Annotated in this window: 49 protein-coding genes and 1 pseudogene (2 of these 50 running past the window's edge); 30 read left to right on the top strand and 20 right to left on the bottom strand. The window is 71.3% G+C overall.

The annotated features are described in order from the left end of the window. Nucleotides 1–176 carry the beginning of an urea transporter gene (locus tag ACZ6C6_RS30810; RefSeq protein ID WP_469207523.1) on the bottom strand. 784 nt of this gene lie to the left of the window's left edge, so 176 of the gene's 960 nt are visible here — the first part of the coding sequence; the start codon lies at nucleotides 174–176; the stop codon falls past the left edge of the window. 196 nt (nucleotides 177–372) lie between these two features. On the opposite strand from ACZ6C6_RS30810, the gene ACZ6C6_RS30805 reads away from it, so the two are divergent. Continuing rightward, entirely contained in the window at nucleotides 373–843 is a 471-nt protein-coding gene (locus ACZ6C6_RS30805; RefSeq protein WP_469207521.1) for a fluoride efflux transporter FluC, read from the top strand. Beyond that, a complete protein-coding gene (locus ACZ6C6_RS30800) occupies nucleotides 840–1,214 on the top strand; it encodes a fluoride efflux transporter FluC (RefSeq protein ID WP_469207519.1) in 375 nt (124 codons plus the stop codon). The genes ACZ6C6_RS30805 and ACZ6C6_RS30800 overlap by 4 nt, the downstream gene beginning before the upstream one ends. 65 nt (nucleotides 1,215–1,279) lie before the next feature. On the opposite strand, the gene ACZ6C6_RS30795 is transcribed toward ACZ6C6_RS30800, so the two are convergent. Both ACZ6C6_RS30795 and ACZ6C6_RS30790 read right to left on the bottom strand, forming a co-directional pair. Continuing rightward, nucleotides 1,280–1,456, bottom strand: coding sequence for a hypothetical protein (locus ACZ6C6_RS30795; RefSeq protein ID WP_469207517.1), 177 nt, complete (start codon nucleotides 1,454–1,456; stop codon nucleotides 1,280–1,282). Between the two features lie 345 nt (nucleotides 1,457–1,801). Beyond that, nucleotides 1,802–3,286, bottom strand: coding sequence for an SDR family NAD(P)-dependent oxidoreductase (locus ACZ6C6_RS30790; RefSeq protein WP_469207515.1), 1,485 nt, complete (start codon nucleotides 3,284–3,286; stop codon nucleotides 1,802–1,804). A gap of 208 nt (nucleotides 3,287–3,494) precedes the next feature. Between ACZ6C6_RS30790 and ACZ6C6_RS30785 the strand changes: the two genes are divergently transcribed. The 5 genes from ACZ6C6_RS30785 to ACZ6C6_RS30765 all read left to right on the top strand — a co-directional run bounded on the left by ACZ6C6_RS30785 (nucleotide 3,495) and on the right by ACZ6C6_RS30765 (nucleotide 8,410). Continuing rightward, on the top strand, nucleotides 3,495–4,397 hold the full coding sequence (locus tag ACZ6C6_RS30785) for an RNA polymerase sigma factor SigF (RefSeq protein ID WP_469207513.1): 903 nt from the start codon (nucleotides 3,495–3,497) through the stop codon (nucleotides 4,395–4,397). Between the two features lie 150 nt (nucleotides 4,398–4,547). Beyond that, a complete protein-coding gene (locus ACZ6C6_RS30780; RefSeq protein WP_469207620.1) occupies nucleotides 4,548–5,807 on the top strand; it encodes a PP2C family protein-serine/threonine phosphatase in 1,260 nt (419 codons plus the stop codon). Next, the gene (locus tag ACZ6C6_RS30775) at nucleotides 5,797–7,416 is read left to right on the top strand and encodes a sensor histidine kinase (protein ID WP_469207511.1); all 1,620 of its coding nucleotides are present in this window, start codon (nucleotides 5,797–5,799) and stop codon (nucleotides 7,414–7,416) included. The genes ACZ6C6_RS30780 and ACZ6C6_RS30775 overlap by 11 nt, the downstream gene beginning before the upstream one ends. Then, a complete protein-coding gene (locus ACZ6C6_RS30770; RefSeq protein ID WP_469207509.1) occupies nucleotides 7,413–7,856 on the top strand; it encodes a response regulator in 444 nt (147 codons plus the stop codon). The genes ACZ6C6_RS30775 and ACZ6C6_RS30770 overlap by 4 nt, the downstream gene beginning before the upstream one ends. A 98-nt stretch (nucleotides 7,857–7,954) precedes the next feature. Next, entirely contained in the window at nucleotides 7,955–8,410 is a 456-nt protein-coding gene (locus ACZ6C6_RS30765) for an ATP-binding protein (protein ID WP_330314730.1), read from the top strand. A 41-nt stretch (nucleotides 8,411–8,451) separates the two neighbouring features. Here ACZ6C6_RS30765 and ACZ6C6_RS30760 read toward each other — a convergent pair whose 3' ends face one another. Next, nucleotides 8,452–9,627 carry a PP2C family protein-serine/threonine phosphatase gene (locus ACZ6C6_RS30760; RefSeq protein WP_469207507.1) on the bottom strand — a complete coding sequence of 392 codons (1,176 nt, stop codon included), beginning with the start codon at nucleotides 9,625–9,627 and terminating at the stop codon, nucleotides 8,452–8,454. Nucleotides 9,628–9,707: 80 nt separating this feature from the next. Between ACZ6C6_RS30760 and ACZ6C6_RS30755 the strand changes: the two genes are divergently transcribed. Together ACZ6C6_RS30755 and ACZ6C6_RS30750 are read left to right on the top strand one after the other, a co-directional pair. Next, a complete protein-coding gene (locus ACZ6C6_RS30755; protein ID WP_469207505.1) occupies nucleotides 9,708–10,220 on the top strand; it encodes a MarR family winged helix-turn-helix transcriptional regulator in 513 nt (170 codons plus the stop codon). A gap of 250 nt (nucleotides 10,221–10,470) precedes the next feature. Further along, nucleotides 10,471–10,803, top strand: a complete 333-nt coding sequence (locus tag ACZ6C6_RS30750; protein ID WP_469207618.1) for an STAS domain-containing protein — start codon at nucleotides 10,471–10,473, stop codon at nucleotides 10,801–10,803. A gap of 74 nt (nucleotides 10,804–10,877) precedes the next feature. Here ACZ6C6_RS30750 and ACZ6C6_RS30745 read toward each other — a convergent pair whose 3' ends face one another. Then, nucleotides 10,878–13,226, bottom strand: coding sequence for a GH92 family glycosyl hydrolase (locus ACZ6C6_RS30745; RefSeq protein WP_469207503.1), 2,349 nt, complete (start codon nucleotides 13,224–13,226; stop codon nucleotides 10,878–10,880). A gap of 251 nt (nucleotides 13,227–13,477) precedes the next feature. Here ACZ6C6_RS30745 and ACZ6C6_RS30740 point away from each other — a divergent pair, with 251 nt between their 5' ends. After that, nucleotides 13,478–14,665, top strand: a complete 1,188-nt coding sequence (locus ACZ6C6_RS30740) for a DMT family transporter (protein ID WP_469207501.1) — start codon at nucleotides 13,478–13,480, stop codon at nucleotides 14,663–14,665. Here ACZ6C6_RS30740 and ACZ6C6_RS30735 read toward each other — a convergent pair. Then, entirely contained in the window at nucleotides 14,635–15,951 is a 1,317-nt protein-coding gene (locus ACZ6C6_RS30735; RefSeq protein ID WP_469207499.1) for a transglycosylase family protein, read from the bottom strand. The two genes, ACZ6C6_RS30740 and ACZ6C6_RS30735, sit on opposite strands and share 31 nt — an antisense overlap. Before the next feature lie 81 nt (nucleotides 15,952–16,032). Then, nucleotides 16,033–16,257 (bottom strand): hypothetical protein, encoded by a 225-nt coding sequence (locus ACZ6C6_RS30730; RefSeq protein WP_469207497.1) that lies wholly within the window; start codon nucleotides 16,255–16,257, stop codon nucleotides 16,033–16,035. A 324-nt stretch (nucleotides 16,258–16,581) separates the two neighbouring features. On the opposite strand from ACZ6C6_RS30730, the pseudogene ACZ6C6_RS30725 reads away from it, so the two are divergent. Together ACZ6C6_RS30725 and ACZ6C6_RS30720 are read left to right on the top strand one after the other, a co-directional pair. Then, nucleotides 16,582–19,102, top strand: a pseudogene (locus ACZ6C6_RS30725) (glycoside hydrolase family 3 C-terminal domain-containing protein). 8 nt (nucleotides 19,103–19,110) lie between these two features. Beyond that, nucleotides 19,111–20,202, top strand: coding sequence for a LacI family DNA-binding transcriptional regulator (locus ACZ6C6_RS30720; RefSeq protein ID WP_469207495.1), 1,092 nt, complete (start codon nucleotides 19,111–19,113; stop codon nucleotides 20,200–20,202). A gap of 51 nt (nucleotides 20,203–20,253) precedes the next feature. Here the strand turns inward: ACZ6C6_RS30720 and ACZ6C6_RS30715 are convergent, their stop codons facing one another. Further along, nucleotides 20,254–21,600: an ROK family transcriptional regulator gene (locus ACZ6C6_RS30715; protein WP_469207493.1), complete on the bottom strand. Its 1,347-nt coding sequence runs from the start codon at nucleotides 21,598–21,600 to the stop codon at nucleotides 20,254–20,256. Nucleotides 21,601–21,745: 145 nt separating this feature from the next. On the opposite strand from ACZ6C6_RS30715, the gene ACZ6C6_RS30710 reads away from it, so the two are divergent. The 5 genes from ACZ6C6_RS30710 to ACZ6C6_RS30690 all read left to right on the top strand — a co-directional run bounded on the left by ACZ6C6_RS30710 (nucleotide 21,746) and on the right by ACZ6C6_RS30690 (nucleotide 27,900). Further along, nucleotides 21,746–23,059 carry an ABC transporter substrate-binding protein gene (locus ACZ6C6_RS30710; protein ID WP_469207491.1) on the top strand — a complete coding sequence of 438 codons (1,314 nt, stop codon included), beginning with the start codon at nucleotides 21,746–21,748 and terminating at the stop codon, nucleotides 23,057–23,059. 10 nt (nucleotides 23,060–23,069) lie between these two features. Then, entirely contained in the window at nucleotides 23,070–24,080 is a 1,011-nt protein-coding gene (locus ACZ6C6_RS30705) for a carbohydrate ABC transporter permease (RefSeq protein WP_469207489.1), read from the top strand. Further along, nucleotides 24,073–24,984: a carbohydrate ABC transporter permease gene (locus ACZ6C6_RS30700; protein ID WP_469207487.1), complete on the top strand. Its 912-nt coding sequence runs from the start codon at nucleotides 24,073–24,075 to the stop codon at nucleotides 24,982–24,984. The genes ACZ6C6_RS30705 and ACZ6C6_RS30700 overlap by 8 nt, the downstream gene beginning before the upstream one ends. Before the next feature lie 20 nt (nucleotides 24,985–25,004). Then, the gene (locus tag ACZ6C6_RS30695; protein ID WP_469207485.1) at nucleotides 25,005–26,363 is read left to right on the top strand and encodes a GH1 family beta-glucosidase; all 1,359 of its coding nucleotides are present in this window, start codon (nucleotides 25,005–25,007) and stop codon (nucleotides 26,361–26,363) included. Between the two features lie 205 nt (nucleotides 26,364–26,568). After that, entirely contained in the window at nucleotides 26,569–27,900 is a 1,332-nt protein-coding gene (locus ACZ6C6_RS30690; RefSeq protein ID WP_469207483.1) for a DUF1254 domain-containing protein, read from the top strand. A gap of 14 nt (nucleotides 27,901–27,914) precedes the next feature. On the opposite strand, the gene ACZ6C6_RS30685 is transcribed toward ACZ6C6_RS30690, so the two are convergent. The 3 genes from ACZ6C6_RS30685 to ACZ6C6_RS30675 form a co-directional block, all read right to left on the bottom strand. Next, nucleotides 27,915–28,559, bottom strand: a complete 645-nt coding sequence (locus ACZ6C6_RS30685) for a GAP family protein (RefSeq protein ID WP_469207481.1) — start codon at nucleotides 28,557–28,559, stop codon at nucleotides 27,915–27,917. Between the two features lie 141 nt (nucleotides 28,560–28,700). After that, nucleotides 28,701–29,282 (bottom strand): TetR/AcrR family transcriptional regulator, encoded by a 582-nt coding sequence (locus tag ACZ6C6_RS30680; protein ID WP_469207479.1) that lies wholly within the window; start codon nucleotides 29,280–29,282, stop codon nucleotides 28,701–28,703. A 278-nt stretch (nucleotides 29,283–29,560) separates the two neighbouring features. Continuing rightward, nucleotides 29,561–30,946 (bottom strand): cellulase family glycosylhydrolase, encoded by a 1,386-nt coding sequence (locus ACZ6C6_RS30675; protein ID WP_469207477.1) that lies wholly within the window; start codon nucleotides 30,944–30,946, stop codon nucleotides 29,561–29,563. A 242-nt stretch (nucleotides 30,947–31,188) separates the two neighbouring features. Here ACZ6C6_RS30675 and ACZ6C6_RS30670 point away from each other — a divergent pair, with 242 nt between their 5' ends. The 7 genes from ACZ6C6_RS30670 to ACZ6C6_RS30640 all read left to right on the top strand — a co-directional run bounded on the left by ACZ6C6_RS30670 (nucleotide 31,189) and on the right by ACZ6C6_RS30640 (nucleotide 38,622). Next, nucleotides 31,189–32,211 carry a LacI family DNA-binding transcriptional regulator gene (locus ACZ6C6_RS30670; protein WP_469207475.1) on the top strand — a complete coding sequence of 341 codons (1,023 nt, stop codon included), beginning with the start codon at nucleotides 31,189–31,191 and terminating at the stop codon, nucleotides 32,209–32,211. Nucleotides 32,212–32,448: 237 nt separating this feature from the next. Continuing rightward, nucleotides 32,449–33,564 carry a lytic polysaccharide monooxygenase gene (locus ACZ6C6_RS30665; RefSeq protein ID WP_469207473.1) on the top strand — a complete coding sequence of 372 codons (1,116 nt, stop codon included), beginning with the start codon at nucleotides 32,449–32,451 and terminating at the stop codon, nucleotides 33,562–33,564. Between the two features lie 162 nt (nucleotides 33,565–33,726). Then, the gene (locus tag ACZ6C6_RS30660; RefSeq protein ID WP_469207471.1) at nucleotides 33,727–34,467 is read left to right on the top strand and encodes an MgtC/SapB family protein; all 741 of its coding nucleotides are present in this window, start codon (nucleotides 33,727–33,729) and stop codon (nucleotides 34,465–34,467) included. A gap of 42 nt (nucleotides 34,468–34,509) precedes the next feature. After that, entirely contained in the window at nucleotides 34,510–36,126 is a 1,617-nt protein-coding gene (locus tag ACZ6C6_RS30655) for a PucR family transcriptional regulator (protein WP_469207469.1), read from the top strand. A 121-nt stretch (nucleotides 36,127–36,247) separates the two neighbouring features. After that, the gene (locus ACZ6C6_RS30650; RefSeq protein WP_469207467.1) at nucleotides 36,248–37,624 is read left to right on the top strand and encodes a type III PLP-dependent enzyme domain-containing protein; all 1,377 of its coding nucleotides are present in this window, start codon (nucleotides 36,248–36,250) and stop codon (nucleotides 37,622–37,624) included. 84 nt (nucleotides 37,625–37,708) lie between these two features. Continuing rightward, nucleotides 37,709–38,191, top strand: coding sequence for a MarR family winged helix-turn-helix transcriptional regulator (locus ACZ6C6_RS30645; protein ID WP_469207465.1), 483 nt, complete (start codon nucleotides 37,709–37,711; stop codon nucleotides 38,189–38,191). Further along, nucleotides 38,188–38,622 (top strand): hypothetical protein, encoded by a 435-nt coding sequence (locus tag ACZ6C6_RS30640; protein WP_469207463.1) that lies wholly within the window; start codon nucleotides 38,188–38,190, stop codon nucleotides 38,620–38,622. The genes ACZ6C6_RS30645 and ACZ6C6_RS30640 overlap by 4 nt, the downstream gene beginning before the upstream one ends. Nucleotides 38,623–39,026: 404 nt before the next feature. Here ACZ6C6_RS30640 and ACZ6C6_RS30635 read toward each other — a convergent pair whose 3' ends face one another. The 5 genes from ACZ6C6_RS30635 to ACZ6C6_RS30615 form a co-directional block, all read right to left on the bottom strand. After that, nucleotides 39,027–39,665 (bottom strand): aspartate/glutamate racemase family protein, encoded by a 639-nt coding sequence (locus tag ACZ6C6_RS30635; protein WP_469207461.1) that lies wholly within the window; start codon nucleotides 39,663–39,665, stop codon nucleotides 39,027–39,029. Nucleotides 39,666–39,686: 21 nt separating this feature from the next. Beyond that, nucleotides 39,687–40,040 carry a GNAT family N-acetyltransferase gene (locus ACZ6C6_RS30630; RefSeq protein WP_469207459.1) on the bottom strand — a complete coding sequence of 118 codons (354 nt, stop codon included), beginning with the start codon at nucleotides 40,038–40,040 and terminating at the stop codon, nucleotides 39,687–39,689. A gap of 30 nt (nucleotides 40,041–40,070) precedes the next feature. Then, nucleotides 40,071–40,496: an aspartate 1-decarboxylase gene (panD, locus tag ACZ6C6_RS30625; RefSeq protein ID WP_164398211.1), complete on the bottom strand. Its 426-nt coding sequence runs from the start codon at nucleotides 40,494–40,496 to the stop codon at nucleotides 40,071–40,073. A gap of 203 nt (nucleotides 40,497–40,699) precedes the next feature. Beyond that, on the bottom strand, nucleotides 40,700–41,581 hold the full coding sequence (locus ACZ6C6_RS30620) for a fructosamine kinase family protein (protein ID WP_469207457.1): 882 nt from the start codon (nucleotides 41,579–41,581) through the stop codon (nucleotides 40,700–40,702). Between the two features lie 34 nt (nucleotides 41,582–41,615). Then, a complete protein-coding gene (locus ACZ6C6_RS30615; protein ID WP_469207455.1) occupies nucleotides 41,616–43,163 on the bottom strand; it encodes a GH39 family glycosyl hydrolase in 1,548 nt (515 codons plus the stop codon). Between the two features lie 332 nt (nucleotides 43,164–43,495). Here ACZ6C6_RS30615 and ACZ6C6_RS30610 point away from each other — a divergent pair, with 332 nt between their 5' ends. From ACZ6C6_RS30610 to ACZ6C6_RS30590, 5 genes are all read left to right on the top strand, one after another. Then, on the top strand, nucleotides 43,496–44,788 hold the full coding sequence (locus ACZ6C6_RS30610) for an ABC transporter substrate-binding protein (RefSeq protein ID WP_469207453.1): 1,293 nt from the start codon (nucleotides 43,496–43,498) through the stop codon (nucleotides 44,786–44,788). 10 nt (nucleotides 44,789–44,798) lie between these two features. Continuing rightward, nucleotides 44,799–45,821: a carbohydrate ABC transporter permease gene (locus tag ACZ6C6_RS30605; protein WP_330314703.1), complete on the top strand. Its 1,023-nt coding sequence runs from the start codon at nucleotides 44,799–44,801 to the stop codon at nucleotides 45,819–45,821. Then, nucleotides 45,821–46,714, top strand: a complete 894-nt coding sequence (locus ACZ6C6_RS30600; RefSeq protein ID WP_330314702.1) for a carbohydrate ABC transporter permease — start codon at nucleotides 45,821–45,823, stop codon at nucleotides 46,712–46,714. Before ACZ6C6_RS30605 ends, ACZ6C6_RS30600 begins: the two co-directional genes overlap by 1 nt. Nucleotides 46,715–46,839: 125 nt before the next feature. After that, the gene (gene arfA, locus ACZ6C6_RS30595; RefSeq protein ID WP_469207450.1) at nucleotides 46,840–48,339 is read left to right on the top strand and encodes an arabinosylfuranosidase ArfA; all 1,500 of its coding nucleotides are present in this window, start codon (nucleotides 46,840–46,842) and stop codon (nucleotides 48,337–48,339) included. Then, a complete protein-coding gene (locus ACZ6C6_RS30590) occupies nucleotides 48,336–50,132 on the top strand; it encodes a CocE/NonD family hydrolase (protein WP_469207448.1) in 1,797 nt (598 codons plus the stop codon). Before arfA ends, ACZ6C6_RS30590 begins: the two co-directional genes overlap by 4 nt. A gap of 49 nt (nucleotides 50,133–50,181) precedes the next feature. Here ACZ6C6_RS30590 and ACZ6C6_RS30585 read toward each other — a convergent pair whose 3' ends face one another. The 3 genes from ACZ6C6_RS30585 to ACZ6C6_RS30575 all read right to left on the bottom strand — a co-directional run bounded on the left by ACZ6C6_RS30585 (nucleotide 50,182) and on the right by ACZ6C6_RS30575 (nucleotide 54,458). Then, on the bottom strand, nucleotides 50,182–51,243 hold the full coding sequence (locus tag ACZ6C6_RS30585) for a LacI family DNA-binding transcriptional regulator (RefSeq protein WP_469207446.1): 1,062 nt from the start codon (nucleotides 51,241–51,243) through the stop codon (nucleotides 50,182–50,184). Between the two features lie 73 nt (nucleotides 51,244–51,316). Continuing rightward, complete coding sequence (locus tag ACZ6C6_RS30580) at nucleotides 51,317–52,852, bottom strand: glycoside hydrolase family 43 protein (protein WP_469207444.1); 1,536 nt, start codon at nucleotides 52,850–52,852, stop codon at nucleotides 51,317–51,319. Nucleotides 52,853–53,006: 154 nt separating this feature from the next. After that, nucleotides 53,007–54,458: an endo-1,4-beta-xylanase gene (locus ACZ6C6_RS30575; protein WP_469207443.1), complete on the bottom strand. Its 1,452-nt coding sequence runs from the start codon at nucleotides 54,456–54,458 to the stop codon at nucleotides 53,007–53,009. Between the two features lie 304 nt (nucleotides 54,459–54,762). Here ACZ6C6_RS30575 and ACZ6C6_RS30570 point away from each other — a divergent pair, with 304 nt between their 5' ends. Next, nucleotides 54,763–56,235, top strand: a complete 1,473-nt coding sequence (locus ACZ6C6_RS30570; RefSeq protein ID WP_469207441.1) for a non-reducing end alpha-L-arabinofuranosidase family hydrolase — start codon at nucleotides 54,763–54,765, stop codon at nucleotides 56,233–56,235. 49 nt (nucleotides 56,236–56,284) lie between these two features. Here ACZ6C6_RS30570 and ACZ6C6_RS30565 read toward each other — a convergent pair whose 3' ends face one another. Then, a protein-coding gene (locus ACZ6C6_RS30565) for a catalase (protein ID WP_469207439.1) crosses the window boundary here: on the bottom strand, nucleotides 56,285–56,343 show its 3' end. 1,600 nt of this gene lie beyond the right edge of the window; only the last 59 of its 1,659 coding nucleotides appear in the window; the start codon falls outside the window, past its right edge; it ends in the stop codon at nucleotides 56,285–56,287.

Here is a 56,343-nt window from a genome sequence, read left to right as displayed (position 1 = left end):
GTCGCGAACAGACCGGTCTGCCAGCCCGCCACCCACAGGCCGGCGAGGATCGCGGCGCCGGTGTACAGACTGGCCTGGAAGTCGACCTGCCCGACACCACGCAGTGACGCCAGGAGGTACGCGGACGGCTGGCGGCTCTCCAGCCTCCTGACTGAATCCGGCTCGGCGAGGGACAAGGCGTGCTCCGGCGTCTCGTGGGCAGGCAGGGTCCAGGGCGCGACGGACGCACGTGGACATCGTCATATGCCATGAAGTCATACGAAGTTGGGTTCTTCGCGCTGGGAGTGGTGCCGGTAGCCCACTCGGGTACACCCCGGAGGCACGCCGTCGCTCCGCCCCCCGGCGCCCGGCCGTCGTCCGTACGTTCGCGGGATGGCCCAGAACATGCGGTTGCACAGGCACAGTCACCCCGATCACCATCCGGGCGTACAGCTCCCGGTCGTGGTGGCCGTCGCGGTCGGCGGGGCCGCCGGAGCCTGCGCCCGGTACGCGGCCGAACGCCTGTGGCCCACCGGGACCTTCGCCTTCCCCTGGACGATCCTGCTGATCAACGCGGTGGGCTGTTTCCTGATGGGGATCCTGATGGTCACCCTGAAGCTGCGCTTTCCCGGGGCTCCCCGGCTGATCAGTCCACTGCTCGGCACCGGCGTGCTCGGCGGCTTCACGACGTTCTCGCACTACACGGACAACGTGCGACAGCTGTTCGAGAACCATCAGCCCGGTTACGCGACCGGCTGCCTGGTGCTGACCGTGGTGGCGGCGCTGGCCGCCGTGACGGCGGGGGCGTTCGCGGCGCACTTCGCCTTCGGCCGGTCCTACGGCAGGCGGGGCGATGCCTCATGACGGACTGGCTGCTCGTGCTGGCCGGCGGCCTGGTGGGGGCGCCGGTCCGCTATCTGCTCGGCGTGGACGCGAAGTTCCGCCTGCACAGCGTCTTCCCGTGGGGCACCTTCGCGGCCAACGCGGGCGCGGCGCTGCTCCTCGGTTTCTTCGCGGAGGCGGCGACCGACGGCGATCTGGGCACGCGGCTGAATCTGCTGCTGGCCACCGGCTTCTGCGGGGCCCTGTCGACGTGGTCGACGTTCTCGTACGAACTGCTCACCCTCAGCTCGGCCCGCCGGCTCGCTCTGGCTGCGGGCTATCTGCTGCTCACCGTCGGCGCCGGGCTGGGGCTCTCCTTCGCCGGGGCCGCCGTGGCACGCGCGGTGTTCTGAGAGACGGCGGAAAGCGCTGTGGCCCGCCCCGGCGGGGGGCGGGCCACAGCGCTTGTCCGAGGGGGTCAGTCGATGCCGGGCAGGATGTGCGGCTCGGCGAGGTCGTCCTCGTAGCCGGCCAGGCGGATCGGCGCGGACCTGGCCCAGACCTCGATGTTCTGGAGCTTGTCGCTGCCGCGCGCCGGCTTTCCGTGCCGTTCGGCCGGGCGCTCCTCGTGCTTCGTCAATTCCGGTGTCGTCACCGCGCACTCCTTCGTGTCGCGTAGCCCCGGGCGTCGCCGACGCTCCGGTTCTCATTGCCGGGAATCAGCCGCCCATGCGGGGCAGGGGCAGGAACAGTTCGGTCGCGGTGGCGCCGGGTACGGGGCGGGACGGCGACTTGGTTGACAAGCCTGTCCCAGGACGGTCGAGGAGGGTTCGTGGACTCCTCGATGACGTCCGTTCACACCAGAGTAACCAAATGAGCGCACCCGCGCTCGATGGAACGTGTGCCATAGGTCACTTTCAGCCACCGCGGACGGAAAAGACCCGGCCAGGAAATCATCCCAGCCGGGTCTCCGCATTCCGGGGCGACCGCCCCCGCTCCCCTACCAGTTGGCGGGGGCGTAGTCCTTCAGGAAGCAGCCGTACAGCGCCTCTCCGGCCTCGCCGCGCACGATGGGGTCGTAGACCCGGGCGGCGCCGTCGACCAGGTCGAGCGGGGCGTGGAAGCCCTCCTCCGCCAGCCTCATCTTGTCCGGGTGCGGGCGCTCGTCGGTGATCCAGCCGGTGTCGACGGCGGTCATCAGGATGCCGTCCTTCTCGAACATCTCCTGGGCGCTGGTGCGGGTCAGCATGTTCAGCGCGGCCTTGGCCATGTTGGTGTGCGGATGGCCCGCGCCCTTGTAGCCGCGCCCGAAGACGCCCTCCATCGCGGAGACGTTGACCACGTAGGAGTGCTTCGCCGCGGTCGCCGCCATGGCCGGGCGGAGCCGGCTGATCAGGATGAACGGCGCGGTCGAGTTGCAGAGCTGGACTTCCAGCAGCTCGATCGGCTCGACCTCGTCGACTGTCTGGATCCAGCTGTTGGTGTCGTGCAGGTCCGGGACGAGACCGCCCGCGTCGATCGCGGTGCCGGCGGCGATCCGGGCCGGCGACGCCGAACCGCTGACCAGGGCCAGGTCCGTGACCTCCTGGGCGCTCAACGCCTCCTTGCGCGCCGCGGGCAGGGCGGCGACCCGGTCGACGCTTCCGCTGCCGAAGGTGCCGATGACCTCCGCGGCGGGCAGTTCACCGGCGGGCAGCGGGGCGGACTCGGCGGACAGCAGTTCGCTGTACGCCTGCGGGGAGCGGCGGACCGTCTGCGCCGCGTTGTTGATCAGGATGTCGAGCGGGCCCTCGGCCGCCACCGAATCGGCGAGCGCGACGACCTGGGCCGGGTCGCGCAGGTCGATACCGACGATCTTCAGGCGGTGGATCCAGTCGTCGCTGTCCTCCATCGCCTTGAAGCGGCGGATCGCGTCGTTGGGGAAGCGCGTGGTGATCGTGGTGTGCGCCCCGTCGCGGAGCAGCCGCAGCGCGATGTACATGCCGATCTTGGCGCGGCCGCCGGTGAGCAGTGCCCGGCGGCCCGTCAGGTCGGTGCGCGCGTCGCGGCGGGCACGGTTCTCCCGTGCGCAGTCCTGGCAGAGCTGGTGGTAGAACGCGTCGACCTCGACGTACCGCGTCTTGCACACGTAGCAGGACCGGGGCCGCTGGAGGATGCCGGCGATCTCGCTCGTGGCGGACGAGGACGGCAGGACCCCCTGGGTCTCGTCGTCGATGCGCTCCGCCGAGCCGGTGGCGGTGGCCTCGGTCACCGCCTTGTCGTGCGCGGTCTTGGCGGCCCGGCGCTCCTGGCGCCGGCGCTGCTTCACGGTCCGGTAGATCCCGGCGGTGGCCCGGCGCACCGCGATGGCGTCCGGGTGGTCGACCTCGATCGTGTCGAGTTCGTCCAGCACGCTCAGGCAGACGGCGAGCCGCTCGGGGTCGATACCGGGACCGAATGTCTCGGTACCGGCCACGATCTCGGGGCCGTCCTCTGTCACCGTCATCGCCGTTCCTCTGTGCTCGTGCCGCCGGCCTCACCGGGGGCGTGGGGCTCGGTCAAGTTTGCCATGGTCCGCACGCTGCTCCGATCGGGTGAGCGCGGCCGGACGGAAGGAGCGCGGAAAAAGATTCGCACCGACTGCGCATGGCATCGCGGATCCGGGGCAGGCGGTGTGCGAAGCACTTGGCGACCAGCAGGAGGGGCCACACATCATGGCGACCACGACGGAGCAGACCGACGGAGTCCTCGGCGACGCGTGCACGCTCACCACACAGGACGGCGCACCCCTCGGTGCGGGGACTGCGGAGCTGCCGTGGATCGAGGACACCGGAAAGGTCGCCCCCAAGGACGCCCGGGCCCTCTCCAAGATGTTCCTGGACCAGCTGCAGACGCTGGAGGAGGGCACGCACGAGTACCAGTACGCGCGCAACACCCTCATCGAGATGAATCTCTCGCTGGTGCGGTACGCCGCCTCGCGCTTCCGGAACCGTGGCGGTGACGACACCGAGGACATCATCCAGGTCGGCACCATCGGCCTGATCAAGGCCATCGACCGCTTCGACCTCTCGCGCGAGGTGGAGTTCGCCACATTCGCCGTCCCCTATATCGTCGGCGAGATCAAGCGCTTCTTCCGGGACACCACCTGGGCGGTGCACGTGCCGCGCCGCCTCCAGGAGCTGCGGGTCGACCTCGCGAAGGCGAAGGAGACGCTGTCGGGCCGGCTGGACCGCGATCCGACCGTCGCCGAGCTGGCCGCCCACCTCGATCTCTCCGAGGAGGAGATCATCGAGGGCCTGGTCGCGGCCAACGGCTACTCGGCGGGTTCGATCGACACCCCCTCCGCCGAGACGGACTCCGGCAACGAACAGCGGTCGCTGGCCGACGTGATCGGTGAGGCCGACCCCGGCATGGAGACCGTCGAGAACCTGCACACGCTGGCTCCCCTGCTGGAGCAGCTGGACGAGCGCGAGCGCCGGATCGTCCAGATGCGGTTCGGCGAGGAGATGACGCAGGCGCAGATCGGGGCGGAGCTCGGAGTCTCGCAGATGCACGTGTCCCGGCTCCTGGCCCGTATCGTCAAGCGACTGCGGGCGGGGATGTCCGTGGAGGCCTGACCCTCTCGAATCGGTCACACACCGACGGAGTGTGGCCTAAGACGCTGTGAACGACGCCCGGCGGCAGATCGCCGGGCGTCGTTCACATATGCTGCGCAGAACCGGCGGGCGGCCCGCCCGGTGCAAGGAGAGAGTGAAGACGTGGCTGAGATGCGCCTGGGCGCCACGGCCCGACCTCCCGCGCCAGGGGCCTTCCCGGTCCAGGCAGCGTCCGAGGCGGACGATCGCGACTCCGTGTGGGACGTCGGCGGCACCATTCTGCTGGTCGAGGACGACGCGGGTGACGCGCTGCTCGTCGAGGAGATGCTCGCCGACGGCGAGCTGGACCCGACGCTGACCTGGTGCAAGACCCTGTCCGAGGCGCTGGCCTTCCTGCGGTCGCACCCCGCCCCCGTCTGCGTCCTGCTCGACCTGCACCTGCCCGACGTGCACGGGCTGCGGGCCGTCACCCAGATCGTGGAGACGTCCCCCGACGCCGCGATCGTGGTGCTCACCGGGCTGGCCGAGTCCGACGCGGGCCTCGCCGCCGTCGCGACGGGCGCGCAGGACTACCTGATGAAGGGGCTGCTCGATCCGCAGGCCCTCGCGCGCGCGATCCGGTACGCCCTCCAGCGCAAGCAGGTCGAGCGGGCCGCGTCCGCGCTGCGCGCCAACCAGCTCATGGCGCAGGAGAACGCGCGCCTGGAACGCGGCCTGCTGCCCGTCCCCCTGCTGAACGACGACAGCTTCCAGGCCGTCGCCCGCTACGAGCCGGGCCGGGCCCACGGACTGCTCAGCGGTGACTTCTACGACGTGGTCCAGACGCCGGACGGCACGGTGTGGGCGGTCATCGGTGATGTGTCGGGGCACGGCGCGGCTGAGGCGGCGCTCGGGGTGTGCCTGCGGGTCGCCTGGCGCACCGCCGTCCTGTGCGGCACCGACCCGCTGGAACAGCTCGGGCTCCTGGAGTCGATCCTGGTCGCCGAGCGCTCCGACCCCCATGTCTTCGCGACCGTCACCTCACTTGCCTTCCCGCCCGGCCGCGACCGCGTCCGCGTCATGCGGGCCGGCCACCCCGGGCTGCTGCTCCGGCACGGCACGGAGGTCGACTGGGTGGAGCCGGAGGGCGGGATGGCGCTCGGGCTGCTGCCCGGGCACGGCCAGTGGTCGGTCACCGATGTGGAACTCGCGCCGGGCGCCGCACTCGTCCTGTTCACCGACGGCCTCTTCGAGGGGCGCACCGGACCGCACAGCCGGCTGGGCGAGGAAGGGCTGCTCGACATGGCCCGGGACCTGGCCCGGCTCCCCGCCCGGCCGTTCGTGGACGCACTCGTGGCGGGCGCCTCGGAGGCGGCGGCTCCGCACGGGGGCCTCGCCGACGACGTCGCCGTCCTGCACCTCGGTTGGAGAGGCACCCCGCATGAGCAGTGAGATACCGGACCCCGTCGTCCAGCGGCCCGGCAGGTGGGCGCGGCTGTCCGTGCAGAACTGGGTCCATCTGATCCTGGGCGCCTTCGTCCTCGTCGTCTGCGGCTGCGTGGTCGCGGGCGGCCTGGTCCTGGCCGGCATCTCGGACCGGACCACCGAGCTGGTGGACCGCATCCAGCCCGCCCGCGCCGCCTCCTTCCAGCTCCAGAACGCGCTGCTGAACCAGGAGACGGGGGTACGGGGCTACGCGCTGACCGGTGACGACTCGTTCCTGGAGCCGTTCGCCGCCGGCAAGAAGGAGGAGAAGGACCGGCTGGCCCGGGTGCGCTCCGCGATGGGCGGCGAGCAGCCGTACAGCCGCGACCTGGACCGGATCGCCGCCGCCGCCGCGGAGTGGCGCCGGGTGCACGCCGACCCGCTGATCGCCGATGTCCGGCGGGACGGCCCCGGGACGCGCTCGTCCGCCAGGACCGCCGAGAGCAAGGCCGCCTTCGACAAGCTGCGGCAGCTGTACGGGACCCAGCAGGCGCATCTCGACGCCGCCCGGGACCGGGCGCGCGGCGAGCTGGAGGACGCCCGCCACACCCGCGACCAGGTGCTGGCCGCCCTGCTGATCGTGTTCGCGCTCTGCGTGATCGCCCTCAGCGTGCTCCTCCAGCGCACGGTCGGGCGGCCGCTGAACGCGCTCGCCGAGGCGTCCCGGCGGGTCCTCTCCGGCAGCTTCCGCCGTCAGCGGATCGAGGTGCGCGGGCCCTCCGACGTACGGGCGGTGGCCGCGGCGGTCGAGGACATGCGCGGCAGGCTGGTGGCCGAGCTGGACGCCGCGCAGGAGCGTGAGGACATGCTGGCGCAGCAGACCGTGGAGCTGCGCAGGTCCAACTCGGAGCTGGAGCAGTTCGCGTACGTCGCCTCGCACGACCTCCAGGAGCCGCTGCGGAAGGTCGCCTCGTTCTGCCAGCTGCTGGACAAGCGGTACGGGAACGAGCTCGACGGCCGCGGCAAGCAGTACATCGACTTCGCGGTAGACGGCGCCAAGCGCATGCAGGTGCTCATCAACGACCTGCTGACGTTCTCCCGGGTCGGCCGGGTCCACGACAGCTGGACGCCCGTCGAGCTCGACCGGTCCCTGGACCGGGCCCTGGCCAACCTGGCGTTGGTGATCGAGGAGTCGGGGACCACGGTCGTCCGCGAGAACCCGCTCCCCTCGGTCACCGGCGACCCCACGACGCTCGCGATGATCTGGCAGAACCTGATCGGGAACGCCGTGAAGTTCCGCCGCGCCGACGAGCCGTGCGTGATCACGGTCGGGTGCGAGCGGGAGGGCGACGACTGGCACTTCACGGTCGCCGACAACGGGATCGGCATCGCGCCGGAGTTCGCGGAGAAGGTCTTCGTCATCTTCCAGCGCCTGCACGCCCGTGACGAGTACGACGGAACCGGCATCGGCCTCGCCCTGTGCCGCAAGATCATCGAGTTCCACGGGGGCAGGATCTGGCTGGATGCCGAGTCCCGTGAGGGGGCGCGGATCCACTTCTCGCTGCCCGCCGACCCGGAACCCGCCGAAACCCACGACACCGCATCCCCTGCGGAGATCTCCGGAGAGACCACGTGAACACCCCTGTAGAGCCCATCGAGGTCCTTCTGGTCGAGGACGACCCGGGCGACGAGCTGATGACCCGTGAGGCGTTCGAGGACAACAAGATCCGCAACACGCTCCATGTGGTCCGGGACGGCGAGGAGGCGCTCGACTTCCTGTACCGGCGGGGCGCCCACACCGACGCGCCCCGGCCCGATCTGATCCTGCTCGACCTGAACCTGCCGAAGTACGACGGCCGCCAGGTACTGGAGCAGATCAAGCAGGACCCGGAGCTCGCGCTGATCCCCGTCGTCGTGCTCACGACGTCCTCCGCCGAGGAGGACATCCTGCGAAGCTACAAGCTGCACGCCAACGCCTACGTCACCAAGCCGGTCGACCTGGACCAGTTCATCGCGGCCGTCCGGCAGATCGATGACTTCTTCGTCACCGTGGTGCGGCTTCCCGGCCGCGCGTAATATTCGCCGGCGACGCATGGGAGTGGGATCTCCCGGCGCGGGTACACGATCACAAGACAGAGGTCTGCGACCTCCCCGCTGCGCCCTGGCTGGAGCACATGAACGAACAGGCGATCTCCCGGCCGGACGACTCCCCCCGGAGCTGTCCGCCCACGGAGGCATTGCACAGCGCCGAAGTGTTCGACGGCGAGCCGGGGTGCATTTCCCAGGCGCGGGCACTGGCGGACCGCTTTCTCGGCCGGCTGGTGTCCGAGTGGATGGCCGTGCTCGGCACGCACACCCGTAACGACCTGATGCTCGCCGTGAGCGAGCTGGTCACCAACGCGGAGCGCTACAGCCACGGTCCGTATCTGCTGGAGCTGGAGGGCACGGCGGAGCGGATCAGCATCACGGTGTACGACAGCAGCAGCGCGCTGCCCGTTTTCTACGCCCCCGACCCGAGCCGCCTGGGCGGCCACGGCATGGAGATCGTGGTGGCCCTGTGCGACCGCGTCACGGCCGAGCGGGTGCCGGTGGGCAAGCGCATCCGGGCCGAGTTCACGCTGAGCAGCTGAGCCGGGAAGCCCTTGACCGGCAGCGCCCCAGCCCCCCGGGCTCAGCTCCGGGCGTCCGGCCGGCCGAACCAGTCGATGCACATGACCAGGGCGTCATCGAGCGTGTCCGACGCCCGGTACTCGGCCAGTTCCCGCAGGACCGCGCCGGGCACGGCCGCCGCCGACAGCAGCCGGGTGGCGAGGACCGCCCGGGCGAGACCTCGCTCCGCGAACTTCTCGGCGGCCGGTGAGACCGCGTCGTACACCCCGTCGCTGACGAGCAGGAGCCGGTCCCCGGGGCGCACCTGGAGGTGCTGGACGGCGTACTGCGACTCCTCGAACATCCCCAGCGGGAGCTGGGCGTCCAGCGCCACCCTGTTGACCGTGCGGCCGCGCAGGCGCCACAGCTGCGGGGAGCCCGCGTCCACCGCCTCGACCGAGCCCGTCGCCAGGTCGAAGCGGAGCAGCAGGGTCGAGACGTGGGCGGCGCCGCGGTGCTGCTCGTAGATGGCCTGGTCGGCCAGGGCCGCCTGGTCCGCGATGCCGATCCCGGCCCTTCTGGCGTTGCGCAGCGCGTTGACCGCGAGGTTGGTGAGGAGGGAGGCGCGGATGCCCTCGCCCATGCCGTTGGTCACGGCGATGCTGAGCTGGTCGCCCTCGGCCGCCCAGTCGAAGTTGTCGCCGTGGATGGCGTAGGCGGGTTCGAGCTGGGCGCCTATGGCGTACTCGGCGGCCACGAACGACCTGGCCGGGAGCAGCTGCCATTGCATCTCGGCGGCGAGGGTGAGGCGTGTGGTGCGCCGGACCCGCTGGTAGTGGTCGGTGTCCCGTTCGGCGACGACGATCTCGTGGCCGAGCAGGTCGGCGACGTGGGTGAGGTCGTCCGTGACCTGCGGGGTGGCGCGCGCGGAGGGGAGCCGGACGGTGAGGATGCCGAGGCGTTCGCCCCGGACGGTGACGGGGAAGTGGTGGTCGGCCGCGTCGTCGGAGCCGGTGCGGCCCTGGTGGGGTCGCTGGCTGCCGAAGGCCCGGCCCTGCGGACTGTTGTTCAGGGAGAGCGGCTGGCCGGGACCGTCGCCCGCGTCGACCGGGTTGAGCACCGTCATTCCGTAATCCGCCAGGAGGAGCTGCACCGAGAGGGCCCCGTACGACGTCGCGAGCATCTCGCGCACCGTCTTCACCAGGGCATACGGCGGCGCCGCGCGTAGCGCTCGTTCGATATCCGTGGGGGCATTCACGCTCTTTCGCCCATTCTTCGGTGGCCGGCGGGGGCGGAGCCAGGCTGACAGGAGCACGCTACGGGTGACAGAGTGGAAGAATGCCCCACCGCACCGGACTCCCTCACCGCCCTGAACAGGTGTCCGAGGACGTCTGCGCCGCGTCCGAACTTCTGGAGGTGTTGTGGGGGCGTGGCCAGGAAGCCGCCGCCCGGGGACTTGTCTCCCCCTCCCAGCTTCGCGCGCTCCTCGTCATCGAGCAGCAGGAGGGGAGCAATCTGCGCTCCCTCGGGGACGTGCTCGGCTCGCGGGCCCCGTCGGTGAGCCGGCTGTGCGACCGGATGGAGGCCATGGGCCTGGTCCAGCGCGACCCGAGCCCGACGAGCCGCCGGGAGGTCGAGCTCCGGCTGACCCTTCAGGGCCGGGAGCTGCTGGAGGAGTACCGGGCGATCCGCACGCGGGAGCTGACCGCCGTGCTGGAGCGGATGCAGCCTTCCGAGGTGGCGGCTCTGGCCGTGGGGCTCACCGCCTTCCGCTCGGCGGCATCGCAGCGGCTCACCGGTGAGCGGAGTGCCACCGCCCGGCTTCGCGACGATGTCGCGGACAGCGCCTAGCTTCATGCACGCCCCTGCTTCCGCGTTCCGAAGGCGCCGCTCGGACGGGCGCTCACGTTGATCGTTCGGTACAGATTGTTGCCCCACGAAGAATGTTGTCAAATGGCAACTGTTACTTTTATCGTTGAGCATTCCCGCCGCGAGCAGGGACGGAGCAGAATCGAACTGCCCGTCCGATCGCGGCGTTACCCCCCGCCGTCCAGTGCAACACGAGGTGAACGTGCTTCCACCGTCCAGCGCCGGCCGCGCCATGCAGATCGTCCCACGGCACGAACGTGGGGCGTTGGTGCTCGCGGTAACCGGTGACCTCGACATCGACAACGTGGCGCCGCTCGGCACCGCGCTGGAGAACGCGTCGCGGGATGGTGCCGGGCCGGTCGTCGTCGACCTCTCGGACGTGAGCTTCGCCGACTCCACGACGGTGAACGTGCTGCTGCAGGGACAGACGGCGCTCGGTCCCCGGCTGCGGCTCGCCGCACCCTCGGTCTTCATGGAGCGACTGATCTCCGTCCTGGGCCTGGACAGCGCGGTCCCGGTCTTCCCGAGCGTCGCCGAGGCGATCGACCCGCCGCTTCCCGCCTAGCGAAGAGGCAAACACCGAGCGCCCTTCTCCCCCGCCGACGGGGGAGAAGGGCGCTCGGCCGTGCGGGCCGCAGGTCAGTTCAGGGCGGGCGGGGCGTCCTCGGGCGAGGTGCCCCACGCCGACGGCTCGTCGCCCACCGAGAAGGAGAGCGAGCGGGCCGAGCGGATGTCGTCCGTGGTCAGGTACGTACGCGACTGCTGCGCGCCGTCGAGCCGGGCGGACTGGATGTAGCGGTCGGCGTCCGAGGTGCCGGGGGCGCTGACGGTCAGCGCGCCGCGCGGGTAGTAGCGCCGGTCGAGCTTGATGTCGACGCGTTCGAACGCGGGCGTGGACAGGCCCCAGGTGTCGGTGCCCGGCTGCACCGGGAAGACGCCGATGGACGAGAGCACCATCCAGGCGGACATCGTGCCGAGGTCGTCGTTGCCGGTCATGCCGGTCGGGCCGTTGGTGAAGAGCGTCAGGGCCGCGTGGACCACATCGGTCGTCTTCCACGGCTGGCCGGTGGAGAGGTAGGTGTACGGGGCGATGAGGTCGGGCTCGTTCTGCGGGTTGTACTTGTCGGCGTTGTAGTACGCGTACGGGCCGTTCACCCACACCTCGCGGGCGGTCTTCGCCGGGTCGGCGACGAGCTTGTCGTACGCGAAGAACGAGTCGAGCCGCTGGTTGGCGGCGTCCTTCCCGCCGATCAGGTCGACCATTCCGGGGATGTCCTGCGGGACCATCCACTGGTACTGCCAGGAGGTGCCCTCGTGGAAGCCCTCGCTCTCCGCCGGGTCGGCGGGGCCGGTGAACGCGCCGGCGGCGTCGCGGGCGCGGAAGAAGCCGGTCGAGGGGTCGAAGATCTTGCGGTAGTTCTGGGCGCGGGCCTCGTAGCGTGCCGCGTCGGCCCGGTGGCCGAGGTCGCGGGCCATCTCGGCGAGCATGCCGTCGGCGAGGGCGTACTCCAGGGTCGCGGAGGCGCCGTGGTCGAAGTCGGAGTCACCGGGCTTCGCGTGCGGCCGGCCCTTGATGTACGGGGCGAAGCCGTCCTTCAGGTACGGGACATTGGCCTCGCGGCCCACGGGCGCGGAGTCGGTGGGCGGCACCCCGTCCGCGTTCTTCTTCAGGGCGCGGTACGCCTCCTCCTCGTACCCCTTCAGCAGGCCCTGCTGGTAGGCGTTGGTGAGGAAGGGGGTGACCGGGTCGCCGGTCATGATGTTGGTCTCGACCGTGCCGTAGCCCCACTTGGGCAGCCAGCCGCTCTCCGCGTCGATGCGCAGGACGGAAATCGCCATGTCGCGGGATTCGCGCGGGGCGAGCAGCGAGAGCAGCTGGGCCTGGGTGCGGTAGGTGTCCCAGAGCGACCAGTTCTGGTAGTACGTGAAGCCTTCGGCCTTGTGCTTCTTCTGGTCCCAGCCGGTGTAGCGGCCGTCCACGTCGCTGCCCACGTTGGGCGCGAGGAAGGACCGGTAGAGGGAGGAGTAGAAGGTGCGGCGCAGTTCGTCGCTGCCGCCCTGGGCCTTCACGCCTTCGAGGCGGTCCTCCCAGGTGTGTTCGGCGGCGCGCAGGACGTGGTCGAAGGTGTGGCCGCCCTCGGCGCGGAGGTTGAGCGCGGCACCCTTGGCGTCGACGTAGCTGAGGGCCGTGGTGGCCTCGACGGTGCGGTCCTCGGTGGTGTCGAACCGCAGCCAGGCACCGTTGCGGGCGTCGGTCGCCGTGGACTTCTTCGCGCCGCTGACGGTGCCGCCGTTCCAGGTGCCGGAGGTGGTGAAGGGGCGGTCGAAGCGGGTGATCGTGTAGACGGTGTACGGCTTGGTGTCCTGGCAGAAGCCGCTGCCGGTGATGGCGGTCCGCACGGTGCGGTTGTCCAGGATCTCCACGTCGGACGAGAGCGTCCGGTGCAGCGACTGGCCCGCGTTGAGCAGGACGTTGGCCTTGTCCGTCGCGGGGAAGGTGTAGCGCTGGACTCCGGTGCGCCTCGTGGCCGTCAGCTCGGCCTCGATGCCGGTCTTGAGCCCGACCTTGTAGTAGCCGGGGCTCGCCTTCTCGTCGTCGTGGCTGAACTCCGCCGCGTACTTCGCGTAGTCGGTCTCGGTGACGTCGCCGGTGGTGGGCAGCGTCGGCAGGTCGCCTCCGAGGCCGCAGCCGACGCCGGAGAGATGGACGGAGGAGAAGCCGCGGATGTGGTTCTCGCCGTAGTCGTAACCGGTGTTGTGGCCGGTGTCCGGCGAGAGCTGCACCATGCCGAAGGGCACGGAGGCGCCGGGGTAGGTGTTGCCCTCGTTCTGGGTGCCGATGAACGGGTTGACCAGATCGGTCAGCCGGCCGTCGCTCCGGGGTGCGGCCTCGGCCGTGGCCCCGGGGAGGAGGACACCGCCCAGGAGCGCGGCGGCGGCGAGTACGGCCGCCGGGCCGCGCAGTCCCGGTCGTGGGGTCCGATGCATGGTGAGACTCCTTAGGACAACGTTGTCAGAGCGCGATCATTCTTGGATTCCGCCGTGACCGCGTCAAGGGGTCGGACGGATACTTCGCGTGTCGGTCCCGTGGAGGCCGTCGCCCGGCAAGATCCTTCTGACGTCCGCCGCCGGGAGGACTACCGTCAAGAGGAGGACACCCGGACCACTGCCGTACTACCAAAGCAGTACGCCGGATCGCCGCCTCAGGGACGACGACGCGGCGGCTGCAAAAGGGGATCGTGGTGTACATGAGTTCCCTTGCGTTGTCCGTGCTCCTGTCACTGGTCTCCGCGGTCGCCTACGCGGCCGGGGCGATCGTCCAGGAGCGCGTGGCCACGGCCTCCGACGGCCGCTCACTCGCACCGCTGCGCAACCGGGTCTGGTGGGGGGCCGTCACGCTCAACGGGCTGGGTGCCGTCCTGCACGTCGTGGCGCTGGCGTACGGCCCGCTGAGTCTCGTACAGCCGCTGGGGGCGCTCACGATCGTCTTCGCGCTGCCGATGGCCGCGCTGTTCGTGCGCCGCAGGGCCGGCGCCACGGCCTGGCGCGGCGCGGTCATGGCGACGGTGGGCCTGGCCGGGCTGCTCGCGCTGACCGGCAGCTCCGACGCGCACGGCCTGGGGGCCCCGGAGCAGCTGATGCTGGCCATGGTGACCTTCGGCGCGGTGGCCGCGCTGGTGCTGGTCTCGCGGGCGATGCGCCGGCCGGTGATGCGGAGTGTGGCGCTGGCCGGGGCGGCGGGCGTCGCATTCGGCATCGCGTCGGTGTACACGAAGACCGTGGCCATGGAGTGGACGGCGGGCGCCGTGAAGTCCGGGCTGCTGCCCCTGCTGGTGATCGCGGCGCTGGCGGGCTCCGGGCTGCTGCTCTCCCAGGCGGCCTACCGGGGCGCGGGTCTGACGGCCCCGCTGGCCACGGTGACCGTCGTGAACCCGGTGGTGGCCGCGGCGGTGGGGATCACGCTGTTCGGCGAGCAGTTCCGGCACGGGGTCACGGGCACCGTGCTGGCCCTGGTGTGCGGAGCGGTCGCGGCCGGCGGGCTCATCATGCTGACCACGGAACGGATGACCGCGGAGCGGCTGGGGGCGAATGCGCCGAGGGATGCCAGGGACTCCGGGCCGGCCACCGTCCCCGCCCCGGGCGGGCCCTCGGCAGTGGGTGAGGAGGCCGGGGATTTCGCCGGGCCCGCCGGACCACCGGTCCCGGCGGGCGCCCCGCCCCGCACGGTGGATCCGGTTCCGGCCGCCGCGACCGGTCCCGGGGCGGCGGGTCCTCGGAAGCCCCGTCCGGCGCTGCCCGCGCGGATGCCACTGGAAGGCCTGGCCGGCCGGGTGGAGTTCGGCCCTCCCCCGGGCGCCGCGCGCAGGGGCGCCGGGGAGGCCGGTGAAAGCGGCGTTCAGACCTTGACGCCGCCGGCCCTGAGGTAGGCCAGCGGGTCGATGTCCGAGCCGTAGTCGGGGCCGGTACGGACCTCGAAGTGCAGGTGCGGCCCCGTGACGTTGCCGGTGGCGCCGGAGCGGGCGATCCGCTGGCCGCCGCCGACGTGCTGCCCGCCGCGCACGAGCAGCGACGAGAGATGCGCGTACTGGCTGTACTTGCCGTCACCGTGCCGGATGACGACCTGGTAGCCGTACGGCCCCGCCCAGCCCGCCGAGACGACGGTACCGGCCGCCATCGCCTTGACGGAGGTACCGGTGGGGACCGGGAAGTCGACGCCCGTGTGGTAGCCGCTGGACCAGGAACCGGCCTGGTGGTACGGGGTGCCGGTGCGGGCCACGACAGGGGCGGTGAGCCCGCTGTGCTTCTGCGCCTGCTCGGTCTTGTGCGTCCGGGTCTTCTGCGGCTGGGTCTTCTGCGGCTGGGTCCTGTGGGTCTCGGTCTTCTTCGGCTGCGGCTCGGCCTGCTGCTTCCGCTTCGGCTCGGCCTTCCGCGCGGGCTTCGGCGTCGTCTTCGGGCTCGCCTGGGAGGCGGTCTTCGGTGCGGCCTTCGTCGCCGTCCTCGGCGCGGTCTTCGTGGCCGCCCCAGGCGTTCCGGCCAGGGTCAGGCGCTGGCCGGGGAAGATGAGGTCCGGGTCGTCGCCGACGACCGCGCGGTTCGCCGCGTAGAGCCGCTGCCAGCCGCCCTGGAGGTGCTGGTCGTCCGCGATCCCGGAGAGCGAGTCGCCGGGGGTCACCGTGTACGACTCGCGCTTGCCCGGCACCGTGGTCGGCGTGGCCGGGGGCGTGGCCTTCTTGGTCTGCGCGGGCCGGGACGACAACGACGCGTTGTCCGGCTTCTTCGGCGTCGCGACGCTCGCCCTGCGCTCGCTCTGCGGGCTGACGTCGGGCGTGGCGCCGCCCCGGGCCAGGCCCGCCTTCCCGGAGCAGACCGGCCAGGCGCCGGGTCCCTGCCCCTCCAGGACCTTCTCCGCGATGGCGATCTGCTGGTCCCTGGTCGCGAGGTCGGCGCGCGCCGCGTAGACCGTGCCGCCGTACGCCGCCCAGGTCGAGCGGGTGAACTGGAGGCCGCCGAAGTAGCCGTTGCCGCTGTTGATGTGCCAGTTGCCGGTCGACTCGCAGGCGGCGACCTTCTCCCAGACGTCCGTCGACGCGGCTCCCGCCGAAGCGGCGGTGAGGAGCGGGAGGGCGAGGCCGGCGCCTCCTGCCGTGACGGTGAGCGAAGCCCTGTTGATGCGGCTCGGCTGGTATCTGCGGTGCCGTCCGTTCGCGGCCATGACTTGGCTCCCCCACTGGCTGTAGGACACGTCGCAAGCGGTCAACTTATGTGCAAACAACGGGTGATGACAAGACCACGGTCAGTTTCGGCCATCCCCGTCCGCCGGGGCGCCGGGCGGTCGGCGGAGGGCGAAGGTCGGCGGCGATCCGGTGCCCGGGGAGCGCTCCGAGGCGCCGACGGCCTTGCCGTTGACCCGGGCCGTGAGCGTGAGCAGGCGGTCCTCGCCGTCGAGGTCCCCGGTTCCGGCGAACCTGAGCCGGACCTTCCGCTTCGATTCGGCCGGCGGCTCGCGGCCCAGCCACACGTGTCCCGGTCGGCGGTCAGCGCGACGTCCTTCCAGCCCGCGTCGGACCTCTCCTCCAGGTCCGGAAAGGGGCACCGGCCCGGGCGGCTCCGATGTGCACGCGCACCACGACACCGGGGCGGGTGCGCCCCGCGTCGGAGAGGCGCATCGCCGGCCCGAGGCGGGTGCCCCCCGCTTGCCGACGGTCTCCGGCCGGACCGACACGGGCCCGAACAGGCCCGCTCCGGGCCCCCATTGACACGGTCGGCGGCGAGCGGGGACGCTGGGCGCGACAGCCGGGAGAGCGCTCTCCGATATCCGTGGGAGCGCGGTGCACGAAGGAGCATGGCCGCCATGACGGACGAAGAGACCGAACCGCTGCTCGGCAAGCTGGACGCGGCACAGAAGGTTCGTCTGCTCACCGGTGCCAGCACCTGGCGCACGTACGCCGAACCGGCCGCCGGGCTGCGCGCGCTCACCCTCTCGGACGGCCCGGCCGGCGTCCGGGGCGAGACCTGGGACGAACGCGAGACCTCGCTCGTCCTCCCCTCCCCCACCGCGCTCGCCGCCTCCTGGGACGAGCGGCTGCTGACGGACCTCGGCGCCCTGCTCGCCTCGGAGGCGAGACGCAAGGGCGTCGACGTACTCCTGGCCCCCACCCTCAATCTGCACCGTTCCCCGCTGGGCGGCCGGCACTTCGAGTGCTTCTCCGAGGACCCGCTGCTCACCGGCCGCACCGGCGCGGCGCTGATCCGGGGCATCCAGTCGGGCGGCGTGGCCGCCACCGCGAAGCACTTCGTCGGCAACGACGCGGAGACGGACCGGCTGACCGTCGACGTCCGCATGGATGAACGCACCCTGCACGAGGTGTATCTCGCCCCGTTCGAGGAAGCCGTCGCGGCCGGGGTCTGGGCGGTCATGTCCGCGTACAACAAGGTCGACGGCGTCACCATGTCCGCCTCACCCCTCCTGGAGCATCCCCTCAAGGAGGGCTGGGGCTTCGACGGGCTCGTGGTCTCCGACTGGGGAGGCGTGCGGACCCTTCTCGACGCCGCGTGCTCCGGCCAGGACCTGGCGATGCCGGGGCCGGACGGCCCCTGGGCCGCCGGTCTGCTCGCCGCGCTCGAAGCGGGCCTGGTCCCCGCCGAAGCCGTGGACGACAAGGTACGCAGGCTGCTGCGGCTGGCCCGCCGGGTGGGCGCGCTGGGCCGGGACCGCCCGGCGCGCAGGGCCGCGACGGCTCCGGAGGCCGGGCGCGCCCTGTTGCGCCGTGCCGTCTCCGCCGGTGCGGTGCTGTTGCGCAACGAGGGCGGGCTGCTGCCGCTCGACGCGGCGACGCTGAAGTCCGTCGCGGTCATCGGGCCGCACGCGACCGCCGTACCGCATCCAGGGCGGCGGCAGCGCGGAGGTGTTCCCCGAGCACGTGGTGACCCCGCTGGCCGGGATCGAGCGGGCGCTCGACGGGGCGGCGGCGGTGACGTACCGGCCGGGCCTTCCCCCGTCCGGCCGGCCCGAACCGCTCGGGCGCGCCCGGGCACGCGATCCGCGCGACGGTGAACCCGGGGTGCTGGTGCGGCTGCTCGACGCGGGGGGCGCCGAACTCCACGCGGAGCACCGGCTGTCCGGGCGGATCGTGGAGCCGTCGGCCCGGGCCGAGGGCGCCGCCCGGGTGGAGATCAGGGCCCTGTTCCGTCCGGAGGAGAGCGGCCCGTGGACCTGGGCGGTCGGCGGCTGGGGCGACATCTCGCTCACCGTCGACGGCCAGGAGGTGCTGAACGGCACCTTCCCGCTGGACAGCGACGACCCGACCCGGGTGCACGTCGCCCCGCCCCTGCACACGGCCCGCGTGGAACTGACGGCGGGCCGCGAGGTCGAGGTGGTCGCGCTCCGCTCGCTCGCACCGGAAACCGGGGTCGCGACGGTCCTCGCCGCCGCCCCGCCCGCCGGTGCCGCGGACGTCGCGCTCGCCGATGCGGTCGCCGCCGCACGCGCGGCCGACGTGGCGGTGGTGGTCGTGGGCACGACGGAGCAGAGCGAGTCCGAGGGCCACGACCGGGAGGACCTGGACCTGCCGGAGGGCCAGGACGTGCTGGTCCGGGCGGTGGTGCGGGCCAACCCGCGCACCGTCGTGGTGGTCAACGCGGGCGGCCCGGTCGCCCTGCCCTGGCACGAGCGGGTGCCCGCGCTGCTGCTCGCCTGGTTCCCGGGCCAGGAAGCCGGGGACGGGCTCGCCGACGTGCTGTTCGGGCACACCGAGCCCGGCGGCCGGCTGCCGACCACCTGGGCCGCCGCCCAGGACGACGTACCGGTGCTCGGCACCGCGCCCGACGGGGACGGGCGGCTGCACTACGCGGAGGGCCCGCACATCGGTCACCGGGCCTGGCTGCGGTCGGGGGCCGCTCCGGCCTACTGGTTCGGCCACGGGCTCGGGTACACCGGCTGGGAGTACGAGGAGCTGACGGCCCCGCGGGAGGTGCGGGCCGGGGAGCCGTTCGACGTACGGGTGCGGGTGCGGAACACCGGGCTGCGGCGCGGGCGGGAGGTGGTGCAGGTCTACCTGGCCCGGGGCGTTTCCGCCGTCGAGCGGCCGGTGCGCAAGCTCATCGGTTACGCGGCGGTCGGGGCGGAGCCCGGACAGAGCGCCGTCGCGGTGGTCCGGGTGGACGGGCGGGCGCTGGCCCACTGGTCGTCCGGAGGGCGCGGCTGGGAGACGGAGGCGGGTGCGTTCACGCTGCTCGGGGGCCGTTCGGCGGGCGATCTGCCGCTCACCGCGCGGATCGCGGCTCGGCCGGGTGCGGACTCGGCCGGGAAAGGATCCGGTAACGGTTCGGAGCGCGATGGAGAGCGCTCTCCGCTGATGCTATAAATGCGCTCATGACGGATGATCTGCGACCGGCCGGAACACCCACCCTTGAGGACGTGGCGAGGGCGGCCGGTGTTTCCCGCGCCACCGTCTCCCGGGTGATCAACGGCGTACGGAATGTCGACCCGGTGATCCAGGAGGCGGTGCGCCGCGCGGTCGCCTCCACCGGCTACACGCCCAACCGCGCGGCGCGCTCGCTGGTGACCCGGCGCACCGACGCCATCGCGCTGGTGGTGTCCGGCGCGGGCGTCGAGCCGGAGGCGGAGGAGGACGCGCCGGCGGACGGGGCGGACGGGGGCGAGGGGGCCTCGTTCACCGGTCAGGTCTTCGCCGACCCGTTCTTCGGCCGGGTGGTGACCGGGGTGGTCAACTACCTGCGCCCGCGCGGGATGCACCCGGTCCTGATGTTCGCCGAGACGTCGCGGGCGCGGGAGGACGTGGTGGCGTTCCTGCGCCAGGGCAGCGCGGACGGCGCGCTGGTGGTCTCGACGCACGCGGAGGACCCGCTGCCGGGCATGCTGACGGACGCGGGGCTGCCCGCCGTGCTCTACGCGCGCCCGGCTCGGGCGGCCCGGATCAGCTATGTCGACGTCGCCCATCAGGACGGCGCGCGGCTGGCCGCCGAGCATCTGCTGGCCCGGGGGTGCCGCCGGATCGCGACCATCACCGGACCGCTCGACGTACCGGCGGTGCAGGAGCGGCTGGCCGGTTTCCGGGACGCGATGGCGCAGAACGGGCACCCCTACATCGCCATCGCCGAGGGCCGTTTCACGCAGGAGAGCGGCGAGACCGCGATGGAGCGGCTGCTCGCCGAACACCCGGACCTGGACGGGGTGTTCGCGGCCAACGACCTGATGGCCACGGGCGCCTGCCACGTCCTGCGGGAGCACGGCAGGCGGGTCCCGGAGGACGTCGCGGTGATCGGCTTCGACGACAGCAGCGCGGCCCTGGCCTGCCGCCCGCCGCTGACCACGGTCCGCCAGCCGGTCGAGGCGATGGCCGCCGAGATGGCCCGGCTGCTGATCGAGCGGCTGGGCAAGCCGGAGGGCGCCGCGACGTCCGTGATCTTCGAGCCGTCCCTGGTGGTGCGGGACTCGGCGTAGGGCCTCGGTCCGCCCTCGCCGCCGCGGACCGCGTCGGCCGGAGAGCCCCGCTCACCCCGCCCCGGGCCGCTCCCTGCCGCGGACCGCGTCCGCCGGGGTACGGAGCGCCGCCGGTGGCGTGGGGGCCGGCCGGGTCGCCGGTGCGGGGCGGCTGCCGCCGCGCGCCAGGAAGTCGGCCAGGGGCAGGGTCGCGGCGCCGACCGTGACCGCGTCCGGGCCGAGGCGGCCCATCTCGATGGTGGTCCGGGCCGCGGCGTGCTTGAGCGCGTACTCCTGGGCGTAGCGCCGGATGTCGGGCAGCAGATGCGGGCCGATGAGGAGGCCCGCCCAGCCGCCGAGCAGGATGCGCTCGGGCAGGAAGAGGTTGATCAGGTCGCCCAGCGCGGCGCCCAGGCACTCGGCGGTCTCGTCGAGGAGCGTGACCGCCACCGGGTCGGGCTCGACGCCGGGGGGCGGGTAGGCGGCGGCGAGGAGCGCGGCGAGCGCGGTCTCGTCGTCGGCGTCGGCGGGCAGCGGACCGCCCGCCTCGTGCCAGCGCTCGCGCATCGCCTCGGCGCCCGCGTACGCCTCCAGGCAGCCGATCGAGCCGCAGCGGCACCGCCGGCCACGCAGCTGCACGGTGCTGTGGCCCCACTCCAGGGCCTGGCTGCTGCGGTCCTCGTCCAGGAGTCCGCCGTGGTTGACGCAGGCGCCGACGCCGGAACCGATGAGGGCTATGGCGGAGGCTCCCGCGCCCCGCCCGCCGCCGAACCACATCTCGGCCTGGCCGAGCGTCTTGGCACCGTTGTCGATGAAGAACGGGACCTCGGGCGGCACCCGCACCGCGTCCCGGAGCAGCCGCTCGAAGGGGACGGCGCTCCAGTGGATGGTCTGGCCGTGGACGACGGAGCCCACGTCGCCGACGGAGCCGTCCGGCGCGTGGCGCTCGATGATGCCCGGGACGCCGATCCCGATGCCGAGCAGCCGGTGCGGGTCGGCGCCGGCGTCCCGCAGCACGTCGGCGACGCCGCTGCGGACATGGCCGACGATGCGGTCCACGTCGTAGCCGTGCTGGGCGAGCAGCCGCTCGGTGCGGGCGAGCTCGGTCAGGGAGAGGTCGAACAGCTCCACCCTGATCCGGGTCTCACCGATGTCGATGCCGATCAGGAGACCTCCGCCGGGGGCGACGCGCAGCAGTGTGCGGGGGCGGCCGCCGTCGGAGTCCACGACCCCGGCCTCCTCCAGGAGGTTCTCCGCGGAGAGCTCCGCGACGACGTTGCTGATGGAACCCGAACTCAGCCCGGTCGCGGGGCCGAGCTCCTGGCGGCTCAGCGGGCCGTCGAAATACAACCGTTGCAATACCCGCGACCGGTTGCCGCGTCGCAGGTCACGCACGGTCCGTCTGTTGCGCTCAGCCATGTGGCTCCTTCCCTGGCGGAAACATACCGCGACCCCGGGACTTGACGCGACCTTCTCTCACCTCTTAAATCACGTCATAAATTAAGTCCTGAAGGTCGTTCGGGTCTCGAACACAGCCTTCCTCCCCGGAAAGGGGCCATCCCGTATGCGCACCATCAGAGCCGCGGCAGCCGTCACCCTCGCGATCTCCATAGCCGCCGGTGTCACCGGCTGCGGAGGCGGTACGTCCTCGGGCGGCGGCAGCAACGATTCGCCGAAGACCCTCACGTACTGGGCCTCCAACCAGGGACCCAGCATCGAGGCCGACAAGAAGATCCTGACTCCCGAGCTGAAGAAGTTCGAGAAGCAGACCGGCATCAAGGTCAAGCTGGAGGTCGTGCCGTGGGCCGACCTGCTCAACCGGATCCTCGCCGCCACCACGTCCGGTCAGGGCCCGGACGTGCTGAACATCGGCAACACCTGGTCGGCCTCGCTCCAGGCGACCGGCGCGCTGCTCCCCTGGAGCAAGGAGAACTTCGACGCGATCGGCGGCCGTGACCGGTTCGTCGACTCGGCGGTCGCCTCGGCCGGCGCGGAGGGCCAGGACCCCGCCGCGGTCCCGCTGTACTCACTCGCGTACGCCCTCTACTACAACAAGAAGAGCTTCGCCGAGGCCGGCATCGAGAAGCCCCCGGCCACCTGGGACGAACTGGTCGCGGACGGCAAGAAGCTCTCCAAGAACGGCAAGTGGGGGCTGGGTGCCGAGGGCTCGAACCTCTCCAACAACATCCACCAGACGTTCGTCCTGGGCCAGCAGCACGGCGCAGACTTCTTCGACGCCGACGGCAAGCCGACCTTCACCTCGGACGGCGCGGTCGCGGCCGTGAAGCAGTACATCGACTTCATGGCCAAGGACAAGATCATCGCCCCGGGCAACGCGGAGTACGCCCAGAACCAGTCCCTCACGGACTTCGCCAAGGGCAAGACCGCGATGGTGCTGTGGCAGGCCGCCGCCTCCACCTTCGCCTCGCAGGGCATGAAGCCCGAGGACTGGGGCGCCGCTCCCGTCCCCGTCGCCTCCGGCACGCCCGGCCAGGGCAAGAACACCAACTCCATGGTCGCCGGCATCAACATGGCGGTGTTCAAGAACACCAAGAACCTCGACGGTGCCAAGAAGTTCGTCAAGTTCATGACGAGCGACGACGAGCAGAAGCTGCTCAACAAGACCTACGGGTCGATCCCGCCGGTCAAGACCGCCCAGGCGGACGAGGCGTTCTCGGCGCCCGACCTCGCGGTCCTGCGCGACACGCTGGCCAAGAGCGCGGCCCCGCTGCCGCAGGTCCCCAACGAGTCGCAGTTCGAGACCGCCGTCGGCACCGCGGTCAAGGAGCTGTGGGCCGACGCAGCGGCCGGCCGCCCCGTGACCACCGAATCCGTCAAGGCGCGCCTGGAAAAGGCCCAGCAGACGATGCAGCAGTAAGGCTCCCCTCATGACCGCCACCGTGACCACCGACAGCCGGACGGAAAAGTCGGACAGGGTGACGAGCCGGGGCAGCGGGGGTGCGCGCAGGAGACTGCCGCGCATCCCCGACCGGATCCGCCAGGGCGGACTGCCCTATCTCCTGCTCCTGCCGGCCGTCCTGCTCGAACTCCTCGTCCATGTGATCCCGATGATCATCGGGATCGTGATGAGCTTCCGCCAGTTCACGCAGTTCTACATCAACAACTGGGGCGGGGCGCCCTGGAGTGGCTTCGACAACTACAAGATCGCCGTCGACGTCAACGCCCCGATCGGCGAGGCACTGCTCCACTCGTTCTTCGTCACCTGCGTCTTCACGTTCTTCGCCGTCGGCCTGGCGTGGCTGTTCGGGGTCGCGGCGGCGATCATGCTCCAGGAGAACTTCCGCGGCAGGGGCTTCCTGCGGGCGATCTTCCTCGTCCCGTACGCCCTGCCGGTCTACGCGGCCGTGATCACCTGGGCCTTCATGTTCCAGCGTGACAACGGCCTGGTGAACCACGTGCTCCACGACCAGCTCGGGATCACCGACCAGCCGTCGTTCTGGCTGATCGGCGACAACAGCATCTACGCCCTGATCATCGTCTCGGTCTGGAAGGGCTGGCCCTTCGCCTTCCTGATCGTGATGGCAGGGCTCCAGAACATCCCGCGCGAGCTGTACGAGGCCGCCTCGATCGACGGCGCCGGCATCTGGCAGCAGATCCGCAAGATCACGCTGCCCTCGCTGCGCCCGGTCAACCAGGTCCTGGTGCTCGTCCTGTTCCTGTGGACGTTCAACGACTTCAACACCCCGTACGTGCTGTTCGGGAAGGCCGCCCCGGAGAACGCGGACCTGATCTCGATCCACATCTACCAGTCCTCGTTCGTCACCTGGAACTTCGGCACCGGCTCCGCGATGTCCGTGCTGCTCCTGCTGTTCCTGCTGGTCGTGACGGCCGTCTACCTGTTCATCACCTCACGCGGAAGGAAGGGTGCCGATGCCTAGCAGCCCTGCCCAGCCGTCCGTGCTGCCTGCGAAGACGACGGGGCGCTCGCGTCCCCGTTCCCCGATGGCCGCGCCGCAGTCCTTCCTCTGGGTCCGCCGGGTCATCCTGGCCTTCCTGACCGTCTTCGCGCTGCTGCCCGTCTACGTGATGATCAGCAGCTCGCTCAAGCCGCTCCAGGATGTGTCCGGGAAGTTCCACTGGATTCCGTCCGGACTGACGGTCAAGCCGTACTTCGACATCTGGAAGACCGTCCCGCTGGCCCGCTACTTCGTGAACTCGCTGGTCGTGGCGGGCGCGGCGACGGTCCTCTCGGTGATCATCGCGGTGTTCTCGGCATACGCGGTGAGCCGCTACAAGTTCCGCGGCAAGCGAGTCTTCACCGTGACGGTCCTCTCCACCCAGATGTTCCCGGGCATCCTCTTCCTGCTGCCGCTGTTCCTGATCTTCGTGAACATCGGCAACAGCACGGGCGTCGCGCTGTACGGCTCGCGCGGCGGTCTGATCCTCACGTATCTGACGTTCTCGCTGCCGTTCTCCATCTGGATGCTCATCGGCTACTTCGACTCGATCCCCCGGGATCTGGACGAGGCCGCGCTCGTCGACGGCTGCGGCCCGATCCGCGCCCTGTTCCGGGTCGTGGTGCCGGCCGCCGTGCCGGGCATCGTGGCCGTAGCCGTGTACGCCTTCATGACGGCCTGGGGCGAGGTCCTCTTCGCCTCCGTCATGACGAACGACACCACCCGCACCCTGGCCGTCGGCCTCCAGGGCTACGCCACCCAGAACGACGTGTACTGGAACCAGGTCATGGCCGCCTCGCTCGTCGTCAGCGTGCCGATCGTCGCCGGCTTCCTGCTCCTGCAGCGCTATCTGGTGGCCGGCCTGACCGCGGGAGCCGTCAAGTGACCGCTCAGGAAAGGAAGTCCGTGAACGACCTCAGCGCCCTGCCGGCCGGCTTCACCTGGGGCGTCGCCACCGCCGCTTACCAGATCGAGGGAGCCGTGGCCGAGGACGGCCGCGCCCCCTCCATCTGGGACACGTTCTCGCACACCCCGGGCAAGGTGGCCGGCGGCGACACCGGTGACGTGGCCTGCGACCACTACCACCGGGTCCCGGAGGACATCGGCCTCATCAAGGAGGTGGGCGCGAACGCGTACCGCTTCTCGCTCGCCTGGCCGCGCATCGTGCCGGGCGGCGACGGACCGGTCAACGCGGCCGGCCTCGACTTCTACGACCGGCTGGTGGACGGGCTCCTCGACGCCGGGATCACCCCGTTCGCCACGCTCTACCACTGGGACCTGCCGCAGGCCCTCCAGGACCGGGGCGGCTGGACCGTACGGGAGACCGCGGAGCACTTCGCCGCGTACGCCTCGGTCGTCGTCGAACGCCTCGGGGACCGGGTCAAGGACTGGGCGACCCTCAACGAGCCCTTGTGCTCGGCGTGGATCGGCCACCTGGAGGGCACGATGGCACCGGGTCTCACCGACCTGACCGCCGCCGTCCGGGCCTCCTACCACCTGCACCTGGGCCATGGCCTCGCGGTGCGGGCGATCCGGAGCGTCTCCCCCGATGCCCGGGTCGGCATCGTCAACAACCTCAGCCCCGTCGAGGCGGCCACCGACCGCGAGGCGGACCGGGCGGCGGCGGTGCGCGGCGACGGACACGTCAACCGCTGGTGGCTCGACCCGATCCTCGGGCGCGGCTACCCGCAGGACATGGTGGACCTGTACGGAGTCGAACTCCCCGTCCAGGAAGGCGACATGGAGCTCATCTCCGCGCCGCTGGACTGGCTGGGCGTCAACTACTACTTCCGCCAGGTAGTCACCGCCGACCCGTCCGGCCCGGTCCCGCACGCCAAACAGGTGTACCTGCCCGGGTCACGCCACACCCACATGGACTGGGAAGTGCACGCCCAGGGCCTGGAGCAGCTGCTCCTGCGCCTCACCGAGGAGTACGGCGTCGAGCGCATCTACGTCACGGAGAACGGCTCGGCCTACCAGGACGTCGTACTCCCCGACGGGTCCGTGCACGACCCCGAGCGCACGCGGTACCTGGAGGAACACCTCGCGGCCTGCGCCCGCGCCGTCCGCAAGGGCGCCCCGCTGGCGGGCTACTTCGCCTGGTCGCTCCTGGACAACTTCGAGTGGGCGTACGGCTACGACAAGCGGTTCGGCCTGGTCCACGTGGACTACGCGACGCAACGCCGCACGGTGAAGTCCAGCGGACGCCGCTACGCGGAACTGATCCGCGAAGCGACGACTCCCCGCTCCCGCAAGGCCGCCTGACCCGACCAGGCACACCGGCAGCCCCCGGCCGCGACGGATCACCGCCGCCGCCGGGGGTTTCGCGGTGTCCGGCTGCGCGGTCCGCCGGCCCGGTCCGCCGCTCCCGCCCCACGTCACCCGTTCGGCGGACCCGCCGCGCGGGAGCCGGACGGCGCTCATAGCGTCGGGCCCGGACGGGGTCCGCCGCAGCACCTGGGAGAAGCCGATGACGGATGAGTCGATGGAGAAGCGGGTCATGGGAGCCTGGCTCTACGGGTACCCGCTGGTCACGGCAGCCGTGACCAAGGCCGTCATGACGGCGGTCCCGGCACGCGACGACGGGCGCCGGAAGGCCCCGGTCAATCAGTTCTGCTACATGCGCGCGACCCCCGACGCGTCCTTCACGGAGGTCGTGTCACCGAACGCCGACACCCTCTACTCCAGTGCCTGGCTCGATCTGACCGAGCAGCCCCTGGTGCTGACCCTGCCTGATTTCGGCGACAGGTTCTGGATGGTCCCCATCCTGGACGCCTGGTCCGACGTCTGCGCCGTCGTCGGCCGGCGCACGAACGGCGGGACCGCGGGACCGTTCCTGATCGCCGGACCGTCCTGGTCGGAACCGGCCCCGCCCGGCCTCACCCTGCTGAAGTCGCCCACGGCCGTGAACTGGATCATCGCCCGCTACGCGACCAGCGGGCCGGAGGACTTCCCGGCCGTCAACCGGCTCCAGGACGCCACGCGGCTGATCCCGCTGTCGGAGTGGTCCGGCGACCCCGACGACTACTCCCCTCCCGCCGATGTGGCCGTGCCCACGGGGGTCGACACCACGACACCGCCCGTCGACCAGGTCCACGCCCTCAGCGGCCGCGACTACTTCACCCTGCTCAATCGCATGATGGCGGACAACCCTCCGGACCCGGCCGACGGACCGTTCCTGGACCGCCTCGCCGAACTCGGTATCGCACCCGGCGCGAGCCTGGACGGCTTGCCCGCCGAGACTCTCGCCGCCCTGGACGCGGGTGCCCGGCGCGGCCCGGAGACGCTGCGCGAACTGTTCGCCCGTGCGGAGTCCGCGAGCGCCGGTGGCTGGGCCAGGCACCAAGGCTTGGGCGACTACGGCACCGACTACACCAAGCGGGCGGTCATCACCCGGTTCGGGTACGGGGCCAATCTCGACGCCGACGCCCTCTACCCGCACGCCACCACGGATGGCGACGGCCGGCCCCTCGACGGAGCCCACAGCTACGTACTGCATTTCGACGCCGGGCAGACCCCGCCCGTGGACGGCTTCTGGTCCCTCACGATGATGAACGAGCACCAGCTCTTCGCCGACAACCCGCTGAACCGGTACGCGATCGGCGACCGCAGCGGCATGCGGACCAACGCCGACGGATCGCTGGACATCTACGTCCAGCACACCAACCCGGGGTCCGCCCGCGAGAGCAACTGGCTCCCCGCCCCCGCGGGCAGCTTCAACGTCTTTCTGCGCCTGTACTGGCCTCAGCGGCCCGCCCTCACCGGCGACTGGACCCCGCCGGCGCTGCGACGCACCGGCTGACCGGCCCGTCCGCGTCAGGCACTCAGCTCATAGGCGCTCGTCGCCGTCAGCCAGAGACCGCTGAGCAGGGCGAGCACGACGACCAATCGCTCCTGGTGCCGCCCCAGCCACGCCCGCAACGCGTTCAGCCGGGCCTCCGCGGCCGCGGGCGCCCGGACCGCGTACAGCTCCATGACGATGAGGCTGAGCGTGGCCAACAGGCAGTATCCGGTCAGCGCGAGCCAGTCGCGGATGGTGGACAGATGCGCCTCAAGCACCGTCGCCGCACCGGCGGCCACCAGTCCCCACGGCTGCACCAGCCAGGCCAGACCGGCCGCCGTCACCCATGAGGCGTGGTCGATCCGGCCGGCCCAGCGAGGGGGGCCGTGCGGCCGGGGCGGGCGGCGCCACCGGTGCACGCCGTACAGCACCAGTGCCAGGCCGATGGCGAGCTTCGCGGCGATCCCGGCGGTCGAGGGCGCGCTGTGCCGGGCCGGCGGCTGACCGCCGGTGAGCAGCACCACGACGGCGGTCACCGCGATCAGGTTGGCCAGCCACGACAGCAGGAAGGCCAGCCCCTGGCGCACGCCGTGCCGCGAGGAGAGCAGCAGAATGAACGCGCTGTTGTGCAGGGGGCCCAGAGTGATGGCCGTACCGATCACCACCAGATCGAGGACCATCGGACCAGTCACTCCTGAGCATCGGGGCCGCGCGCGGCGCCCGTGGGCGGGGCCGGCCGGCGAGGGGAGGCGGCGGCGCTGCCGCTTCCCGACTGTGCAGTGACGGCCCGGCCCGGTCAACAAGCCACGCCCACGGGGACCCTAGGGCGTGTCTGTCGCCGCAGACCAGTTCGACAGCAGGAAGTGCAGGCCCTCCACCGCCCGTTCCCAGGAGGTCTGCACCGGGCGTGCCGCCTCGAAGCCGCCCTCGGCCTCCAGGTCCGTGAAGCCGTGGAAGGTGCTGCGCAGCAGGCGTACCGCGTCCGTGAGGTCCGGGTCGGTCAGGCCGTAGGCGCGCAGCATCGCCGAGGTGGTACGGATCGTGCGGTGGTACGCGGGGGACTCGGCGACGATCGCGGGGTCGACGTGGTGGCGGGTGGCGGCGTACCGGCCGGGGCACTCCAGCGCGAAGGTGCGGTAGGCGTCGGCGAACGCGACGAGCGCGTCCTTCCCGGCGCGGCCGGCCACCGCGGCCTCGATGCGGTCGATGAACTCCTCGGCGGCCAGCAGCGCGACGCGGGTCCGCAGGTCGCCCAGGTTCTTGACGTGGGAGTAGAGGCTCGCGTCCTTGACGCCGAAGCCCCGGGCCAGCGCGGAGATGGTGACCTTGTCGAAGCCGGCCGAGTCCGCCAGGTCGGCAGCAGCCGCCACGACCCGTTCAGTCGTGAGCCCCGCGCGCACCATGTCCACCCCTGCCGATGTGTTTCCTAGACCCCTTAGCTTTACGCTCCGCCGAATATACACAGAAGCCCGCGGCGGTCACGGATGTCCGTGACCACCGCGGGCTTCCGTACCGCGCCGACAGCGGGGAGTGGGACGGCACGGTGGCCGGGAATGTCTCTGGGAGAGCGCTCTCCCGCGACGTTCCCAGTGTCTCGCCGCTGTCGACAGGGTGTCAAGGTTCGGCCGGTGGACCACGGATGCGGGGCCCCGGCCGCGCCGGGGCCCCCGTACCTCACGGATCAGCTGGTGGGGAAGTTGTCCGGGGTGCTGATCCGGGACTTGAGCAGCGCACCCGACTCGGTCAGCACGCCGCTGCTGCTGTAGTCGCCGCCGTCGCAGGTGCCGGGCTTGAAGGCGGCACTGCTCTCATTGGCGTCCGAGTAGGTCCAGTTCGCGTAGCTGATCTTCAGCTGGTCGAGCAGGTCCAGCCAGGCGGTGGTGCTCGACCGGTCCAGCGCGCCGCCACCGGTGGCGCTCACCGTGCCGAACTCCGTGACGAAGAGCGGGAGTTGCGAGGCGGCCCGGCTCACCGTCGCGCGGTAGTTGTCCTTGTGGCTCGCGGCGTAGAAGTGGAACGCGTACATGATGTTGGTGGCGTTGACGGGGCTGTTGACGACCTCGCTCTCGTTGGAGCCGTCCGAGACGCCGAGCGAAGACCAGCCGCGCGTGCCGACGATGACGACCGCGTCCGGGTCGGCGGCCCGGATGACCGGGATGACCTGCTCGGCGTAGTTCTTGATGCCCGCCCAGCTCACGCCGTTGGGCTCGTTGGCGATCTCGTAGATGACGTTCTTCTTCGAGGCGTTACGGGCGGCGACGGACGCGAAGAAGGTCTTGGCCCGCTCCAGGTTGTAGTTCGGGTCGCCCGGCGTGAGGGTGTGGAAGTCGATCAGGGCGTACATGCCACGGGCCTCGGCCATGTCGACCAGGCTGTTGACCTTGTTGGTGAAGCCCGCCGGGTCCGTCTCGTAACCGTCCTCCTGCACATACATCGCGGTGCGCAGCAGGTCCGCCTTCCAGTCGTTCGCCAGCGCGTCCAGCGACGCGTTGTTGTAGCACTGGCTGAACCACTGGAGGCCGTGCGTGCTCATGCCGCGCAGCTGGATGGGGCGGTTGTACTGGTTGCACAGGTTCACACCGCACACGCGGAGCTGGCCGTTGGTCCCCACCGGGGTGCCGTCACCCGTGGCCGGCGGCGGGTCGTCGTCATCGCCGCCGCCGACGGTGCCCGTACAGGCGACGCCGTTGAGGGTGAAGCCCGTGGGCGCCGGGTTGGCACCCGAGAAGGAGCCGACGAAGCCCAGGTCCGTCGTGCCGCCGGTGGCCAGGGTGCGGTTCCAGTCGACGGGGGCGGCGGTGACCGTGGAGCCGGACTGCGACCAAGTGGCGTTCCAGCCCTGGACCACCTTCTGGCCCGAGCCGGACAGCGTGAACTTGAGCTGCCAGCCACTGACGGAGTCACCCAGGTTGGTGACCTTCACCCCGCCCTGGAAGCCGCCTTCCCACTGGCTGGCGACCGTGTACTCCACCTTGCATCCGGTGGCGGCCGCCGCGGGAGGGCCGGCCAGGACCGTCAGACCCGTGGCCGTGGCACCGGCCGCCAGCAGAGCCAAGAAGCGTTTCACAGCATTTCTCCTCGTTCGAAAGGGGAACAACTGAGGAACTACTGGATGGGAGCGCTCCCAGAACCCATCGGCCCGAGACCGTACACGCCCCGGGAGCCCGCGCATAGTCATCCGACGCTGTCATGCACAAATAAAATTGGGAGCGCTCCCAGAATGAAGGCCCCATCGCGTCGTCAATTGGTCCGACTCCTTCGGCCGCTCACCCTCCGGGCCGTAGGATCGGTGGCTCTTGGGGGTGGTCCATGCTGAACAGGGGTTCCGGCACGCCGACGCTGGAAGAGGTGGCGGCGCTCGCCGGGGTGGGCCGGGGCACGGTCTCCCGAGTGATCAACAACGCTGCGGGCGTCCGGGAGTCGACCCGCCGCGCCGTGCAGCGCGCCATTGACGAACTGGGCTACGTGCCCAACCTGGCCGCCCGCTCACTGGCCGGGCAGCGCGCGGGCGCCGTCGCCCTGGTGATGACGAAGACGGACTGGCGGCTGTTCGGGGAGCCGTTCTTCTCGGAGATCGTGCGCGCGGTCGGGGACGCCCTGGACGAGCAGGGCGTCCAACTGCTGCTCACCCTGGTCCGGACGGACAGCGAACGGCAGCGGCTCCTGGAATACGTGCGCGGCGGCCGGGTCGACGGCGTGCTGCTGATGTCGGTGAGCGCCGAGGACCGGCTGCCCGACATGCTCGCGGACGCCGGGGTGCCGACCGTGCTGCTCGGCCGGCGCTCGGGCGACGAGCGGGTGACCTACGTGGACGCCGACAACGTTGGCGGCGCGCGGGACGCGGTCGGCCACCTGGTGCGCGGCGGCCGCGGGACCATCGCCGCGATCGCCGGGCCGCCCGAGATGTACGTCGCCCAGTGCCGGCTGCGCGGCTACCGGGAGGCCCTGCGCGAGGCGGGCTGCGCGGAGCCGCCGTCCCTCGTCGCCCAGGGCGACTTCACCGAGGCCAGTGGTCGGCGGGCGATGGCCCGCCTGCTCGAACGGCATCCGGAGGTGGACGCGGTGTTCGCCGCGTCGGACAGCATGGCGGCCGGGGCGCTGGCCGCGCTGCACGCGGCGGGGCGGCGGGTGCCCGAGGACGTGGCGGTGGTGGGCTTCGACGACTTCGAGCTCGCCGAGCAGACCGACCCGCCGCTGACCACGGTCCGGCAGCCGATGGAGGAGATCGGCCGGGCGATGGTACGGCTGCTGCTGGAGGAGATGAGCCGGCCGAAGGTCGCCTGGCACCACGTGATTCTGCGTACGCGCCTGATGGTGCGTCAATCCGGTTGATCCACATGGACAGTTGATCGTCGCGGCCAGAAGGGCGCGCCGACCGCGGCCCGTTTCGGCCGATGCCGTCCGCAGGGTTGTCAGGGACACGACCATGTCCTACAGTCCCCTACCAACGAACACATGGGAGCGCTCCCACATCACCCGCCCCCGCACACCCCTCCGCGGCCTGCCCGCCTCCGAACCCCCACGCCCCCCGCACCCGCACCCGCACCCGCACCCGCAGAAGGAGACACCATGGCTCGACGCAGAACACAACTCGCCTCCCTGGCGGCGGTGCTGGCGACACTGCTCGGCGGTATCGCCTTCACCCTGCTGGGCCAGGGCAGCGCACAGGCCCACGGCGTCACCATGTCACCGGGCTCGCGCACCTATCTCTGCTGGCTGGACGCGAAGACGAGCACCGGCTCGCTGGACCCGACCAACCCCGCCTGCAAGGCCGCGCTCGCGGAGAGCGGCGCGAGCTCCCTGTACAACTGGTTCGCCGTGCTGGACTCCAACGCGGGCGGCCGGGGCGAGGGTTACGTCCCGGACGGCACGCTGTGCAGCGCCGGTGACCGCTCCCCGTACAACTTCACCGGCTACAACGCGCCGCGCGGCGACTGGCCCCGTACGCACCTCACCTCGGGTGCCACGATCGAGGTCGACCACAGCAACTGGGCCGCGCACCCGGGTGCGTTCCGGGTGTACGTCTCCAAGCCCGGATACTCCCCCACCTCCGAACTGGGCTGGGACGACCTGGAGTTGATCCAGACCGTGACCAACCCGCCCCAGGTGGGCTCGCCGGGTACCGACGGTGGTCACTACTACTGGAACCTGACCCTGCCCTCGGGCCGCTCGGGTGACGCGGTCATGTTCATCCAGTGGGTGCGCTCGGACAGCCAGGAGAACTTCTTCTCCTGCTCCGACATCGTCTTCGACGGCGGACACGGCGAGGTGACCGGAATCCGCGGCTCGGGCAGCACCCCCGACCCGGACCCGACCGACCCGACCCCGGACCCGACGGACCCGACACCCGACCCGACGGACCCGACCGACCCGCACACCGGCTGCATGGCCGTCTACAACGTGACCAACTCCTGGAGCGGCGGCTTCCAGGGCTCCGTCGAGGTCATGAACCACAACACGACGGCGCTCGACGGCTGGGCCGTGCAGTGGAAGCCCGGTACGGGCACCACGGTCAGCAGTGTGTGGAGCGGGGTGCTCAGCACCGGGTCCGACGGCACGCTGACGGTGAAGAACGCCGACTACAACCGGTCGATCCCGCCGGACGGCAGCGTCACGTTCGGCTTCACCGCGACCTCGTCGGGCAATGACTTCCCCGTCGGCTCGATCGGCTGCGTCAGCCCGTAACCCCTGACGCGGAAGGCGGCGGTTCCCGGGCGGCCCGGGGACCGCCGCCTTCTTGCCGCGGCCTTGACCCGTGACCGTCCCGCCGCTCTCCGCCGGACCCCGAATCGGCGGGTACGGTGGACTCTGTCCGATCATGTTCCGCCGGACGGGCACGGAGGCTGCGTGGCACTCGACATCAACGAACCGTTCGGTCAGAACTGGACGCACGCGGCGCAGTTCGGCATCGCGTTCGTCCTGTCGTGCGCGATCGGGATCGAGCGCGAGATCCGCCAGAAGGCGGCCGGTCTGCGCACCTACACGATCGTCGGGCTCGGGGCCGCGCTCTTCACGCTGGTCAGCAAGTTCGGATTCTCCGACGTCGTGGTGACCGGCCAGGTGGAGCTGGACCCGTCGCGCGTCGCGGCCCAGATCGTGTCCGGGCTCGGCTTCATCGGCGGCGGCGTCATCTTCGTCCACCGGGGCTCGGTGCGGGGGCTCACCACGGCGGCCTCGATCTGGCTCACCGCCGCCGTGGGCTGCGCGGCCGGGGCCGGGCTGCCCGTGCTCGCGACGCTGGCCACGCTCGCGTACTTCCTGGTGTCCTACGGGGTACGCCCCCTCGCCCACCGGCTCCCCGCCCTGCGCAACGCGTCGATCGGCTTCCGCATCACGTACACCGAGGGCGTCGGAGCCCTGCGCGAACTGGTCAACCACTGCACGGAGACCGGGTTCGCCGTGTCCGAGCTGACCACGCTCTCCGGCTCTGGCCGATACCGGCGGCGCCGCCCGCAGCCGGACACCGAGGGGACCGTGGAGATCGCGCTGAGCGTGCAGGGGCGGGGCGACCCCGATGCGCTGACGGCACGGCTGGCGGGCACGGCCGGGGTCCTGGCGTGCAGCCGGAGCGACCTCAACGACGAGTGAGGCCCGGTCCCGCGCGCCCGGGTGCTCGTATGCTCGGCTGCCATGACGAGCCGTGCCGCCCTCCCGCCGGAGCCCTCCGTCGCGCTGCGCGAGATCCTCGCCTTCGACGACGGGGGGAGCCTGCGGCTGCTGCTCGCCCCCGCCGGCCGTGACGTCGGGGTGCGCGGAGTGGCCGTGGGCGACGAGGGCCCGGCCCGGTCCCTCGACGGCTGCCTGGTCCTGGTCACCGGCACGCCCGCCTCGTCCCCGGAAGCCGCCGCCCCGGTCCGCGAGGCGGCCCGGCGGGGCGCGTCCGGAGTGGTGCTGCGCGCCGTGGAGGGGGTGGCCGCCGCGCCGCAGGTGCTCGCCGCTGCCGAGGAGGCGGGGGTGGCGCTGCTCACCCGCGCGGCATGGGCCGACTGGGCGGACGCCGCCGCGCTGCTGCGTTCCGCGCTGGCCTGCGCCCGGGCGGGCGCGGACGACGGGGCCACCGGCCCGATGGCGCCCGGAGGCCCGGAGAGTCTGAGCGCGCTCGCGGCGGCCGTCGCCGAGTACACCGGCGGTTCGATCACCATCGAGGACACCCGGCTGCGGGTCCTGGCCCATTCCGCCACCGGCCCCGACGCCGACGCGCTGCGCCGGTCCACCATCCTGGGCGGCCGGGTCCCGGAGTGGCGGGTCGCGGAGCTGCGGCGCAGCGGGATGCTCCGGACGCTGTGGACCTCCCGCGACGTGATCCACCGAGCGGCCGACGCCGAGGGACCCGAGCGCCTGATCATCGCGGTCCGCAGCGGGCCGGAGGTCCTCGGCTCGATCTGGGTGGCCGGCGACGGACGCCCGCTGCGCCCGGACGCGCCGGACGCGCTGCGCCGGGCGGCCGAGGTCGCGGCTCCCCTGCTGGTGCGGCACCGGCTGCGCGAGAGCGGTGCCGCCCGCCGCAGCGAACTCGCCCTGCGCGGACTGCTGTACGGGGACGGGGACGCCCGTACGCACGCCTGGTCGCTCGGCCTCTCCCCCGACGCCGCCTGCGCGGTCGTGGTCGCCGAACCCCTCACCGGTGCGACCGCCCCGGGCGACCGCACGCTCGACGTGGCCGGGCTCCAGGCGGCGACGTACCGCCCGTCCGTACGTGTGCTGCGTGACGGCGACCGGCTGCTGGTGCTGCTGCCCGTGGACGCCGGGCCGGACCGGGGCGCCGCGGCGCTGGCCCGGGAGCTGGCGGGCCAGGCCCAGGACGCCGGGGTGCTGGCGGGGGCCGGACCGGTGGCCGCCGGTGCGGCCGGGGTGCGCGAGTCGTGCGAGGAGGCCCTGCTCGTCGTACGGGTGCTGCGCGAGCGGGCGGCGGCGGGGGACGGCCGGCGGTCGGCGGACGCGGCGGGGGTGGGGCCCTCGCTGGACGTCGCCCGGATTCTGGACGCCGCCCGGCCGGTCTGGGAGGCGGGGCGGGGGCCGGTGCACGAACTCGTACGGGTGGATCTGGCGGCGGGGGGTGAGCTGGTCCGCTCGCTGGCGGCCTATTTCGACGCGTCGGGCGACGTCGCGCGGGCCGCTGAGCACCTGGTCGTCCACCCGAACACGCTGCGCTACCGGCTGCGGCGCGCCCGGGAGCGGTTCGGGGTGGACCTGGACGACCCCGACACCCGGCTGCTGGTCACGCTCGCCGTCCGGCTCAGCGGGTAGGTTGCGGTCTGTCCGTACGGCCGTGGCTCCCGACCGCCCGTTGGCCGCCCGGACAAGGAAGCTCATCGTTCTTGGCCGCCCGGACAGAGACCTGGGGGCACTCATCGCAGACTCTGGCTCCATGAGCCTTTCTTCGCCCTCCTCCGCCCTCTCCCCTTCGACTCCGACGGGCTCCGCGCGTGTCGCGGCGGTCGTACGCCACGCCGTGGCCGCCGGCCTGCTCGGCGAGGCGAGCCCGGTCGCCGGATTCATCGACACGGACGGCGTCCGCGCCTCGGTCGCCGCCCTGCACGAGGCGTTCCCCGGGGTGCCCGCCGTGCTGCACACCTTCGCCGCGAAGGCGTCCTCGCTGGTCCCCGTCCTGCGGCTGCTCGCGCGGTGCGGGATGGGCTGTGAGGTCGCGAGCCCGGGCGAGCTGCGGCTCGCGCTGGACGCCGGGTTCGCGCCGTCGAAGATCGTGCTGGACTCCCCCGCCAAGACCCGGGACGAGATCCGCCGTGCCCTGGCCGTGGGCGTGGCGATCAACGCGGACAACCTGGACGAGGTGGACCGGATCGCCTCGCTGCGCCCGGCGGACGCGGTGTCCGCCATCGGCCTCCGGGTCAACCCGCAGGTCGGCGGCGGCTCGATCGGCGCGATGAGCACGGCCACGGCCACGTCGAAGTTCGGCGTGGCGCTGCGCGACCCCGGCGCGCGGGAAAAGGTCGTGAAGGCGTTCGCCGCTCACCCGTGGCTGACCCGGCTGCACGCCCATGTCGGCTCGCAGGGCTGCTCCCTGGAGCTGATCGCCGCCGGGATCGCCGAGACGTACCGGCTGGCCGAGGAGATCAACGGGACGCTGGGCCGGCGGCAGGTCACCGGGCTCGACATCGGGGGCGGTCTGCCGGTCAACTTCGCCGATGACGAGGTGCGCCCCACCTTCGCGGCGTACGCGGCGGCGCTGCGGGCGGCCGTGCCGGGGCTCTTCGACGGGCGGTACGAGCTGGTCACCGAGTTCGGGCGGTCCCTGCTCGCGAAGAACGGATTCATCGGCGCGCTGGTCGAGTACACGAAGGACGCGGGCGGCCGCCGTATCGCACTGACGCACGCGGGCGCGCAGACCGCCACCCGCACCGTCTTCATGCCGGACGCCTGGCCCCTTCGGGTCGGCGCCTTCGACGCCGAAGGGCGGCCGAAGGACGGGCCCGTGGTGGCCCAGGACGTCGCGGGGCCGTGCTGCTTCGCCGGCGACGTCGTCGCACACGCCCGGGAGCTGCCCGAACTGCGGGCCGGTGACTTCGTGGTGCTGTACGACACGGGCGCGTACTACTTCTCCACCCCGTGGTCGTACAACAGCCTGCCGCGCCCGGCCGTGTACGGCTTCGACCTCGCCGGTACGAGCGGCTCCGAGGAGCCGGTGGTGCGGTTCGCTCCGGTACGCGACGCCCAGTCCCTGGACTCGGTCTCGGCCGAGAGCGGCCTGGCGCACGCAGACGCCCTGCTCGACCTGGGCGACTGAGCACCGGGCGAACGGGGGCGCGTGCTTCCATGGCCCCGCGAAATTTAGTAGCCACGTACATAGTAGCCATGTACGGTATCTGGCATGAGCAACGCGATCGAGGGCGCGACCCCGGGTTTCCTGGTCTGGCGCCTGTCCATGAAGTGGCGGGTGGCCATCGACCGGGCGCTGACACCGCTCGGCCTGACGCACGCGCAGTATTCGCTGGTCGCCTCTCTCCAGGGCATGGAGCACGGGGGGCTGCGGCCGAGTCAGCGCGCGCTGGCGGACCACACCGGACTCGAAGCGCTCTACGTCTCGAAGCTGGCCCGCGCCCTGGAGACGGCGGGTCTGGTCGAACGGACCACCGACCCCTCGGACAGCAGGGCCGTCCGGCTCTCGCTGACCGAGGAGGGCCGCGCGACGACGGAGCGCGCGGTCACGGTGGTGCGGGAGCTCGTCGACGGGCTGCTCGCACCCCTGGGCGGTCTCGGCGGCAAGGAAACCGAGGCGTTCACCGAGGCGCTGAGGGCCCTGCTCGACGTGCCGGTTCCCCCAGTCACCGCTTCCCGCGAGGAGTCATCATGACCACCACACCCGCCGTGAACGGCCAGGTCATCGGCATGGCCCACTACGCCACCCGCGCCGTTGCCGAACGGCTGCTGCCACCGGGCACCACCTTCTTCCAGGCTCTGGCGCTCAACGCCGCCGAGGCCGCGGGCGGCACCGTCGAGCGCCGTGCGCTGACCGAGCGGCTGACCGGCGCCGTGAAGCTCGGCGTTCCGGCGGCGGAGGCCACCGTCACCGATCTGACGTCCGCCGGTCTCCTGGAGGAGCGGCCCGGTGACCTGCTCGCGCTCACCCCTGTGGGCGACGCGCTGATCCAGTCGTACAAGGCGGGCGTCGCCGGCATCGCGACCGCGTTGTACGGGGACCTGCCGGCCGAGGACCTGGCCGCGGCCGCCCGCGTACTGACCGAGGTCACCGCCCGGGCCGACGCGATGCTGGCCACCGGCTGACGGCCGGGCGCGGATCGGCGCCGGCTCAGACCGGTGACGGCTCGGGCTCGGCGAAGGAACCGGATCAGACCGGTGACGGCTCGGGCTCGGGCGGAGGCACCGGGTCGGGGTTCGGCGACGGCGGCTGCGGGATCGGGTCGGGCGCGGGCCCCGGCGGAGTGGGCGTCGGCGCCGGGGGGGTGGGCGCGGGCGGGGTCGGCGCGGGCGGCGTCGGCTCCGGCAGCGGACCCGGGGTCGGCGCCGGAGGGACGGGGTCGGGGAACGGATGAGTCATCTCGGGCCTCCGAACGATCGGGGGTGGACCTCTTCCACCGTCTCCCGGAGCGGCTGCCCGCGCCCGGCGAGCCCATACGTACGGGCGCCGATCCTTGCCGGGCACGGACGACGCGCACTCCCCGGCCGGGTCACCGCCCCGCGGCCACCACCGCGGCGGCCAGGCCGGGGCGCGGGCTGGACAGGACAGGGATTCCGGTGGTCGTACGCCCGGCCGCGCCCGCCATGGAGCCCTGGGCGAGCACGATGACGTCCGCGTCGCGCACCCCGTCGGCCGAGGCCGCCACCAGGTCGAGGAAGCCGTCGTTGTCCCCCGCCGTGAAGCGGTCCCAGGCGCCCTCCACCAGCACGGTGCGCACGTCCGCCCCCGGCAGCCCGGCACCGGCCGCCTCCTCGGCGAGCAGCGCGCGGGTCGGCTCCAGGGTCGAGGCGAGGGCGGCGAGGACGGTGACCCGGCCGGCCCGGACGGCCGCGGCCGCCATGGGCCGGTCGACACGCAGGACCGGAACGCCGACCGCGATGCCCGCCGCCTCCGCGACCGCCCCGATGGTGGAGCAGGTGCAGAGCACGGCGTCCGCGCCGTCGGCCCTCAGGTCCGCGACGACCGCCTCCACCTCGTCGGCCACCGCGTCGGGCCCCAGCGCCGCCGCCGTGGCCAGCAGCTCCTGCCGTACGACGTGGCGCAGAACGGTTCCCGGGTGGTCGGTGTCGCGCAGGGCGTCGAAGACCGGGACGTGGACGGGTGAGGTGTGCAGCAGCGCGAGCGTCACGGCCGGGCCGCTCCTTCCGGTTCAGTACAGCTCGGGGTGCGAGGCGAGCTGCGTCTTCGCGCGCTCCACCAGCCCTTCGGGCGCCTCGGGAGCCTCGCCGGGATGGCGCGATGCCCACTTGGCGGCGTACGGGCACAGCGGCACGACCGGGACGCCCTCGCGCCCCGCCATGGCGTAGAACTCCCTGACCAGGGCCCCGCCGATGCCCTTGCCCTCGTGCCCGGCCCCGACGACCGTGTGGACGGCGACGAGCCCGGCGGGCTCGCCGTCCAGCACGAAGTACGCGATGACACCGACGGCCTCGCCGCCCTCGTACGCGGACAGCTTGCCGGCCGCCCGGTCGTCACGGATCTCGGGCCCGGTCTGCTCTGCCATGGCGGTGTACCCCTCGTTCGACGAGCCGCCTCAGCGCGCCGCGGGCACCGCGTGCGGGCTGCGCTCGGTGTCACTGCCCGGCACGGGCGCGGAGGCGTCGGCACCGAGTGCGACGATGCGGTTGTCCGCGTCGACGTGCACGATACGCGGGACGAGGGCACGCGCCTCGGCATCCTCGACCTGGGCGTAACTGATGAGGATGACCAGATCACCCGGGTGCACCAGATGGGCGGCGGCACCGTTGATCCCGATCACACCGGAACCGCGCTCGCCCTCGATGACGTACGTCTCCAGCCGGGCACCGTTGTCGATGTCCACGATGTGCACGAGCTCACCGGGCAGCAGATCCGCTGCCTCCATCAGCTCGGCGTCGACGGTGACGGAACCCACGTAGTGCAGGTCGGCCTGGGTCACGGTGGCACGGTGGATCTTGGACTTGAACATCGTTCGCATCATCGAGGTACTCCTGGACGTAGGCTCCCTGCCTGGCCGTTTGCAGGTCAAGGGCTGGCTCTCCAGCCTACAGCGCGTCGCATCTCGGGTCAGCGTTCCCCGGGGCCCCGCGTCCTGCGCCCGATGGCCCCGCTCAGCCTCCCTCCCACGCGCACGGGGGTCTGTGCGCTCGGGTGCCGGGAGCCACAAGGTCGCGGTCGGCGGGCTCAGGAGCGCCGGAACGGGGCGAGTGTGGCGCGTACGAGGTCAGCGGCTCCCCAGTCCTCGTCGAACTGGGCGATGACGGACAGGTGCTGGCGCAACTGGAGGATCGGCATGCGTGCGCGCCAGTCCCGGTCGAGGCCGGTCAGCTCCGCGTAGACCTCGAAGAACACGTGCGACTCGGGCGGAGGCGACGTCGTCCACAGGTGGGCCAGGTCGACCTCCGCCCATGTGTAGGACACGGCCGGGTCGATCAGTGCGGGCCGCCCGTCGGGGGTGGCCATGACGTTCATCGTCCACAGGTCGCCATGCGTCAGGCACGCGGGCGCGACCGGCAGCAGGTCGGGCAGTCGGTTGCACAGCCGCTCCAGCGCCGCCCGGTCCGACGCGTCGAGCGCTTGCTCGACGCGTCGCTCGCCGAGCCAGCGCAGCAGACGGTTCCTTGCGAAGAACTCGTATCCGTCGTCGGCCCAGGTGTTGACCTGACGACGACGTCCCAGCCAGTTGTCCCGGTGCCACCCGAATCGGGGGTGCCGCGTGGCGGTGTGCAGGTGGGCCAGCACGTGTGCGAGCCGCTCCCAGAACGACTGGGTCTCCGGGCGGGGGCTCAGCGCGGACAGCACGAGTACGTCGCGGCCGGCGAGCACGACCTCGGGGGTGGTGATGCCTCCCGCCTCGCGCAACACGGCCAGCCCTTCGGCTTCCGCGGCGAAGACGTCGTCCGACGGTGACTCGGCGAACGCCTTGACGAACACCGACGTGCCGTCGGCGCGGCGGGCCAGTCCGCCGGTCGCGGCGAAACCTCCGGTGGCCGGCTCGACCGCGATGACATCGGTCAGGCCCGCCGCGTGGAGGCGGTCCCGCAGGGAGACGGTCGCCTTCGGCACGGGTGTGCTCCTCTCGTGCGGTGGGGTGGAGTGCTCAGTCCTGGGCCGCGGAGACGTCGGCCCCCTCGTCGCCGAGCCCGAACAGGCGGTCGTCGCTCCACCAGTCGGGCGTCTCGTCGGCGACCGGTGTGAGCTCCACGAGCGTCACCTCGTGCCGGCTCAGGACGAGGTGCACGTCGGCACGCCCGCCGGCCACGGGAACGTTCCCGTGCGAGCGGGCCGGTTCGGCCGCCTCGCGCAAGGCGTCGATCTGACGGTGGCCGGGCGCGAGCGGCCGGCCCATCTCGCACCAGGCGGCCCAGGGGTTGCCCGCCTCCTCACTCACGGAGCGGCGACGGAGATAGGCGGAGCCCCGCGCGTCCGGGGCTCCGACGGGCAGGGACAGCCGGAGGGAGTGCCCGTTCACGGGATCGCCGCCCGCCGGGTCGGCCGGTGCCCAGGCCAGCACGGTGATCCGGCCGTCGTCGTGCCGTGTCACCAGGTGGTCCTCACCCCGGGCAAGGATCTGCTCCCCCATCTCCGCCATGAATGTGTACAAGTGGTAGGTGGGCTTCTTGATCTGGCGGTGTGTCAGGAGGCCGAAGCCGCCATGGAACGGCGCCGTGGGTATGCCCACCTCTTCGAAGACGTCACTGAAGGTCCAGTACGAGAAGGAGTCCGCGAGGTCCCCTCCGTTCACGAGTACCGGGGCCAGGTACGCCGCATGGAACGCGGTGTCGTGGATCGGATTGTCCGGCCGGTACGAGGAGTTGAACTCCGTGATGTGCAAGGGGAGTTCCGCGAGCCGGGTGCCCGCCAGCTGCCGCCGCGGGGCCCCGAACTGCTCCAGCAGTGCCGACGCCGGCATGAGGGTCTGGTGAGCGCCGAACGGTACGGGCTGTACGGGGCCCGACGAGTAGGCGTGGCGGCTGACGAAATCGATGGGCAGGTCGCGAGCCTCCACGAACTCCGCGAAGCGCTGGATCCACTCGTCCTGGTAGCCCGGCGCCAGCGACGGACCGCCGACCTGGAGCCCGGCGTCGACCTCCTTGACGGCCAGCGAGGTCACCTCGTACAGGCGGTGATAGCCGTCCTGGTCGGAGGCCCAGAACGGAGCCAGGTTCGGCTCGTTCCACACCTCTACCGGCCACCGGCGCACCTGGTCGGCGCCGTAGCGGTCGATCAGGTGCCCCATGACGGCCCGGACGAGGTCCGCCCACTCCCTCTCGTCACGCGGAGGAGTGATGTTGCCCTTCCACCAGAACACGGTGTCGTCGCCGGAGGCCAGCCCCGAGGGCATGAACCCGAGTTCGAGGAAGGGCGCGATACCCATCTCCAGGTAGGCGTCGACCACTTGGTCGACGTACGTGAAGGCGTGACGTACGCGGCGCTCACCGGCGTGGTGGTAGGGGTGGTGGATGCCCATCCCGTCGCTGAGGAGGCCGTGCCCCCGGATGTACCGGAAACCGATGTCGCGCTGAACGAGGGCGAGCGATTCCTGGTAGTCGCGCCGTAGCGCGAGATCGAGGCGGCCGGTGCCGACGCAATGACGCCAGGCATCGGAGAGTCGGGCTGTCGACTGTCGGGGGACGACGATCCGCATGGTGGGGTTCCTCTGCTGCGGTGCGGCGCGAGGCGCGCCTGGACGGGCGGGCGGAAGGCCGGCGCTCGCTCAATGTGCTGCGCACCGTAGGGAGATCGGGAAAGCGGTGTCAAGACGTCGGACGGACCGCCCGGCGATCTTCGGACGCCCTCTCGCGGCCCGCAGCCCCGGCGATCGAAACGATCGATAACGATCCCGCAACTTGCGAAAACTAATGGTTGCTCAGCGTTCATTTCAGGCGGTAGACCTTGCACCTACCTCACGGGTGGCTCATTAATTTGCGCAAAAAACCCGGCAGTTGGACCACCGGCAACAGATCAGGAGTTCCCACGATGACGAGGAGAATCCGCAGCACGACCGGTGCCGCGATCGGCTTGTGCGTCGCACTCGCCGCTGCCGGCTGCGCGGGCGGCGGCGACGACGGCAGCGGTACGTCCGACGGGCACGCCACGGTGACCGTCTGGACGAATGCCATGGAGGGCCGGGGCGCCAAGTACTGGAAGGACGCCGCGAAGGCGTACCAGGCCCTGCACAAGGACGTGACGGTCAAGATCCAGTCGGTCCAGAACGAGGACCTCGACGGCAAGCTGCAGAACGCGCTCAACTCGAACTCGGCGCCGAGCATCTTCCTCCAGCGCGGCGGCGGCAAGATGCAGGCCATGGTCGACGCCGGGCAGATCCGGGCACTGGACCTGACCGACACCGACCGGGCGAACGTGGGCGAGGCGGCCCTGCAAGGTGTTTCGATCGACGGCACGGTCTACGCGATGCCGCTCGACACCCAGCCCGAAGGCATCTACTACAGCAAGGACCTGTTCAAGAAGGCCGGCATCACCGCGCCACCCACGACGATGGACGAGCTCACGGACGCCGTCGCCAAGCTGAAGACGGTCAAGGTCGCGCCGATCGCCGTCGGCGCCAAGGACGCCTGGCCGGCCGCGCACTGGTACTACAACTTCGTTCTGCGTGAGTGCAGCCAGGAGACCATGCAGGAGGCCGCCAAGTCGCTCACGTTCGACGACCCGTGCTGGAACAAGGCCGGCGAGGACCTGGCAGGTCTGCTGGGGCACGCCCCCTTCCAGAAGGGCTTCCTGACGGCGACCTCGCAGCAGGGAGCCGGATCGTCCGCCGGCATGCTCGCCAACCGCAAGGCGGCCATGGAGCTCATGGGCAACTGGGACCCCGGTGTGATCGCGGACCTGACGCCCGACAAGAAGCAGCTCCCCGACCTGGGATGGTTCCCCTTCCCCTCGGTGCCCGGCGGCAAGGGCGACCCGACCGCCATCATGGGCGGCGCCGGGGGCTACTCCCTCGCCAAGAACGCGCCGAAGGCGGCAGCGGACTTCCTCCGGTTCGTCGTGACCAAGGAGCAGCAGGAAGCGTACGGGAAGGCATTCGACACCATTCCGGTGAACAAGGCCGCCCAGGGGGTCGTCACCGAGACGTACAACATCTCGGCGCTGCAGGCGTTCAACAAGGCGGCGTACTCCATGCAGTTCCTCGACACCGTGTACGGCCAGAACGTCGGCAACGCCATGAACATCGCCGTCGTGAACCTGATGGCCGGCAAGGGCACGGCCGGCGACATCGTGAAGGACGTCAAAGCCGCCGCCGAGAAGGGCTGAGTAAGCAGACATGAGCGACACCCTGGGCGCTGACCCGGCCCACGGCCGCCAGTCGCAGGGCATGCAAGGGGCCAGGGGTGTGGCGAAGTCCGCAACCCCGGCTCCGCCGCGAGCGGCTGCCCACCGCCGAGGCCGTGCCAGGATGCGACTGGAGATCGCGGTCCTGTCCGCGCCGGCGATCATCATGTTCCTGGCGTTCGTGATCTTCCCGATCGTGCTCGCCGCGTACTACGGGTTCTACCGGTGGAAGGGCTACGGAGATCCCACCGACTGGGTCGGTCTGAGCAACTACAAGCTGATCCTGACCGACCCCGCGTTCCACGACGTCCTGTGGCACAACGGGCTGCTCCTCGTGCTGTCACTGGTCGTCCAGGGCCCGATAGCGATCGCCCTCGCCCTGCTGCTCAACCAGAAGATCCGCGGCCGCTCGGCGATCCGCGTCCTGATCTTCGTGCCCTACATCGTGTCCGAGATCATCGTCGGCATCGGCTGGGGCTTGATACTGCAGAGCGACGGCGCCGCCAACGGACTGCTGGAAAGGATCGGCCTGGGATCCCTGGCAGCCGACTGGATCGCCGACCCGGACCTGGCCATCTGGACCCTGGTCGCCATCATCACGTGGAAGTACATCGGCTTCGCGGTGATCCTCATGCTCGCCGGCCTCCAGTCGATCCCCGAGGAGATCTTCGAGGCCGCGCAGATCGACGGTGCCACCTACTGGCAGATCCAGCGCCGCATCACGCTGCCGCTGCTGGGGCCGACGATCCGCATCTGGGCCTTCCTGTCGATCATCGGCTCACTGCAGTTGTTCGACCTCGTCTACATCATCTGGGGCCCGTACGTCGCGGGCACGACCGGCACGTCGACGATGGCGATCTACATGCTCGCCCAGGGACGCAACGCGGGCAACTACGGCTACGGCAGCGCCGTCGCGGTGGTCATGTTCGTCATCTCGCTCGTCGTCGCCCTGATCTACCAGCGCTTCGTCCTGCGCCGCGACCTCCGGGGCGCCGTCACGGAAGGGACCGTGTGATGAGCGTGACGACCACCGTTTCCCGGACGTCCCCCGCGCCGGAGCCGACGCCACCCACCGGCCGCCGCGGCGCTCCGCAGAAGTGGGGCAGCCCGGTCGTCTACTTCGTCGCGCTGCTCTTCGTCGGTGTGTGCGTCGCACCGGTTCTCTACATCGTGCTCGGCGGATTCCGCTCCAACTCGCAGATCACCACGGATCCGGCCGGCCTGCCGCACCCTTGGGTGATCGGCAACTACACCGGCATCCTCACGTCGAACGTCTTCTGGGGCGAGTTCGCCAACTCCCTCATCGTCGCGATCGCCAGCACCGTCGGCATCGTCGCCACGGGGATGATGGTGAGCTTCGTCATCGCACGCTACGACTTCAAACTCAAGGGGGCGATGTACTCCCTGTTCGCCGCCGGGTTGATGTTCCCCCTGGTCATCGCGATCACTCCGCTGTACCTCGTCATCAAGGACCTCGGACTCGTCGACAGCCTGCTCGGCGTGATCATCCCGCAGATCGCCTTCGGCCTGCCGACCACCGTCATCATCCTCGTACCGTTCCTCAGGGCCATCCCGAACGAGATCGAGGAGGCCGCCGCGATCGACGGGCTGGGCCGGCTCGGCTTCTTCTTCCGCATGGTGCTGCCGCTGTCACTGCCCGGGGTGGTGACCGTCGGCATCCTCGGATTCGTCGGCAGCTGGAACAACTACATCCTGCCGCTGTACATCCTCAACACGCAGGCGAACTACACCCTGCCGCTCGGCGTCCAGGTCTTCACCTCGCAGTACTCCACGGACACCGCGAAGGTCCTCGCCTTCACCTCACTCGCCATGCTGCCCGCACTGGTCTTCTTCTCGATATTCGAGAGGCGCATCGTCGGTGGCCTCACCGGCGCCGTGAAGGGCTGACGCAGGCATCCGGCCCGCCGTACCGCCCACCCCTGCCCTGCCCCTGCCGCACGTCCCGGCGGGGGCGGGCCGCTGCCCGGTGCCGACCGCCCGGCACGCGCCATCACCGCGAAAGGACCGCCGCATTGCCCCGCGCCCACATAGAACTCGACAGGCAGGCCGTCATCGCCCCTGTCCAGCGCCGCACCTTCGGCTCGTTCGTCGAGCACCTCGGCCGGTGCGTGTACACCGGTCTCTACGAGCCGGGTCACCCGAGCGCGAACGCGGACGGGTTCCGCATGGACGTCGTCGGTCTCGTCCGGGAACTCGGCAGCACGACCATCCGCTACCCGGGCGGCAACTTCGTCTCCGGGTTCCGCTGGGAGGACTCGGTCGGCCCGCGCGAGAAGCGGCCGGTGCGCCGCGACCTCGCCTGGCGTTCACTCGAATCCAACCAGGTCGGTCTGGACGAGTTCGCGCGATGGCTCAGGCTCACCGGCTCCGAGTTGATGCTGGCCGTCAACGTCGCCACCCGGGGCATCCTGCCCGCACTCGACCTGCTGGAATACGCCAACCACCCGTCCGGCACGACGTTGTCGGACCTGCGCGTCGCCCATGGGACTCCCGAGCCGCACGACGTGCGCATGTGGTGCCTCGGCAACGAGATGGACGGGCCATGGCAGACCGGTTTCATGACGGCGGACGACTACGGCAAACTGGCCGCCCGCACCGCCGCCGCCATGAAGCGGGCCGACGAGAACCTCGAACTCGTTGTCTGCGGCTCCTCCGGATCGGCCATGCCGACCTTCGGCGACTGGGAACGCACCGTACTGGAGCACTGCTACGACCACGTCGACTACGTCTCCTGCCACGCGTACTACCAGGAGCACGACGGCGACCTCGGCTCCTTCCTCGCCTCGGCGACCGACATGGACTACTTCATCGACACCGTCGTCGCGACCGCCGACCACGTGGGGCACAAGAAGCGCTCGTCCAAGAAGATCGCTGTCTCCTTCGACGAGTGGAACGTCTGGTATCTCAAGGAGCACCAGGAATCCGACAAGATCCAGGACGAGTGGCAGCACGCACCCCGTCTCCTGGAGGACACCTACACCGTGGCGGACGCCGTGGTCGTCGGCAACCTGCTGATGACGCTGCTGCGCCGCAGCGACCGCGTCACCTCGGCGTCCCTGGCCCAGCTCGTCAACGTGATCGCGCCGATCATGACGGAACCCGGCGGCCCGGCCTGGCGGCAGACGACCTTCTACCCGTTCTCGATCACGAGCCGGCTGGCCACCGGAGAGGTGCTCCGCCCCCTGATCGACGCGCCGGTGTACGAAACGGCTCGCTACGGTGAGGCGTCCGTCATCGACGCCGTCGCGACCGCCGACGAGGACCGGGCCGCGATCTTCCTCGTCAACCGCGACACCGCGGAAGCGGCCGAGGTCACCGTGGACGTGCGCAGCCTCGGCCGCTCGCGCATCACGGAGGCGGTGACCCTGGCCGACTCCGACGTGTACGCCAGGAACACGCTCGCCCACCGGGACCGGGTGACCCCGGTCCCGAACACCGGCGCGGCACTCGCCGACGGCCTGCTCACCATCGAGCTGCCGCCGACCTCCTGGACGGCGGTCGCCCTGCGGTGAGCGACGACACGAGCGCGGCTCAACGGCAGACCGGCTTCCGGGCCACCGGCCCCGCGGACGATTCGGCGGACCCGGTCGCCGAACGCCGCGAGACAGCCTGCGCGTTGCGTGACGGGACGCGCCTGCGCACCCTGCTCCTCATTCCGCACGGACCTGGGCCCTGGCCCGCTCTGCTGACCCGCCACCCCTACGACGTCGCCCGTGACGAGCGCGAGGGGATGCTCGACGTCGGGCGGCTCGTCGCCGCCGGATACCTCGTCGCGCTCCAGGACGTCCGGGGCCGCCACGGCTCCGAGGGGGTGTTCGTCCCCTGTGCGCAGGAGGTGGACGACGGCGCCGACGCCGTGGCATGGCTCGCGGGGCTCCCCGAATGCGACGGCACCGTCGGGATGTGGGGCGCCTCCTACGCCTCGGACACGCAGTTCGCCGCCCTGCTCGGAGGCTCACCGGGGTTGCGGGCGGTCGCCGCGGCCATGACGCCCGCGTTGTCGGCACTCGACGGTTTCCGGTTCCGGGGCGGGGTGCCCGAGATCGGCAGCACCCTGGCGTGGACCCACTACGCGATCGCCCCGGACCAGATCGCGCGCATCGGTTCCGTACGCGAACGGGAGGCCGAGGCGGCACGGTGGGAGGCCACCGAGCGGGCGCTCACGGACCGTTCGGCGTTCCGGGTCGGGGCCCCGCACGCCGGGCAGGGCGCGGAGGCGATCGTCGCGTGGGGTCTGGAGCTGCTGCGGGAGCCGCTCGGGTCGGAACGTCATCGCGAGGGAAAGGTCGTCGACCGGATCGACGCCGTCGACGTACCGGTCTTCCTGATCGGCGGCTGGTTCGACGTCTTCCTCGGTCCGACCCTTGAGCTCTACCGGCGGCTGCTGCGCCGTGCGAAGGCCACCGGCGGGCCGGTCCCCCGCCTCCTGGTCGGCCCCTGGACGCACGACGACTTCTCGGGCCGGGCCGGCGGAGCGGGCTTCGGACCGGAGGCGTCCGCCGACCGTCTCGGCGGCCACGGGGACCTCACCACCCAGCACGTGCTGTGGTTCGGCGCCACTCTGCGCGCCGCGACGGCGGACCTGCCGCCGGTGCGGGTGTTCCTCATGGGCGCGAACCGGTGGATCGAACTGGAGGAGTTCCCTCCGCCCGGCACACGGTCGCTGGAGCTGTACCTGAATGCCGAAGGCACGCTGACGACAGAGGCGGCCGGGCCCGGCGAACGGCGGCTGACGAGCGATCCGGCGTGCCCCGTTCCCACGTGCGGCGGATCGGTGCTCCTCTTCGGGCCGTTCGGAGCGGGGCCGGAGGACCAGGCGGCGATCGAGGCGCGCCAGGATGTGGTCTCCTGGCGGACCGCACCGCTCACCGGGGAACTGACCGTGCTGGGCGCGGTCCGCGCCGTCGTCCACCTCACGACGACGGGGAACGACGCGGACGTGATCGTGCGGCTGTGCGACGAGGGCCCGGACGGTGTCGGTCGCGTCGTCACCGACGGGGTGCAGCGCGGTTCGGCGCGGTTCGTGGACCCGGTCACGGGCGTGGGCCGGCGACGGTCGTTGGAGCCGGGCCGGGACCACGAGTTCGTGATCGACCTCTGGTCGACGGCGCACACGTTCCTGCCGGGCCACCGGGTGCGCGTCGACGTCGCGCCCAGTTCGTCACCGCGCTGGGACGTCGGAAGCAACGTCTTCGACCCGGCCGGGCAGGCGGCGGAGCCCGTCGTCGCGGAGTACACGATCCGTCAGGGCGCCCCCCGCCCGAGCCGCCTCGTCCTCCAGGTCGTGCCGTCCGCGCCGTCCTGACGCGGGCGGGGACCACGACGGGAAAGCGGGCCCGGACCGTCCGCCCCGGTCAGCGGGGCGACGGCGCGAACGCCCGGACGGGACCGGTGGAGGCCCGGACGACCAGTTCCGTGGCCAGTTCCATGCGCGCGGGTGACCGGGCGCCCCCGTCCTCGCCCCGGGAGAGCTCGATGAGCAGCTTGACGGCGGCGGCGCCCAACTCGGTACTCGGCTGTCTGACCGTCGTCAGGCCGGGGGTGATGTACTGCGCCTCGGGCAGGTCGTCGAAGCCGATGACGCTGATGTCCTCGGGGATGCGCAGGCCCCGGACCGCCAGTGCGTCGTAGACGCCGAGGGCCATCGAGTCGGCGCAGGCGAAGATTCCGGTGATCCCCGGATCGCCGTCGAGCAGGGCATGGGTGGCGGTCGCCGCCTTCGCCCGGTTCCACGCGCCGTGGGCCACCGAAACGGTGGCGCTGCCGGCGGTCGTGGTATCGGCGGCCGCACGGAATCCGTCGACGCGCGCCCTGCTGAAGAGGTGGCGGGCATGGCCGGCGACCACGCCCATCCGCTCGTGCCCGAGCGACAGGAGGTGTTCCCCGGCCATACGGCCGCCTTCCCAGTTCGCCACTCCGACGCTCGCCACCCCGGAGGGGGGTGTGCTCATGGGGTCGATCAGCACGACGGGGACACCCGCGGCGAAAAGTGCGCCGAACTGCTGCGACGCGGGATCGACGAGCGTCCCGATCACACCGATGGTGCGCCTTCGCAGCAGCCGTGACACCCAGTCGCCCTGCGGCTGGGCGAGGGTCAGGACGACGTCGAGCCCCGCTGCCGCCGCTTCACGACCGACACCGGCTATCAGCAGGTTCGCCCAGGACCCCTCGAAGTGGGTGACCACCAGGTCGAGCACCTGGGAAAGACCGCCGCTGTCGTCGCGCGCCTTCTCGCTCTTGGCCCCGGCCCGGCGGGTGTAGCCGACGGCCCGCACGGCTTCCATGACCTTCGCGCGGGTCTCCGCCGAGACGTCCGTTCCGCCTCGCAGCACCTTGGACACCGTGGGAACGCTCGTACCGGCGGTCTTGGCCACCAGGGAGAGGGTGGGGCGCGATGCGGCTGGTCGGGGCGGCATGGAGAAAGGTTAGCCCAACCGAGGAGAGGGTCCTTCGCAGGCCGGAGGCGGCTTCGGGCGGGCGCACGGGGCCTCATGCGGACGGCTGCGGAGCCGGGACGTACTCGTACCAGTCGAACGCGACCGAGCCCCGTGTGGCGTACATGCCGATCACCCGGCCGGTGAATCCGCAGGCGACCTCGGTGGAGAGGTAGCGCCCGTCCAGTTCGGCCAGCGGCGAGGCGTCCGGCGCTCCGGGATCGCCGAGCCAGAAGGCGAGGGTGTCGGGGCCGGTGGTGCCGCCGTCCGTGAGGTGGGGGGACGCGGGGACGAGGTCGCGCGTGCGGATCGCCACGGTGAGGCGCAGCGGCCCGGCGGTGACCGGCCTGCGGGCCACGGTCCGGGCCAGGGGGCCGATGCGTGCGACGACGCGGACCTCCCCGTCGCCGGCCTCCACCTCGTAGTGGTGGGCCTCGTCCAGGCGTACGCAGAGACCGCCGCGGCCCGTGCCGGGGTCGATCAGTGCGGTGACCCGGCAGTCGTGGTGCTGCTGGCGGCGGCCGACGAAGGTGTACCCGGGGGTGTCCAGGGTGGGGCCCGTGGCGTGGAGAACCAGCCGGCCGGGCCGCTCGGTGAGGGACCAGGAGCCTTCCGGGCGGGTGAACGGCGAGATCCAGTGCGGCGCGAGGGCCGGCGCGTCGAAGTCGTCGCGGACGGGCGGCGCGGCGACGGGGTGCCAGGCACCGCCCGGGGCCGGGTGGCTCCCGGGGACGGGCGCGACGACGGGCCAGCCCTCGTCGTCCCATTCGACGGGCGTCAGGTACGTCTCGCGGCCGAGCACGTGCACATCGGGGGTGAAGCCGCGTGGGCGGACGCCGAGCAGCACCATCCACCAGCTGCCGTCGGGAGCCTGCACCAGGTCGGCGTGGCCGGTGTTCTGGATGGCGCGGGCGGTCCCGCTGTGGGAGAGCAGCGGGTTGGCGGGTGCGCCCTCCCAGGGGCCGCGCGGCGAGCGGCTGCGGGCGATGGACACGCTGTGGCCGCGTTCCGTGCCGCCTTCCGCGATCAGCAGGTACCACCAGTCGCCGATGCGGTAGAGGTGTGGTGCCTCGGGGAACTTGAGACCGCTGCCCGACCACGTGGGGAAGGGTCCTTCCAGGACCTCCCCCGTCACCGGGTCGATCCTGGCCATGTTGATGCCCCCGGCGGGTCCGGAGAAGGCGCACCAGCAGGTGCCGTCCTCCTCCCAGGCGAGGTCGGGGTCGATGCCGGTCAGGTCGAGCCACACCGGATCGCTCCACGGCCCCTCGGGCCGCTCGGCCGTGACGATGAAGTTGCCGCCCCCGTCGATGTTGGTGTTGATGACCCAGTAACGGCCGTCGTGGTGGCGGATCGTGGGGGCGTACAGGCCGCCGGAGGCCTTGGCGCCGGGGAGGGGCAGGGGCAGTTGCCCGGGCCGGTCGAGCACGTTGCCGATCTGCTCCCAGTGCACCAGGTCCTTGCTGTGGAAGAGGGGCAGCCCCGGGAAGTACTCGAAGCTGGAGCACACCAGGTAGTAGTCGTCACCGGCCCGGCAGACGCTCGGATCGGGGTGGAAGCCGCTGATCACCGGGTTGTCGTACGTGTGCACGGAAGCGGTTCCTTTTCATGGTGCGGGGTGCAGGGGGGTTGCTCGACAGGCGGAGCGGGGGGCCACGCCGCGGGGGGCCACCGCCGTGACGGCGGTGGCCCCCGGGGCTCTCAGCGGATTCCCCGTCGGGCGAGGAGGCCGGGGCGGGACCGTGTCAGGACGACAGGGTCCAGCGCTGGTTGCTGCCGCCCGAGCAGGTGTAGAGCTGGAGCTGGGTGCCGTTGGCGGTGCCGGCTCCCACGGCGTCGAGGCAGAGTCCGGACTGCACGCCGACGATGGATCCGTCGGAGTTGAGCCGCCACTTCTGGTTGTCGCCGCCCCAGCAGCTGTAGATCTGGATCTTGGCGCCGTTGCCGCTGCCGGCGGCGTCCAGGCACTTGTTGCCGTAGACCCGCAGTTCCCCGGCGGAGGTGGACGCCCACTGCTGGTTGGTGGCGTTGTGGCAGTCGTACAGCTGGACCGCGGCGCCGTCCGAGGTGCTGGAGTTGGGCACGTCCACGCAACGGCCCGAGGCGACGCCCTTCAGCTGCCCGCTTCCGCCCTCGTTCCCGCCCGGGTCGGGGGGCGTGGTGGAGCCGCCGTTGAGGGCGTTGAGGACGGAGGTGTAGGCGGCCTTCTTGCTGCCGTCGTTGTTGAACAGCAGCGGCGTGTCACCCGATCGCCAGGAGTCGCTGTCGCGGACGCCCCAGACGGTGATGCCGAGGCAGCGCGAGACGGCCAGGCAGTCGTTGGTCACGTTGGCGTAGGTCGAGGCCGACGCGCCCTGGATGTCGAGCTCGGTGATGGCCACGTCCACGCCGAGGGCGGCGAAGCTCTGCAGGGTGGTGCGGAAGTTGCTGTCGTACGGGCTGCCGCTGTTGAAGTGGGACTGGAAGCCGACGCAGTCGATGGGGACTCCGCGCTGCTTGAAGTCCTTGACCATGTTGTACACGCCCTGGGTCTTGGCCCAGTTCCAGTTCTCGATGTTGTAGTCGTTGTAGCAGAGCTTGGCGGCCGGGTCGGCGGCGCGCGCGGTACGGAAGGCCACCTCGATCCAGTCGTTGCCGCTGCGCTGGAGGTTGGAGTCGCGGCGACCACCCGAACTGCCGTCCGCGAACGCCTCGTTCACGACGTCCCACTGGGCGATCTTGCCCTTGTAGTGGCCCATCACACCGTTGATGTGGTCGATCATCGCCTGGCGCAGGGTGCTGCCGCTGAGGCTCTGCATCCAGCCGGGCTGCTGGGAGTGCCAGGCCAGGGTGTGGCCCCGCACCTTCTTGCCGTTCTGCACGGCCCAGTTGTATACGCGGTCGCCGGCGGTGAAGTTGAACTGGCCGCGCTGCGGCTCGGTGGCGTCGATCTTCATCTCGTTCTCGGCCGTCACCATGTTGAACTCGCGGGACGCGATCGAGGTGTAGGCCGAGTCGCCGAGCTTGCCCGAGGCGATGGCGGTGCCGAAGTAGCGTCCGCTCTGCGCCGCGGCGGCACCGAGGGTGGTCTCGGCGGCGTGCGCCTCCGACGGTGCGACCAGTGCGGCGGAAGCACCCAGGACGCCGACGAGCAGGGCCGGCAGGAGTGCGCGGAGTGGTCGGCTGAGAGCGGATCTCGGAAGGGCGTAGGAGCCCATGGCTGTGCCTCCTCGGTAGGGGGGATCGGGGAAGGACCGGAGCGCGGCGGGCCGCGAGACCCGCTCAGCAACGGATGATTGAGGCTTTGACCGTGACTCGTCAATACTTCGGTCAAAGAATGTTTCCGCGCTTGAAACGAAATATTTCGAAACGCTTGACGCTGAGTTATTCGCAAGAGAATCCGCCGTGGACCTTGACTGTGAGCGCTAACATTTCTAGCTTGTGGCACCACACGCCGAGCCCTGTTCGAAACATTTCGACAGTGTCTCTGCCCTCAAACCCCTGCTCTCAGGAGGTCCCCCCATGCGGTGTCGCCCCTTGTTTCCCTTCCGCAGAGGTCGGCTGCTCGCCGTCCTGGCGCCCTTGCTGCTCGTCGCCACGTTCCTCGGTGCACAGCCCGCCGCCGCCGCGACCGTGGATCCCAGCGCCTCGTACGTGCTGGTCAACCGCAACAGCGGCAAGGCGCTGGACGTATACAACCTGGCGACGAACGACGGTGCCCGCATCACCCAGTGGTCCCGGAACGACCAGGCCCAGCAGCAGTGGCAGTTCGTCGATTCCGGCGACGGCTACTACCGCGTCAGGTCCCGTCACTCGGGCAAGGTGCTGGACGTCTACAACTGGTCGTCCGCGAACGGCGGTTCCATCGTCCAGTGGACCGACCTGAACGCCACCAACCAGCAGTGGCGGCTCGCCGACAGCGGTGACGGATACGTGCGGCTGATCTCGCGCCACAGCGGCAAGGCCCTCGAAGTGCAGGGTGCCTCCACCGCCGACGGCGCGAACATCGTCCAGTACGACGACTGGAGCGGCGCCAACCAGCAGTGGAAGCTGGTGAAGGCCGGCGACGAGAACCCGGGCACCGGTACCTGCGAGCTCCCGTCCTCGTACAGCTGGAGCTCCACGGGCGCGCTGGCGCAGCCCCGATCCGGCTGGGCCTCGCTGAAGGACTTCACCGTTGTCCCGTACAACGGCAAGCAGCTCGTCTACGCGACGACGCACGACACGGGGTCGAGCTGGGGGTCCATGAACTTCACCCCGTTCACCAACTGGTCGGACATGGCGTCGGCCGGGCAGAACGCGATGTCCTCCGGGACCGTGGCACCCACGCTCTTCTACTTCGCGCCGAAGAACATCTGGGTGCTCACCTACCAGTGGGGCGCGACCGCCTTCTCGTACCGGACGTCGAACGACCCCGCCAACGCGAACGGCTGGTCGGCCCCGCAGACCCTCTTCTCCGGGAGCATCAGCGGCTCCGGCACGGGACCGATCGACCAGACGCTCATCGGGGACGGTACGAACATGTACCTGTTCTTCGCCGGTGACAACGGCAAGATCTACCGGGCGAGCATGCCGATCGGGAACTTCCCGGGCAGCTTCGGTTCGTCCTCGACCGTGGTCATGAGCGACACCACGAACAACCTGTTCGAAGCCCCGCAGGTCTACAAGCTGCAGGGCCAGAACCGGTACCTCATGATCGTCGAGGCGATCGGCTCCCAGGGCCGCTACTTCCGCTCGTTCACGTCCACCAGCCTGAGCGGCTCGTGGACGCCCCAGGCCGCGACCGAGAGCAACCCCTTCGCGGGCAAAGCCAACAGCGGCGCCACCTGGACCAACGACATCAGCCACGGCGAACTGATCCGCACCAGCGCCGACCAGACGATGACCGTCGACCCCTGCAACCTGCAGCTGCTCTACCAGGGCCGCAGCCCCCAGTCCGGCGGTGACTACGGTCTCCTGCCGTACCGGCCCGGTCTGCTGACGCTCAAGCACTGACCGCACTGGCCGGCCCTCCCGCGGCGGACGCGCGGGAGGGCCGGTCGCGTCAGCGGGTGACGACGTGGCGCTCGTCGGGAACGCAGTGGGTCATGGTCAGACCGGTGA

The sequence above is a fragment of the Streptomyces sp. NPDC041814 genome (assembly GCF_055590565.1).
This window is presented reverse-complemented; position numbering and strand designations above follow the sequence as displayed.

Coding starts and splice junctions, on each gene's coding strand:
- ACZ6C6_RS30805 (WP_469207521.1), top strand. CDS start 373: ATGGCCCAGAACATGCGGTTGCACAGGCACAGTCACCCCGATCACCAT.
- ACZ6C6_RS30800 (WP_469207519.1), top strand. CDS start 840: ATGACGGACTGGCTGCTCGTGCTGGCCGGCGGCCTGGTGGGGGCGCCG.
- ACZ6C6_RS30790 (WP_469207515.1), bottom strand. CDS start 3,286: ATGACGGTGACAGAGGACGGCCCCGAGATCGTGGCCGGTACCGAGACA.
- ACZ6C6_RS30785 (WP_469207513.1), top strand. CDS start 3,495: ATGGCGACCACGACGGAGCAGACCGACGGAGTCCTCGGCGACGCGTGC.
- ACZ6C6_RS30780 (WP_469207620.1), top strand. CDS start 4,548: ATGCGCCTGGGCGCCACGGCCCGACCTCCCGCGCCAGGGGCCTTCCCG.
- ACZ6C6_RS30775 (WP_469207511.1), top strand. CDS start 5,797: ATGAGCAGTGAGATACCGGACCCCGTCGTCCAGCGGCCCGGCAGGTGG.
- ACZ6C6_RS30765 (WP_330314730.1), top strand. CDS start 7,955: ATGAACGAACAGGCGATCTCCCGGCCGGACGACTCCCCCCGGAGCTGT.
- ACZ6C6_RS30755 (WP_469207505.1), top strand. CDS start 9,708: ATGCCCCACCGCACCGGACTCCCTCACCGCCCTGAACAGGTGTCCGAG.
- ACZ6C6_RS30750 (WP_469207618.1), top strand. CDS start 10,471: ATGCAGATCGTCCCACGGCACGAACGTGGGGCGTTGGTGCTCGCGGTA.
- ACZ6C6_RS30745 (WP_469207503.1), bottom strand. CDS start 13,226: ATGCATCGGACCCCACGACCGGGACTGCGCGGCCCGGCGGCCGTACTC.
- ACZ6C6_RS30735 (WP_469207499.1), bottom strand. CDS start 15,951: ATGGCCGCGAACGGACGGCACCGCAGATACCAGCCGAGCCGCATCAAC.
- ACZ6C6_RS30720 (WP_469207495.1), top strand. CDS start 19,111: ATGACGGATGATCTGCGACCGGCCGGAACACCCACCCTTGAGGACGTG.
- ACZ6C6_RS30715 (WP_469207493.1), bottom strand. CDS start 21,600: ATGGCTGAGCGCAACAGACGGACCGTGCGTGACCTGCGACGCGGCAAC.
- ACZ6C6_RS30710 (WP_469207491.1), top strand. CDS start 21,746: ATGCGCACCATCAGAGCCGCGGCAGCCGTCACCCTCGCGATCTCCATA.
- ACZ6C6_RS30705 (WP_469207489.1), top strand. CDS start 23,070: ATGACCGCCACCGTGACCACCGACAGCCGGACGGAAAAGTCGGACAGG.
- ACZ6C6_RS30700 (WP_469207487.1), top strand. CDS start 24,073: ATGCCTAGCAGCCCTGCCCAGCCGTCCGTGCTGCCTGCGAAGACGACG.
- ACZ6C6_RS30690 (WP_469207483.1), top strand. CDS start 26,569: ATGACGGATGAGTCGATGGAGAAGCGGGTCATGGGAGCCTGGCTCTAC.
- ACZ6C6_RS30685 (WP_469207481.1), bottom strand. CDS start 28,559: ATGGTCCTCGATCTGGTGGTGATCGGTACGGCCATCACTCTGGGCCCC.
- ACZ6C6_RS30680 (WP_469207479.1), bottom strand. CDS start 29,282: ATGGTGCGCGCGGGGCTCACGACTGAACGGGTCGTGGCGGCTGCTGCC.
- ACZ6C6_RS30670 (WP_469207475.1), top strand. CDS start 31,189: ATGCTGAACAGGGGTTCCGGCACGCCGACGCTGGAAGAGGTGGCGGCG.
- ACZ6C6_RS30665 (WP_469207473.1), top strand. CDS start 32,449: ATGGCTCGACGCAGAACACAACTCGCCTCCCTGGCGGCGGTGCTGGCG.
- ACZ6C6_RS30655 (WP_469207469.1), top strand. CDS start 34,510: ATGACGAGCCGTGCCGCCCTCCCGCCGGAGCCCTCCGTCGCGCTGCGC.
- ACZ6C6_RS30650 (WP_469207467.1), top strand. CDS start 36,248: ATGAGCCTTTCTTCGCCCTCCTCCGCCCTCTCCCCTTCGACTCCGACG.
- ACZ6C6_RS30645 (WP_469207465.1), top strand. CDS start 37,709: ATGAGCAACGCGATCGAGGGCGCGACCCCGGGTTTCCTGGTCTGGCGC.
- ACZ6C6_RS30640 (WP_469207463.1), top strand. CDS start 38,188: ATGACCACCACACCCGCCGTGAACGGCCAGGTCATCGGCATGGCCCAC.
- ACZ6C6_RS30630 (WP_469207459.1), bottom strand. CDS start 40,040: ATGGCAGAGCAGACCGGGCCCGAGATCCGTGACGACCGGGCGGCCGGC.
- panD (WP_164398211.1), bottom strand. CDS start 40,496: ATGATGCGAACGATGTTCAAGTCCAAGATCCACCGTGCCACCGTGACC.
- ACZ6C6_RS30615 (WP_469207455.1), bottom strand. CDS start 43,163: ATGCGGATCGTCGTCCCCCGACAGTCGACAGCCCGACTCTCCGATGCC.
- ACZ6C6_RS30610 (WP_469207453.1), top strand. CDS start 43,496: ATGACGAGGAGAATCCGCAGCACGACCGGTGCCGCGATCGGCTTGTGC.
- ACZ6C6_RS30605 (WP_330314703.1), top strand. CDS start 44,799: ATGAGCGACACCCTGGGCGCTGACCCGGCCCACGGCCGCCAGTCGCAG.
- ACZ6C6_RS30600 (WP_330314702.1), top strand. CDS start 45,821: ATGAGCGTGACGACCACCGTTTCCCGGACGTCCCCCGCGCCGGAGCCG.
- ACZ6C6_RS30585 (WP_469207446.1), bottom strand. CDS start 51,243: ATGCCGCCCCGACCAGCCGCATCGCGCCCCACCCTCTCCCTGGTGGCC.
- ACZ6C6_RS30575 (WP_469207443.1), bottom strand. CDS start 54,458: ATGGGCTCCTACGCCCTTCCGAGATCCGCTCTCAGCCGACCACTCCGC.
- ACZ6C6_RS30570 (WP_469207441.1), top strand. CDS start 54,763: ATGCGGTGTCGCCCCTTGTTTCCCTTCCGCAGAGGTCGGCTGCTCGCC.